This window comes from Rhodococcus wratislaviensis (assembly GCF_900455735.1).
In the GTDB taxonomy this organism is placed as follows: domain Bacteria; phylum Actinomycetota; class Actinomycetes; order Mycobacteriales; family Mycobacteriaceae; genus Rhodococcus_F; species Rhodococcus_F wratislaviensis.
In genome coordinates, this window is record NZ_UAUI01000007.1 from 113,699 (window position 1) to 169,055 (window position 55,357).

Consider the following 55,357-nt stretch of genomic DNA (forward strand, 5'->3'; position numbering starts at 1 on the left):
GGTGGCATTCCCGCCACCGCCACCGCCACCGCTTCCGGGCCCGGGGCGCTGGCGGGACTCCCAGCGGCTCACGTCGTTCTGCGCCAGGCGCAGTGCGTCGGCTGCCAGCCCGGCCGCGGCCTGAGCGTGCTGCAGCGCGCGCGAGGGGTCGGTGGGGCGCAGTTGCTGTGCGCCCGCCAGGTGCCGCTGCGCCTCGGTGAGGCGGGTCCGGGCGTCCGCTCCCACCGCGCCGCGCCGGGTGCCGATGAAGTCCGACGCCGCCGTGACCTGCGACTGGGCGGCTGTGAGGTCCTGCGCGAGACGCTGCTGTGCACGCTCGGCCTGCTGCCGGGATTCCTGCGCCTCGGCGAGGACGGCGTCGAGTTCCGCGTCTGCCTTGACGATCTGGGTGAAGCTGCCGAGCGGGTCGGTGTCCGCGGCGGTCCGGGCCGCCGCCAGCGCTGTCTCGGCCGCGGCGCGGGCCGACGCGAGCCGGTCCCCGCCCTGCTCGGTGAACTGGGCCGCGGCCGCGATCCCGGCCTCCACGTCGGTGATCGCGGCCGGCAGCGTGGCGATGGCGTGCCGGATGTCCTCCGCGGCGTGGTCGACGGCGTCGAGCAGCGTCCGGGCCTGTTCGAGGGCGCCCTCGGCTCCGCGGATCGCCGACACCGCCGGCCCCTGCTTTCCGGGCGGCAGCGTGATCGCGTCCCGGCCGTCGGCCACGGCCCGTTCCGCGAACGCGAGCCGCTCCTCCGCCATCGTCACGTTGTGGGCGACGGAAGCGAGTGCGGCGGCGGGAAATTCGGTCTGCAGGGTGGCGAGAGTCTGCGTGGAATCGGGGATGCGTACGGTCAGCGCGACCATGTCCCGGGTGAGCGCGTCGAGTCGGTCGGGGGCGTTGATCAGCAGGTCCCGGAGCCCGTCGAACTCCTGCACCCTCTCGTTGAGTTCGCGGTCGGCGCGCCCGCACGAGGTGATGACGTCGATGAGCATCTCCCGCTGCTGTTGCGGGGTCTCGGGAATCGCGTCGTCGAGTCGCTGACGGACGGTGAACGCGGCCGCGAGTGTCGACTTCGCCTTGTCGAACGCCGCCGTGAACGACGCCGTGGCCTGCTCGCCGAATTCGCCGCGGGCCAGTTCGAGTTCCTCCTGGCTCGTGCGCAGCGCGTCGTCGGTCTCGACGAGCACCTCCTTGGCGCGCTCGTCCAGGGTCGGCAGCGGGAGTGCCGTCAGCGCGGCCGTGTCCTCGGGGCTGATGCTGCGCGCCGCCTCGACCCCGGCCCGGGTGCGGTCGTGCTTCTTCTTCCGCGAATACAGCACGACCCCGCCCGCACCCACGACGACCACACCGCCGCCGATCAGCAGAGTGCGCACCGACATTCCCTCGCCCGGAGTCATCGCGTCGCCCAGCCCGCCCGCCGCGGCGATCGCGCCCCCGGCCCAGTCCTCCTCGCGCAGAGCGGGTTCCACCGCATCCACCCGGATCGACTCGGCCTCGTCGCTGGTGATCTCCGACAGCCCGTCCGGCGCGATGAGGGCGTACTCGCGGTCGACCGTCGCGACCGCGAGCAGGGCGTCGCGGTCGCCGAGCGAGGAGGCCTGCGCCGTCTGATCCGCCCACGGACCGGCGCCGAGCCCGTTGAAGTCGGGCACGTACACCACCCACAACCGCACCTTGTGCTCGTCGTACAGCTGGTCGATCGCGGCCTGGACGTCGCTCTGCTGGTCGGCGTCGAGCACGCCGACGGTGTCCGTGATCTGACCGGGAAGACGGAACGGTGCGTCCGCCGAGGCGATCGCAGGAGAGAACAGGATCGCCACGAGAGTCAGGAGTGCGGAGACGGCGCCGAGGGCGGCGAACCGCCGAGCGCGGGGAAGTCGGGGGCGGGACGACGGCGTCTGCTCGAGGCGCGGTGCGAGTGGCATGGCAGCAAATCTATCGGGTGTGGCGAGTCGTCATCGGGACAGTTCGGCGACAGCTGGCAGAATCAGGGAGTGAATTCTGCACCGAGCCGTGAACGCCACGACCTCCCGCGCCGTCCCGCGCACCTGGGGTTCGCCGGCACGCTGGCCCGGTGGACCCGCCGGATCATCGCCGGCGTGGTCCTCCTCGCCGCCGCGCTGGTGCTCGGCACCGCGGTCCGGGTGTGGCAGGTCGCGCGGATCGACGACACGTCCGCCGCCGACGCGATCGTCGTGCTCGGCGCCGCCCAGTACTCGGGAACCCCGTCGTCGGTGTTCGAGGCCCGGCTCGAGCAGGCGTACAAGCTGTACGAGCGTGGGGTGGCCCCCGAGGTCATCACGGTCGGCGGCAAGCAGGAGGGCGACGAGTACACCGAGGCCGCGTCCGGCAAGAACTACCTGATCTCGCGGGGCGTCCCCGCCGACAGCATCACCGCGGTCGAGGAGGGCTCCGACACCCTGCTCAGCATCGAGGCGGTGAGTGAGGCGATGGGGGAGCAGGGCATCGATTCGGCGGTTCTCGTCAGCGACCCCTGGCATTCGCTGCGGACCCGGACGATGGCACGCGACGCCGGACTCGACGCCTGGACGGCGCCCACCCGGCAGGGGCCCGCCGTGTTCACCCGCGAATCCCAGTTGCACGGAATCGCCCGGGAGACAGGGGCGTTGATCTGGTACCAGCTCACCCACTTCTCGGCCGACTTCCCCTACACGGCGGGACAGTAGACATTCGATGACAGCACACACGACACCACTCGGCGACGTGTACTCCGCGCACGACGTCGCCCGCCGGGTCCGCGAGGCACCGAAACGGGCGGGGATCCCGGGCAGTCAGATCGCCGCCGCGCAACACCGCTCCGTCTTCTCCCGCGACCGCGCCCGCGTCCAGCACTCGGCCGCCCTCCGCAGACTCGCGGACAAGACGCAGGTGGTGGGCCCCCGGGACGGTGACACTCCGCGGACGCGGTTGACGCACTCGATCGAGGTGGCGCAGATCGGCCGCGGGATCGCCGACGGTCTCGGCTGCGATCCCGATCTGGTCGACCTCGCCGGCCTCGCGCACGACATCGGTCACCCGCCGTACGGCCACAACGGGGAGAAGGCCCTCGACGAGGTCGCGGAAAGCTGCGGCGGGTTCGAGGGCAACGCCCAGAATCTGCGCATCCTCACGAGCCTCGAACCGAAGGTGCTCTACCCCGACGGAAGCAGTGCCGGGCTCAACCTGACCCGCGCGTCGCTGGACGCGGCGATCAAATACCCGTGGACCCGGCCCCGCCCCGGCGCGAAGTTCGGGGCCTACGACGACGACGCCGACGTGCTCGCGTGGATCCGGGAGGGCGCCCCCGACGGCCACCAGTGCCTCGAGGCGCAGGTCATGGATTGGGCCGACGACGTCGCCTACTCCGTGCACGACGTCGAGGACGGCGTGATCGACGGACGCATCGATCTGCGTTCGCTGGCCGACCCGGTGGATCAGCGGGCACTCGCCGAGTTCGGTGCGTCGGAGTTCCCGGGACTCGACGTCGAGGAACTCGTCGAGGCCGCGACGCGGTTGAGTCTTCTGCCCGTCGTCGTCGAGGTGGGCAGCTACGACGGCACGCTCACCAGTTCGGTCGCCCTGAAGAACCTCACCAGCGAACTCGTCGGCCGGTTCGCGACCGCCGCGATCATCGGGACCCGCGACGTCCACGGCGACAAGCCGGTCGCCCGGTACGACGCCGACCTGGTGGTCCCGCCGGTGGTCGCGGCGGAGGTGGCACTGCTCAAGACGTTCGCCCTGAACTACGTGATGTCGGATGCCGGCCACCGGGCGCGGCAGGCACGCCAGCGTGACCGCGTCCACCGCGTCGCCGAATGGCTGCTCGCGACCGCACCCGCCGGTCTCGACCCCATCCTGGTTCCCGCCTGGAACGCCGCGGCCGACGACCCCGCACGGGTCCGGGTCGTCGTCGACCAGATTGCCTCCTACACCGAGAGCAGGCTCGAACGCGTCGACAAGTCCAGTCTGGGAGCCCAGGCGAGCTGGGGCTGACAAAGTCGGAAGTCGGACCCGTCCGCCCGGCGCGGTGCTACGAATAGGTCTACAGACAGCTCGCCCCCCAATGGTCAGGGAGACCGGATGAAGTCTGCAGTGCGCAAGATCATCGGTTCGACGTCCGCAGCGCTGGCGGTGGCGGTCGGTGCCGCCCTGCTTGCCCCACCCGCGGCGCAGGCCGCGCCCGCGTACCCGTTCGCGGACCCCGACCCGTTCTACGGTGCGCCCGCCGACGTCGGGGCACGCGCCGACGGCGACGTGCTGGCGAGCCGACCGGTCGCCGCCACGGGTTTCCCCACCGCCGACGCCTGGCAGGTGAAGTACAAGTCGACCAACTCCGCCGGAGCGCCCATCGCCGCGGTCACCACGGTGCTGGTACCCCGCGGCGCTCCCGCGAACCGGCCGCTCGTGTCCTATCAGCCGTTCGTCAACGCGCTCGGGCTGGAGTGCGCGCCGTCGCATCAGCTGTTCAACGGCGGAATCCAAGAGGGGCCCGCCCTCAACGCCCTGCTCGCGCGGGGCTGGGCCGTCGCCGTGCCCGACCACCTCGGACCGACCAGCGCGTACGGGGCCGCGAAACTCGGCGGCAGGCTCGTCCTCGACGGCATCCGCGCCGCGCAGCGGCTCCCGGAGGCCGGTCTCGGGGGCAGTCCGATCGGGCTGGCGGGCTACTCGGGTGGCGCCATGGCGACCAACTGGGCTGCGGCACTCGCACCCACCTACGCCCCGGAACTGAACATCGTGGGCGCCGCCCAGGGCGGCACCCCGGTCAACATCGGTGAACTGGCCGACCGTCTGGGCGGCACCCGCTCGCAGGCGTTCGGGCTGGGGTTCGCGGCCGCCATCGGGCTCGAGCGTGAATACCCGACGCGTTCACCGCTCGGGGACGGCCTCAACGGCGACGGACTCGCCCTGCGGGCGCAGATGAGCAACATGTGCACCGATTCGATCCTCGGTGCCGGTGCGGGGAAGTCGCTGCCCGACCTGACCAACGGTCCCGGTATTCTCGCCGACCCGTCCGGCCGCGCGGTGATGGACGAGAACAGCGTCGAACTGTATCCGGGAGTCCCGAGGACGCCGATGTTCGTCTGGCACGGCAGCGCGGACCCCCTCGTCGCGATCGGGCCGGTGCAGAACACCGTCGCCCGGTACTGCTCACAGGGTGCGCGAGTGCAGTTCGACGTGATCCCGGGCGCCGACCACGGTACCGCCACCATGCTCGGTGCCGGCCCTGCATTCGGCTATCTCGGCGACCGATTCGCCGGGATTCCCGCCCCGTCGAACTGCTGACCTGGAGGGGGGAGTTCGGGCTCCGGCGGAGCGCCTAGACTGTCGTTCGTGGCTGGCAGAATCCCTGATCGTGACGTTGCGGCCATTCGCGAGCGCACACGGATCGAGGACATCGTGGGGGAGTACGTCTCCCTCAAGCGTGCGGGCGGCGACTCCATGAAGGGGCTGTGCCCGTTCCACGACGAGAAGTCGCCGTCGTTCCACGTCCGCCCCAACCACGGGCACTACCACTGCTTCGGGTGCGGTGAGGGCGGCGACGTCTACTCCTTCCTCCAGAAGATCGACCACATCAGTTTCGTCGAGGCCGTCGAGCAGCTCGCCGACCGGTTGAACTACACCATCTCGTACGAGGGCGGCGGCACCTCGGTGCAACGCGACCGCGGCACCCGCTCGAGGCTGGTCGCGGCGAACGCGGCCGCGCAGGAGTTCTACTCGGCGCGCCTGCAGGAACCCGACGCGCAGGCCGCCCGCGACTACCTGACGGAACGGAACTTCGACGCGCAGGCCGCGCAGCAGTTCGGGTGCGGGTATGCACCCGATGGCTGGGACATCCTCACGAAGCACCTGCTGGGCAAGGGTTTCGACGTCAAGGAACTCGAGGCCGCGGGCCTGTCGAAAGCCGGGCGGCGCGGTCACATCGACCGCTTCCACCGGCGCCTGCTCTGGCCCATCCGGAACCTGTCCGGCGATGTAATCGGGTTCGGTGCCCGCAAGTTGTTCGACGACGACACCATGCCCGGCAAGTACGTCAACACGCCGGAAACCATGCTGTACAAGAAGTCTCAGGTGCTGTTCGGGCTCGACCTCGCCAAGCGCGACATCGCCAAGGGGCATCAGGCCGTGGTGGTCGAGGGATACACCGACGTCATGGCGATGCACCTGGCCGGGGTCAAGACCGCCGTCGCCGCCTGCGGCACCGCCTTCGGTGAGGACCACCTCGCGATGCTGCGGCGACTGCTGATGGACGACAGCTACTTTCGCGGCGAGATCATCTACACGTTCGACGGGGACGCCGCAGGCCAGGCCGCCGCGATGAAGGCGTTCGAGGGTGACCAGAAGATGGCCGGGCAGACCTTCGTCGCCGTGGCACCCGAGGGCATGGACCCGTGCGAGTTGCGGCAGAAGTCCGGTGACGCCGCCGTCCGCGACCTGGTGGCGCGTCGCACACCGATGTTCGAGTTCGTGGTCAAGTCGATTCTCACCGAGCACGACCTCGAGACCGCCGAGGGCCGGGTCGAGGCGCTCCGGCGCACCGTGCCGGTGGTCGCCCAGATCAAGGAAGCGACGTTGCGTGACAGCTACGCCGTCCAATTGTCCGGCTGGGTGGGCTGGGACGACATCGCCGCGGTCCGGCAACGGGTGCGGGACGAGGCGCGCAAGCGGGCGTCCACCCGCGGGTCGCTGCCCGCGCCGCTGAAGAAGAAGGCGGCCCGGGACGCGGACCAGGACACACCGCAGTTGCCGGTCGGGCTCACCCGGCCGCGGCCGAACGATCCGACGTTGTGGGCACAGCGCGAGGCACTGAAGGGTGCATTGCAGTACCCGTCGATCGCGGGCACCGTGTTCGACTCGCTGCCGGTGGAGACGTTCACGCATCCCACCTATGTCGTGATCCGTGAGTCGATGATCGCGTCCGGCGGCACCAGCGCAGGACTCGGCGGCGGCGAGTGGGTCGACGCGGTCAGCCGCGGTGTCGACGACGTCACCGCGGCGTCGCTCGTGTCGGAACTCGCCGTCGAGCCGTTGCCCGCCGAAGAGGACACCGTGCCGCGATACATTTCCGGCGTGATCGCACGCTTGCAGGAGGTGTGGGTGGGGGAGCAGGTGGCGGAACTGAAGTCCAAGCTGCAGCGCATCTCACCGGCGACGGCGTCGGACGAGTTCCATTCACTGCTCGGCGACCTCGTCGCCCTGGAGCAGTACCGCCGCAGCCTGCTCGATCAGGCGATCGGCGATACCAACCGGGACGGGATGGCCGGCTGAACCGGCTACTGCCTGCTACTTCTTCTTGAGCTGATCCTGGGGAACCAGGATGGTCGTGTCCTCGTCGAGCGGCTTCATGGGTTCGAGCTTCGGCTGAGTGTTCAGGGAGTCGGACAGCTTCTGACGCGACATCTGCAGCACCTTCTTCGTGGCCGGGCTGGTGGCCACGGCCTTGGTGGCCCGGCTGATCTGTTCGTAACGCGCACGTCCTGCTCGCGTACCCAGCACGTACCCCGCAGCGATACCGATCAACAACCGCATCATTCCCGCTTCCTCCCGACGCACAACGACCTGCACCCATCCTGCCTGATGCGTCGACAGGCAGGCGATTTGGTACTGGGGTGGGGCTATGCGCTACAGTTTCTCTCGCATCGCCGGGAACGGCGAAGCACAGCAGAATAATCCCCTGTAGCTCAATTGGCAGAGCTTCCGACTGTTAATCGGACGGTTGCTGGTTCGAGTCCAGCCGGGGGAGCATCGAAACCCCGTCCGGTTCGTCCGGGCGGGGTTTTCTGCTGCGCCCGGCCAATTCGGATCGGTGCGTCTCCCGGGCGAGTACATTCCCGCTGTATCGGCAGCAATCGACCGCGGGGTGTGCGATGAGCGAGGACGGCGGCGAAACCGAGCGGACAGGGTCGATCGGGCGCTTCGGCACGAGCGACGCCCCGCGGTGGCTGCTGCCCTCGATCCTCTACGTTCTGCTGGCCGTCGCCGCCTACCAGCTGTCGGGTTGGCTGTTCGTCAACCTGCGGAGCTTTCTGGGGTTGCTGTTCCTCGCGTGGTTGTTCAGTATCACCATCGAACCGGTCGTCGACTGGCTCGAGCGCCGGGGTTTGCGGCGCGGCGCCGCCACCGGACTGGTGCTGTTCGCACTGTTCGTCTTCGCCATCGGATTCCTGGCGCTGTTCGGGACACTGCTCGCCCAGCAACTCGCTCAGCTCCTCAAGGCCCTGCCGGGTGCGTTGTCCTCGGTCACCGACTGGTCCAATCGTGTGTTCGACACCGACTTCGCGACCGGTGAGGATCTGATCCACCTCACGCCCGAAACCATCCGGGACCTCGCCGAGCGATTCACGCCGGGAGTTCTGGGTGTGTTGTCCTCGCTGCTCGGCGTCGTGTTCCAGATGCTGACGCTGCTGCTGTTCGTGTTCTACATGTCCGCGCAGGGGCCGGCCCTTCGCCGCACGATCTCGAGCTGGTTTCCGGCGCGGCAGCAGCGGGTCTTCTCGGTGGTCTGGGAGATCTCGGTCGAGAAGGCCGGCGGATACGTGGTGTCGCGGCTGATCCTCGCTGCGGTGAGTTCGGTCGCCACCGGCATCTTCCTCGTGGCGATCGGCGTGCCCTACTGGCTTCCGCTGGCACTGTGGACCGGCGTCGTCTCCCAGTTCGTCCCCACCCTGGGCACCTACCTCGCGATCGCTCTCCCCGCGATCATCGCGGCCGCGTCCCAGCCGATGGACGGTGTGTGGGTGATCGTGTTCGGAACCGTCTACCAGCAGATCGAGAACTACGTGCTGCACCCGCGCATCACGTCGGCGACGGTCTCGATCCACCCCGCGGTCGCGTTCGGATCGGTGATCGTGGGCGCCTCGCTGTTCGGCCCGGTCGGCGCCCTGGTGTCGGTGCCGGTGGTCGCCGCGATCGAGGCCCTCGTCGAAACGTACGGGCGACGGTACGAACTCGTCGCCGACGCGCCGGCGCCGGTCGCGCCAGTCGAACCGCGCACACACGCGAGCGACGGCAAACGCCGCGACGGCGAGGACGAGTAGACCGGCCACGTTGAACGCGAGGATCGGCACCGTCCGTCCCGGCATCGGCTGCGGATGCGACAACCCCGGTCCGCCGACCCCGAAAAGTCCTGTCAGGGCGGGCTTCGTCCCGGCTACGCGCCCACGGCGGGCGCACGGTAACATCGGCACGCCGCGATCGCGAGTAGTGCGGCGATGGGGCGGTAGCTCAGTCGGTTAGAGCCGTGGACTCATAATCCATTGGTCGCGGGTTCGAGCCCCGCCCGCCCCACCGATATCGGCTGCCGGTGCCGACGCCGCCGAGTCGGTGTCTGCCACTGCTCGTCGACAGTTCGCGAGACCCGTCAGAGAATCGGGCGGATCAACTCCGGATCCCTTTCGCCAACGGTGGTGTACGGATCCATACGTCCACGTGACGCGCTCCGGTTGCGGTGAGTCCGGGTAGCGCGGCGGCCTCGGCGGCGCGGATGGCGTTGACGATGACCAGGACCTCGGCGAATTCGTGGATGAACACCACGGTCGCCAGGCCGAGGACACCGGTCGCGGCCAACGGGACGAGCACACCGATGATGGCCAGCGACAGCCCGATGTTCTGGAGCATGATGCGGCGGGCGCGGCGGGCGTGCGCGAGGACCTGGGGCAAATGGCGCAGGTCCTCTCCCATGAGCGCGACGTCGGCGGTTTCGATGGCGACGTCGGTTCCCATGGCGCCCATCGCGATTCCGATGTCGGCGGTGGCGAGTGCGGGGGCATCGTTGACGCCGTCGCCGACCATGGCGATTCTCCGGCCTCCGGCGAGTGCGGGGAGCAGAGCTGCTTTGTCTTCGGGGAGCAGTTCGGCGTGCACGGTGGAGATTCCGGCCTGGGCGGCGAGTGTCTCGGCGGTGCGGCGGTTGTCGCCGGTCAGCATGGCCACGTCGATGCCCATCCGCCGGAGTCGATGGACGGCCTCGGGTGCCTCGGGGCGCAGTTCGTCGCGGACCGCGATGGCCGCGACGACGGTGGTGTCTCGCTCGACGAGCACCACGGTGGCGCCTTCGCCCTGGAGGTGGGCGACGTCGTCGGCGAGATCACCGGGGTCGATCCATCCGGGTTTGCCGAGCCGAAGCGGGATTCCGTCGACGGTGCCGTGCAGCCCGTGACCGGGCACGGCGGTAACGTCCTCGGCGGCGGTGACGTCACGTGCTGCGGTGAGGACGGCCTGCGCCAGGGGGTGTTCGCTGCGGGCTTCGAGCGCCGCGGCCGCGGTGAGGGCGTCGTGCTCGGATACCCCGTTTCGGGTGATCACCGCGATGACCTGCGGGGTGTTGCGGGTCAGGGTGCCGGTCTTGTCGAGCGCGACGACTCGGATGCGCCCGAGTTCCTCGAGTGCGGCTCCGCCCTTGACGAGGGCGCCGTGTCGGCTGGAGGCGCCGATCGCGGCGACAACGGTCAGCGGTACGGCGATCGCCAGGGCACAGGGGGAGGCGGCGACGAGCACGACCAGGGCCCGCTCGATCCACAGCATCGCATCGCCGAGCAGGGACCCGAGGCCGGCGACCAGAGCGGCGAGGATCATGATCGCCGGGACCAGAGGGCGGGCGACCCGGTCGGCGAGCCGTTGTCCGGCACCCTTGCGTTCCTGGGCCTCTTCGACGATGTGCACGATCCGTGCCAGCGAGCTGTCGGCGGCGAGTGCGGTGACCCGTACCTCGACGGCACCGCCGCCGTTGATCGCCCCGGCATGCACCTCGTCACCGGGGCCGGCCTCGATGGGGACGGATTCGCCGGTGATCGCGGACAGGTCCAGGCTGGTTCGTCCGGACCGGATCACCCCGTCGGTGGCTGCCCGCTCGCCGGGCCGCAGCACCATGATGTCGCCGATGGACAGTTCGTCCGGAGCGAGGATGATCTCGGCGCCCTCGCGCAGGACCGACGCGGTCGGCGGCACGAGGGACAGCAGGGCGCGCAGTCCGCGGCGGGTGCGGGTCACTGCGTAGTGCTCGAGGCCTTCGGCGATGGAGAACAGGACGCCGAGCATCGCGGCTTCGGGGATCTGTCCGAGTGCGATCGCGCCGATGGCGGCGATCGTCATCAGGGTGCCGACCCCGACCCGGCCGTGCCGAAGATTCCGCACCGCCCCGGGAACGAAGGATACCGCGGCGACCACGGCGGCGAGCAGTGCGAGCAGTGTCGCCACACGCTCGGATCCGGCTGTGCCGATGAGCCATCCGGCGCCGAGCAGGACCGCAGCGATGGCCGCGTACTGCAGCTCGCGGACCTGCCGCAGCCGTTCCGGACCGTCATCGGATGTCGTCGCGCCGGCGGAGTTCGGCCTCGCGGGTGCAGGCCCGCAGCATGCGTCAGCCACGGCTGACGTCCGCAATGTCGTTACTGTTCTCGGGTCCGGTGGTCGCCGAAGCGAGTTCGTCGCCGAGTACCGCGCGCACCAAGCCGTGACCGCGGTCGGTCAGCGCGTACATCACCAACCGGCCGTGCCGCCGGGACGAGACGAGGTCGGCGATCTTGAGTTGCCGCAGATGGTGCGAGACCAGGTTCTGCGCCTGCACGACCACCCACGCCATGTCGCAGACGCAGAGTTCACCGCCGGAGTACAGGGCGGTGGCGATCGTCAGCCGGGTGGGATCGCTCAGTGCCCGGGCGGCGGCGGCGGCCGGCTCGACCTGCCGCAGCGGCGGCAACGTGGCACGGATCTGCTCGGCGTGCGGAAGGTCCAGGCACAGCAGGTCGCAGGTATCGACGCGTTCCTGAGTCATATCAATATACTAACGAGCGTTGATATGGGCGGAAACCCTCTCGGGCCGGCGATCTCGGCGATCTCAGCGCTCGTTAGTATGGCGCGCATGTCCGCTTCGCCGCTTTCGTCCGCTTCCGGTCTGTGCCCGGGGTGGAGTGCCCGATGACCCGCAACGTCACGTTCTCACTGGCCCTGATCGTGGTGTTCGTGCTCGGACTTTCGGCGGTGGTGCTGGCCAACCGCTCCGACGCCGACAGTCGGCCGACCGCCGGCGGAGCCGAGGCCGCGGCGGTGGCGGCGCGTCCGGACAGCCGTCGGCTGGCCTCCGCTCCCGATGGCCGGGTGACATTCGTGGAATTCCTCGACTTCGAGTGCGAGGCCTGCCGGGCGGTGTATCCGGCGATCGAGCAGTTGCGCCGCGAGTACGGAGACCGGGTCGGTTTCGTCGTCCGCTACTTCCCGTTGCCCTCCCATTTCAACGCCGAACGGGCCGCGAGGGCGGTCGAGGCCGCGGCGCAACAGGGCAGGTTCGAGCAGATGTATCAGCGGATGTACGAGACCCAGGCGGAGTGGGGTGAGCAGCGCGCCCCGAAGGACGAGGTGTTTCGCGGTTTCGCCGTCGACCTCGGCCTCGACATGGCCGCGTTCGACGCCGCCTACACCGCTCCCGCCACACTCGACCGGATCAACGCCGATGTCGCCGACGGGCACGCGTTGGGTGTGCAGGGCACGCCCACGTTCTTCGTCGACGGCGTTCGGCTCGAGCCGGCCGGCTACCAGGATCTGAAGGATGCCCTCGACGCCGCGCTCGCCTGACGCCGTCGAGACGTCCGGGCCGGCCGCACCCGGCGTCCGCGGTCTCGAGCGGGTGCTGCCGTGGCTGTTGCTGGTCGGCGGCCTGATCGGCCTGTTCGCCTCGTTCGTGCTCACCGTCGAGAAGTTCGCGCTCGCCGCCGATTCCAGCTACGTCCCGACCTGCAGCATCAATCCGGTGCTCAACTGCGGTTCGGTGATGGCCACCGAGCAGGCCGCGGTGTTCGGATTCCCGAACTCGCTGCTCGGCATCGCCGGCTTCGCCGTCGTCGCGGCCGCCGGCGCCGCGCTGCTGGCCGGCGCCCGCGTCGCACGGTGGTTCTGGCTGGTCCTGCAGGCCGGTCTTGCCGCCGCGGTGGTGTTCGTGCACTGGCTCATCGCTCAGAGCCTCTACGTCATCGGCGCCCTGTGCCCGTACTGCATGGTGGTGTGGGCGGTGACGGTGCCGCTCTTCTGGTACGTCACGGTCCGCAACCTTCGCACCGCCCGCCCGACGTCACCGGTGCAGCGGGCCGCCGCCGCGGCGACCGTCGACCACCTGGTGCCCGTCACGGTCTGGGTGCTCGCACTGCTCGGGCTGATCGTCTACCGCTTCTGGCCGTACTGGTCCGGGCTGCTGTGACGTGCGCCGCGTCGGGCGTCTCTCGCGCAGTGGTCCCTTTCACGGCAGGTGTCCCGCTCGGTCTCGGGGAAGTGGGTCGTAGGCCCACGTCGATGAGGTGGTCGAGGGTGCGTGGGGCCGCGTCGTTGTTCTCCGTGCCGGGGCGGGGCAGACTGAAAGGCACCCGAGGAGGCCATCGTGGAGCTGCAGATCGTGGCGATCGACAAGCCCGACGACATGAACGTGATCGTCGGACAGTCCCACTTCATCAAGACCGTCGAGGACGTGCACGAGGCCCTGGTGGGAGTGAGCCCCCACCTCCGGTTCGGTGTCGCGTTCTGCGAAGCGTCGGGGCCTCGCCTCGTGCGCTGTTCCGGAAACGACGACCGTCTCGTCGAGTTGGCCACCCGCAACGCCGTCGCGGTCGGCGCGGGACACTCGTTCTTCGTGTTCGTGGAGGACGGCTACCCGGTGAACGTCCTGAACACGCTGAAGCAGGTGCCGGAGGTGTGCGGCATCTTCTGCGCGACCGCCAACCCTGTCGAGATCATCGTCGCCGAGACGGAACTCGGCCGCGGCATTGCCGGCGTGATCGACGGGCGCTCACCCGCCGGTGTCGAGACCGATGCCGACGTCGACGACCGCAAGGCGTTGCTCCGGACGATCGGCTACAAGCTCTGAGCGAGCGGAGCCCGGACTAGGCCAGCGGATCGACGCGTTCCCAGGCGACGGGGAGTTGCACGTCGACCCCCGCGGCCAGGCCCCTCTCGGTGAGGAACCGCACGGACCGCCGGACGTTGTCGGCGAAGCGGGGAAGCGGCGTCAGCGGCCGGTCCAGGGGCTTCCAGAAATTGTCCCAATGGATCGGGATCACGCGGCGTGCGCCGGTCCGGGTCACGAGTGCGTCCCAGTAGTCGCGGCGGAATCGGTCGGACTGCTTGCCGAGTGTGCCGATGCCGAGATAGACGGTGTCGGCGTCGTATCCGTCGAGTGCGCCGGGCACGAAGTTCGCACTGGCGTGGACGAGGACGCGGCCGTCGGGGTGCGCGAAGTGGAACGAGAAGCAGTCGCCCTGCGCGTATTCGCCGATCGACGCCGGCGGGTGCACCGCGTGGTCGATCGTGCCCGGGAACTTCGCCCGGGGGCTGTGCTCGGCGGGCAGCGCCGTCACCTCGAATGCGCCGTATCTCAGGGGAGTTCGCACCTGGATCGTCCGGAACCGGTCCATCGCGAACCCGTAACCCTCGGCGATGTGACGCGTCGACGGTGAACCGACGAGTTCCGCGCCGGTGCGTTTCGCCACCGTCGGGGAGTCCATCGCGTGGTCGTAGTGCGAGTGCGCGACGAGGACGGCGGCCAGGCGGTCGGTGCGAGTTCGCGTGAGAGCCCGGTCGACGGCGGCACCGTCGGGGCGCAGCGGCCGGAATACCGATCGCAGGAGCGGCGGTCTGGAGAAGAACCCGTCCGTCATCAGCGACGTCTCGCCGTCGGACAACAGGATCGTGGAAACACCGAGGAAGGTGGCGTGCATGCTCGCGACCGTACCGGTGGGCGGCATCCGCACGGCGGGATCTGTGCCGTTCTACGATGACCGCCATGGCGATCACTCCCGACACGAAGAACTGGACCTGGGTCCTGGACCGGGCATGCCCCGACTGCGGGTTCGACTCGGCGGCAACCCGGTACGAGGACATCCCGGGTCTGGTCCGGGAGAACGTGGAGGCATGGTCGCCGGTCCTCACCCGCCCCGACGTGACGGTCCGGCCGGACGAGCAGACGTGGTCGGCGCTCGAGTACGCCGCACACGTTCGCGACGTGTTCCGGATCTTCGACGTCCGGCTCCGGCTCATCCTCGACGAGACGGATCCACTGTTCCCGAACTGGGATCAGGACGAGACCGCGGTCGCCGAGCGCTACAACGAGCAGGATCCGGCCGTCGTGGACGCCGAACTGCGTGCGGCGGGCGCGTCGGTGGCGGACGACTTCGAGGCCGTCGCGCCGGAACTGCGGGTGCGGACCGGGCGGCGGAGCGACGGCGCATCGTTCACGGTGGAGTCGCTGGCCAGGTACTTCGTCCACGATCCGATCCACCACCTCCACGACGTGTCGGGGTAACAGTTTCGGATTCCCGGACCCGATTCGGTAGAACGTGTTCCAATTCGGCCCGTTTGTGTCTATCGTCACATCAGCAGATGCGCAGACATGAATGAAGGGTTGGGAGTCACATGAAGACCAAGGGTGCGATCCTGTGGGGCCTGAACGAGCCGTGGTCGGTCGAGGAGATCGAGATCGGCGATCCGGTTGCGGGCGAGGTGCAGATTCGCATGGAAGCCGCCGGAATGTGCCACTCCGACCACCACATCGTCACCGGGTCGATGCCGATGGCGTCCTTCCCGGTGATGGGCGGTCACGAAGGGTCCGGCGTCATCACCAAGCTGGGGCCGGAGGTGAAGGATCTCGAAGTCGGCGACCACGTGGTGCTCTCGTTCGTGCCCGCGTGCGGACGCTGTCCGGCGTGCTCGGCGGGACACCAGAATCTCTGTGACCTCGGAATGGGACTCCTGAGCGGACTGGCGATCAGCGACGGCACCTTCCGTATCCACGCGCGCGGGGAGAACGTCATCCCGATGTGTCTCCTCGGGACGTTCTCGCCCTACATGGTCGTGCACGAGACTTCGGTCGTGAAGATCGACAAGGACATTCCCTTCGACGTCGCCGCCCTCGTCGGCTGCGGCGTACCCACCGGGTGGGGTTCGGCGACGCGGATGGCGGAGGTGAAGCCGGGCGAATCCGTCGTCATCATGGGTGTCGGCGGCGTCGGCATGAGTGCACTGCAGGGTGCGGTGGCGTCCGGAGCGCGTCAGATCTTCGCCATCGACCCGGTGCCGTGGAAGCGGGAACAGGCGCTGAAGTTCGGCGCCACCCACGCGTTCGAGAGTGCCGCGGCCGCAATCGAGCCGATCATCGCGCTCACCAACGGATTGATGGCGCAGAAGACGATCATCACGGTCGGGGAGATGCACGGCGAATACGTCGAGGAAGCCCTGTTGCTCACCAGCAAGTTCGGCACGTGCGTCGTCACGGCCATGGGCGCGATGACCGACATGGACGTCAAGCTGAACCTGTTCCTCTTCTCGATGCTGCAGAAGGACCTGAAGGGCACCATCTTCGGCGGCGGAAACGCCCGGGTCGAGATCCCGAACCTGCTGGCCATGTACAAGTCGGGGCAGCTGAACCTCGACGACATGATCACCCGCACCTACACCCTCGAAGGCGTCAACGACGGGTATCAGGACATGCTCGACGGCAAGAACATTCGCGGCGTCATCCGGTACACCGAAGCCGACTGGTGACGGCTCGCCGCAGCTGACCGCGGGCCGCTCTCGTAGGCTGACCGGGTGCAGAGTCTCGATCAGATTGCCCGATGGCCCGTGGACAACGCTGCGGCGGTGGTCCTGTCGCGCGACGAAGGGGTGATCGGCGAGTACGGCGACCAGCGGCGCGTCTTCCCCCTGGCCTCGGTGACCAAACTGCTCTGCGCGTACGCGGTACTGGTGGCCACCGAGGAGGGGGCCGTCGAACTCGACCAGCCCGCAGGCCCGGAAGGCTCGACCGTGCGTCATCTGCTGGCGCACGCGTCGGGTCTCGCATTCGACGCGAACCGTGTGCAGACGGCACCGGAGCGCAAGCGAATCTACTCCAGCGCCGGCTACGAGGTGCTCGCCGACTTCCTCACCGCCGAGACGTCGATCGACTTCGCCGACTATGTCGCGGAATCCGTCTTCGCTCCACTGTCGATGGGCGCGTCCGCGCTCGTCGGGCCTGCCGGCCACGGAGCGCAGGCGTCGGCCGGTGATCTCGGCCGGTTCGCAGCAGAGCTGTTCCGCCCGGCCCTCATTTCGCCCCAGACGCTCACGGACGCCACGTCCGTGCAGTTTCCCGGGCTGGACGGAATTCTGCCCGGATACGGCTCACAGCGGCCCAACGACTGGGGGCTGGGGTTCGAGATCCGTTCGGGCAAGAGCCCGCACTGGACGGGCACGAGCAACTCGCCGCAGACGTTCGGCCACTTCGGGCAGGCCGGCACCTTCCTGTGGGTCGATCCGGCCGCCGGACTGGCCTGCGTGGCGTTGACGGACCGGGATTTCGGTGACTGGGCCAAGCCCCTGTGGACCGAGCTGAGCGACGGTATCCTCTCGGAACGCAGTAGACGATGACACACCGATTGCTCGAATCACTGGCGCAACACAGGCATCACAAGGCACACTGGTCAACCGAGCGTGCTGCACACACCGACTGAGGCCGTTGGGGAAGACGTCCCTCGTCGAAGCAGGAGGCTCGAGTGCGCGCATTGAATCAGTTCGCGGACGCGACGGCTGGTGTGGTCTACATCCACTCGTCGCCCGCCGCGTTGTGCCCCCATATCGAGTGGGCGTTGACCGCGACCCTCGACTGCCGAGCCAACCTGAAATGGACCTCGCAGCCGGCCTCCAACGGCGTTCTGCGCGCGACCACCAGCTGGGTGGGGCCTGTCGGCACCGCCTCGCGGCTGGTCAACGCGCTTCGCGCCTGGCCGATGCTGCGCTTCGAGGTGACCGAGGACGCCAGTGAGGGCGTGGACGGCGAACGGTACAGCCACGTGCCCGGGATGGGCCTGTGGCACGGGTCCACCAGCGCGAACGGCGATGTCGTCGTCGGGGAGATGCGCCTGCGGGCACTGATGCAAGCGGGGGGCGACATCGCCGCCGAACTGGACTATGCACTCGGAACCGCCTGGGACGAGGCGCTCGAGCCGTTCCGCAGCGGCGGAGAAGGCGCCGAGGTCACCTGGCTGCGCCGGGACGTCGGCTGACACCCGCCTCACGGACGCGAAAAGGCCCCCGCCACAACGGCGGGGGCCTTCTCTCGAACAGAGCTCAGATCACAGCGGGATGTTCTTGTGGTCGCCGCGGGTGGAGGGAGCCGCAGCGAGGGCGGCGGTGATGACGCTGCGCGTCTTGGCCGGGTCGATCTCCTCGTCCACGACACCGATCGCGACAGCACGGTCGACGCCACCGGCGATGCTTTCGTGCTCGACGGCCAGACGCTCGTGCAGGGCCTCACGCTCTTCTTCCGGCGCTGCGGCCAAGGCGCGCTTGTGCAGAATGCCGACGGCGGCCTTGGCGCCCATGACAGCGACCTCCGCATCGGGCCACGCGTAGACGGCGGTGGCGCCGAGCGCGCGGGAGTTCATGGCGATGTACGCCCCGCCGTAGATCTTGCGGGTCACGACCGTCACGCGTGGAACGGTGGCTTCGGCGAACGCGTGGAGCAGCTTGGCGCCGCGGCGCACGACGCCTTCCCATTCCATGCTCACACCGGGGAGGTAGCCGGGAACGTCCACGATCACCACGAGCGGGATGCCGAATGCGTTGCACAGCCGGACGAAACGTGCCGACTTCTCGGCGCTCTCCGAGTTGAGGCAGCCACCCAGGCGGAGCGGGTTGTTGGCGATGACACCGACGGTGCGGCCACCGAGGCGTCCGAGACCGGTGACGATGCTGCGGGCGTAATTGCCCTGCAGTTCCTCGAAACTCGACTCGCCCTCGACGTTGTCGAGAAGTTCGTGAACGATCGGACGGACGTCGTAGGCGCGCTTCGCGGACTCGGGCATGAGGGCGCGGAGATCGGTGTCGCCGTGCGCGGCCGCGGCCTGATCGAAATCGCCCTGCTCACAGAACATCGACACGAGGCGGCGTGCCCGGTGCAGGGCGTCGCCCTCGTCGTGGGCGGCGATGTGCGCGACCCCCGACTTCTTCGTGTGCGTGTCGGGACCGCCGAGTGACACCATGTCGACCTGCTCACCGGTGACACTGCGGACCACGTCCGGGCCGGTGACGAAGACGCGGGCCTCCGGCGCCATGATGACGATGTCGGTCAGCGCGGGACCGTAGGCCGCACCGCCGGCCGCGAAGCCGAGGACGACGGAAATCTGTGGGACGCGGCCGGACGCGCGGACCATGGCCTCGAAGACCAGTCCGACGGCGTGCAGGGCTTCGACGCCCTCGGCGAGACGCGCGCCACCCGAGTGCCAGAGACCCACGATCGGGGCGTCCTCCTCGAGGGCGGTGTCGATCGCCGTCACGATGTGCTTGCAGCCTTCGACACCCATGGCGCCGCCCATGACGGTGGCATCGGAGCAGTAGGCGATGGTGCGGACACCGTCGATGTTGCCGGACGCGGCCAGCACACCGGACTTGTCACGCGGATGCAGAGGGACGACCGTCCCGGCGTCGAACAGCTTCTCCAGGCGCGCAAGGGGATCGCGCGGATCGATCGACGCATCGGACTTAGTCGCGGGTGCCAAGATTGTCATCGCGTCCTCCTTGTGGCGGGCCCGGGTGGGCTGTCGATGGGTGGAGACCCCTTCAGAGAAGGGGTCTCCACCCGCGATCTAGCAGGACCGGCTGTCAGGCCCGGCCGAAGGCGAGCGCGACGTTGTGCCCACCGAAACCAAACGAGTTGTTGATCGCGAAATCGATCTCGCCGTAACGGGCTTCGCCCTTGACGACATCCAGGTCGATCTCTGGATCCTGATTCTCGAGATTCAGCGTGGGCGGAATGACTCCGTCCCGCAGACTCAGGACCGTGAGCACCGCCTCGAGCGCACCGACGGCGCCGATCGAGTGCCCCAACGCGGACTTCGGTGCGTACACCGCGGCATGGTTGCCGACGGCAGCCTTGATGGCGTTCGCCTCCGCCGTGTCACCGATCGGCGTGGCCGTGGCGTGCGCGTTGATGTGCTGGATGTCCGTCTTCGTCAATCCAGCAGTCTCGATCGCCCTCGTCATGGCCCGCGCAGCGCCCGAACCCGAAGGATCGGGAGCGACGATGTGGAACCCGTCGGAGGTGATTCCCGCGCCCAGCAGACGGGCGTGGATGGTGGCACCGCGAGCCTTGGCGTGCTCCTCGGTTTCGAGGACCATCATCGCTCCGGCCTCACCGAACACGAAGCCGTCACGATCCTTGTCGAACGGCCGCGAAGCCGCCTTCGGATCGTCGTTGCGGGTGCTCAGCGCGCGCATCATCGCGAAGCTCGCGATCGGCACGGCGTCGAGGTAACCCTCCACACCACCGGCGACGATGATGTCCGCGTCGCCCATCACCAGCATGCGGTACGCATGGGCGATGGCCTCGGAACCCGAGGAGCAGGCCGACACGGGAGTGATCACTCCGGCGCGGGCCCCGAGCTCGAGTCCGACGGTGGCCGACGGACCGTTGGGCATCACCATCTGGACGGCGAACGGCGACACCTTGCGGTACCCGCCGGCCTTCATCTTCTCGACGGCGTCGATCAGAGCTTCGCCGCCGCCCAGTCCGGTGCCGATCACGACGCCGAGGCGATCCTTGTCGACCTCCGGGCTGCCGGCGTTCTCCCAGACCTGACGGCCGAGGACGAGCGCCAACCGCTCGACGAAGCTCATCCGGCGGATCTCGACCCGGGACAGCGACTCGTCGGGCGACACCTTGAGCTTGCCGCCGATCGTCACCGGAAGGTCGTTCTCCGTGACGAAGGCTTCCCGGATGGTGTCGATGCCGCTCTCGCCGGCCAACAGGCCTTTCCACGTGGCATCCACGTCACCAGCGATCGACGTCGTGGCCGCGAGGCTGGTGACGACGATGTTGGGGAACTGCTTCCCGTTGGTCGAGGCGGAAGTCACGGCTGAGCTCACTCCTCGTCGTTCTTGGCAGCTTCGAGCTTCGCCTTCACGGCCTCCGCGTCGGCGCCACCTTCTGCTTCGAGCTTCTGGATGTAGGACACGGCGTCACCGACGGTGCGCAGTCCGGCGAGATCCTCGTCGGGGATCTTCACGCCGTACTTGTCCTCGGTCTGGACGGCGATCTCAACCATGGAGAGGGAGTCGATGTCGAGGTCGTCGACGAAAGACTTTTCGATGGTCACCTCGGACGGCTCAATACCGGTGACCTCCTCGATGATCTCCGCGAGTCCGGCGATGATGTCTTCCTGGGTGGCGGCCACTGAGTGGCTCCCTTCTGATTCGGTGTAGATGTATCTGGAGTTGTGCAGGCACGTCCCCATCGGCCGCGCCTGCGGGCCCTGCACGCACCGAGGTGCGCGCAGCAAACTAGCCGAGTTCTGTCAGTTCGGCTAGCGCGGAGATATCCCCCGGGGTCTTGAGTGCCAGAGTCGGAGTGCCGCGCATTTCACGCTTGGCGATACCGACGAGGGTTCCGGCTGGTGGAAGTTCCGCGATCGCGGAGACCTGAGCGGTCCGCAGGCTTGCGGTACACAGGTCCCAACGCACAGGTCGGGTTACCTGCGCGGCCAGTTTAGTCAGTGCGTCGGCTCCGGATGCGACCGGTGCACCGTCGGCGTTGGAGAGCAGAGTGCGGGTGGGTTCACCCGGTGTGATCTTGGACGCAGCCTCGGTGACGGCCTCCTGCGCGGGAGCCATGAACCGGGTGTGGAACGCGCCTGCGACGGGAAGAGCGCGAACCCGCGCCTTCTCCGGCGGGTTGGCGGCGAGTTCCTCGAGCGCCGACAGCAGACCTGCAGCGACGATCTGGCCCGCCGCATTGCGGTTGGCCGGTTCGAGGCCCAGTTCGTCGAGGCGGGCGAGCACCTCGGTCTCGTCGCCCCCGAGGACCGCGGACATGCCGGTCGGTTCGAGTGCGCAGGCCTTCGCCATCTCCGCGCCGCGGACGGCGGCGAGTGCGACGGCGTCGTCGGCGGAGAGGACTCCGGCGACCGCGGCTGCGGCGAGTTCACCGACCGAGTGCCCGGCCGCGATGGTGTCTGCGGGAACCAGGCCACGCGCGTCGAGTTCCTCGAAGGCGAGGAGTGCGGCGGCCACGACGAGGGGCTGAGTCACCGACGTGTCGGTGATCTCCTCCGCTGTCGCGGTGGTACCGAGGCGGACGAGGTCGAGGCCGGCAGCCTTCGACCACAGTGCGACACGGTCATGAGAACCCGGCAGCTCCAACCAAGGGATGAGCATGCCGGGAGTCTGAGAGCCCTGACCCGGGGCGAGCAACGAAATCACTCTTCAAGAGAACACCGTCAACGGCGTGCTGCGAGATGTCGTTGCGGATGAACCTTCGTCGGCGGATTTGTTGGGTTCCCACAAAATTGCACGTGGGGTCCTCGCATCGAATCTGGACAGACGTTCGTTACAGCCCTGCTTCTCCGAATGGGAAGGGTGTGACTGGTGTTAAACGTGATATGGGTTCGTTATGGGAATGTGTCAATCGACCCACCGTGGCAGCCACTCTGAGTACATACGCATCCCGCGGATTCGTCGGATCGCGACCGGTGACTTCCGCGATTCTCTTGAGTCGATACCGCACAGTATTTGGATGAACAAACAGCTGCCGGGCACAAGTCTCAACCGCACCTCCACAGTCGAGATATGCGTCCAAAGTGTCGGTGAGAACACCTCCGGCGGCCGCCAGCGGCGCGACCAGATGGTCGTTCAGAGCGGTGACGGCGGCGTTGTCCCCGAGCAGTGCGCGCTCGGGTAGCAACTCGGCGGCGTGGACGGGCCGAGGGGCGCCCCGCCAGCCTGCGACCGCCTGCATCGCGGCGAGCGCCTCGACGGCACTGAAATGAGCCGCGCCCAGCGTCGGCGTGGTCGGCCCGATGATCACCGGCTCGTCCGAGAACTTGCCGAGCAGGTCGGTCATGAAACTCGAGTGCCCCGACCCCTCCTGGAGTTCCCCGCTGACGACCATCACGAGCCGCGAACCCTGCACGACGGCGAGGGCGGCGCGGCCGTGCTTCTGCGCGATGGTGTGCACCGTGCCGACGACGGAGACCCGCTCGTCCTCGGGGGGAGTGCCGACGATGACGGTGGCGGGGGCTGTGGCGTCCCAGTTGAGAGTCGCCGCCCGCGACAACATGTCCGAGCCCGTGTCACCACGGACCACGGCGTCGACGACCAGTGCCTCGAGCCGGGTGTCCCACGCACCGCGGGACTCCGCGGCACTCGCATACACCGAGGCGGCCGCGAAACCCAGTTCGCGACCGTAGCGGAGGACGGCCTCGGTGAGGGCGATCAGCTGCTGGTCGTTGCGGGCGAGCGCCGGGAGCCACTGCTCGAAGAACTCCATCGCCACGCGGACCATGTCCACCGTCTGGCTGAGGGTGAGCCTGCGCGCGAGATCCTGCGGAATCACCTGGAACGCGTCCAGGCTGAACCGGATGTCACTGTCCGGATTCTTGAGCCACTCGAGGAAGTTGACGACCGCCGTCTGAACCAGCAACTGCACGTTGGAGCGTTGAGCGGCGTCGAGGTCGTCGAAGAACGGCAGTTGATCCTGCATCGTCGTGACGGCCTCGGTCGAGAGGCGACCGGAGAACTGTTTGACGCGACGCAACAGTGCGTCGGGCAACGGATCCCGGGTTTGTCGTCTGCGGGAGACCAACGGACTCTGCTCGACCATAGTCAAGAACCTACGCCCACCGCCGCCCGTGTTGTCCGACGGACACACGGGCGGCGGTGGGTGAGGATGTCGGCGTTACGCGCTGCCGGTATCCGTGTAGGAGACGGCCGCGGCGCGGACGTCGTCGATGCGGTACCGGTTGGCGGCTTCGACGGCCTTGGAGCGGTCGAGGGTGCCTTCGCCGGCGAGGGCGGACAGCACGGCGACGACGATGGATTCGGCGTCGACGTTGAAGTACCGGCGGGCGGCGGGGCGGGTGTCGGAGAACCCGAACCCGTCGGTGCCGAGGGTGGTGTACGAGCCGGGGACCCACTGGCGGATCTGGTCGGCGACGGCGCGCATCCAGTCCGAGGCCGCCACGAACGGGCCGGCGGCGTCGGACAGCGCCTGCGTGACGTACGGCAGCGGGGCGTCGGTGCCGGGGTCGCGCAGCGCCTGCTGCTCCCGTTCGATGCCCTCGCGGCGCAGCTCACCCCAGGAGGTGACCGACCACACGTCCGCGGCCACACCCCAGTCGTCGGCCAGCAGCTGCTGGGCGCGCAGGCCCTCGGGCATGGTGACACCGGAGACCAGGATCTGCGCCTTCGGGCCGGATGCCTCGGACTTCTTGAACAGGTACATGCCCTTGAGCAGGCCCTCGACGTTGAGGTCGGCGGGCTCGGCGGGCTGGGTGTAGGGCTCGTTGTAGAGGGTGATGTAGTAGAAGATGTCCTCGCCGCCGAACCCGTCGACCCCCTCGGTGCCGCCGTACATCCGGCGCAGCCCGTCCTTGACGATGTGCGCGATCTCGTAGGAGAACGCCGGGTCGTAGGCGACGGCGGCCGGGTTCGTCGACGCCAGCAGCAGCGAGTGCCCGTCGGCGTGCTGGAGTCCCTCGCCGGTGAGGGTGGTGCGTCCGGCGGTGGCGCCGAGGACGAAGCCGCGGGCCATCTGATCCGCCGCCGCCCACAGGCCGTCGCCGGTGCGTTGGAACCCGAACATCGAGTAGAAGATGTACAGCGGGATCATCGGCTCACCGTGGGTGGCGTAGGAGGTGCCGACCGCGGTGAACGAGGCGGTCGAGCCGGCCTCGTTGATGCCCTCGTGCAGGATCTGCCCGATCTCCGACTCCTTGTAGGCCAGCATCAGATCGGCGTCGACGGCGGTGTACAGCTGCCCGTTGCGGTTGTAGATCTTCAGCGACGGGAACCAGGAGTCCATCCCGAAGGTGCGGGCCTCGTCCGGGATGATCGGCACGATCCGCTTGCCGATCTCCTTGTCCCGCAACAACTCCTTCATGATCCGCACCAACGCCATGGTGGTCGCGACCTGCTGCTTACCGGAGCCCTTGCGGACCACGTCGTAGGTCGAGTCCGCCGGCTGCGGCAACGGCGCCGGGCTGGTGCGGCGCTGCGGCAGGAACCCACCCAACGCCTTCCGCCGGTCGAGCATGTACTGGATTTCCGGGGCGTCCGTGCCGGGGTGGTAGTACGGCGGCATCTTCGGGTCCTTCTCCAACTCTTCGTCGGAGATCGGGATGCGCTGCAGGTCCCGGAAATTCTTCAGATCATCCAGGGTGAGCTTCTTCATCTGGTGGGTGGCGTTGCGGCCCTCGAAGTGCTTGCCCAGGGTGTAGCCCTTGATGGTGTGCGCCAGGATCACCGTCGGCTGCCCCTTGTGCGCCATCGCCGCCGCGTACGCGGCGTAGATCTTGCGGTAGTCGTGGCCGCCGCGCTTGAGGTTCCAGATGTCCTGATCGGACAGGTTCGCGACCAGTTCCTTCGTCCGCGGATCCCTCCCGAAGAAGTGCTCCCGCACGTACCCGCCGTCGTTGGCCTTATAGGTTTGGTAGTCGCCGTCCGGGGTGACGTTCATCAGGTTGACCAGGGCACCGTCCCGGTCCGCGTGCAACAACGCGTCCCACTCGCGGCCCCAGACCACCTTGATCACGTTCCAGCCGGCGCCGCGGAAGAACGACTCCAGCTCCTGGATGATCTTGCCGTTGCCGCGGACCGGGCCGTCGAGGCGTTGCAGGTTGCAGTTCACCACGAACGTCAAATTGTCCAGACCTTCGGTGGCCGCCACATGCGCCAGACCCCGCGATTCGGGTTCGTCCATCTCCCCGTCCCCGAGGAACGCCCACACGTGCTGATCGGCGGTGTCCTTGATGCCGCGGTCGTGCAGGTAGTGGTTGAACCGGGCCTGGTAGATCGCGTTCATCGGGCCCAACCCCATCGACACGGTCGGGAACTCCCAGAAATCCGGCAGCAGCCGGGGGTGCGGGTACGACGGCAACCCGCCGCCCTGATCGGCGTGCGAGTGCTCCTGCCGGAACCCGTCCATCCGCTCCGCCGGGATCCGCCCCTCCAAAAAGGCGCGGGCGTAGATGCCCGGCGAGGCGTGGCCCTGGATGAAGATCTGATCCCCACCCCCGGGATGGTCCTTGCCGCGGAAGAAGTGGTTGAACCCCACCTCGTACAGGGCGGCGGACGAGGCGTAGGTCGAGATGTGGCCGCCGACCCCGACCCCCGGCCGTTGCGCGCGGGTCACCATCACCGCCGCGTTCCACCGGATGAACGCCCGGTACCGGCGCTCGGTCTCCTCGTCGCCGGGGAACCACGGCTCGTTCTCCGTCGGGATGGTGTTCACATAATCGGTCGACGTCAACGCCGGCAGGGCGACGTGCTTCTCCCCGGCCCGCTCGAGCATCCGCAACATCAGATACCGGGCACGGGTCGGTCCGGACCGGTCCAACAGTCCGTCGAACGATTCCAACCACTCCGTGGTCTCGTCCGGGTCGATATCCGGCAGATAAGACGCAACACCCTCACGGATGACGCGAACGCGGCCGTCGGAACCCGGGGTCGCACTGGGGTTGGAAGGTTGGGCCGCTCCGGCGCCGGGTGTGGCGGAATCCGGTTGAGACGCGGGTCCCTGGATCAGGTCTGACAACGTTGCTCCTCATTGTGGTGGGACGCGCGGTGTGGCGTCCTCTCCATGCGATCGCGGCCTTGTTAGGCCCGACCCATCTCCTTTATGAATATGGCGCGACCCTCATCTTTCACCATCGCGGCGCAGTCGGCACACTGTGTTCGGGTTACTCTCCGGTAGCGTTTGCGCAGATCCGGGGCCGAATGTTGAACTTATCGATGTCGTCGAAAACATGGGGGAGACGAATGCGCACGTCGACGCGCCGCTGGGGGCCGGCGAGTGCTGCCGTCGCGGCGATCGTCGGTGTGGCGGTCATCGCCGGATGCGGCGGCGCGATCGAGGGGACCGCGCAGCAGAACGATTCTCAGGCCGCCGAGTACGCCGCGGAGGCGACGTCCTCATCGGTCGCCGCGTCGTCCTCTCAGAAGGCCGCGGCCGAGCGGGACGCGCTCGTGGAGCAGTGCACGATGTTCGTGAACCGTGCCGGCGACACCATCGACACCTACAACGCCTTCATCGACGCCGCCAACGCCGATGCCGCGGATACCGGCGCGAAGGCGAGCGCCGCGGCGGCGGCCCTCCGGGCGGCGGCCGACGGGGCGAATGCCGCCACCCCCACTCTTCCCGCCGAACTGACCGGACTGCTGACCGATTACGCAAACAACTATCGGGAACTCGCGGCCGCCGTCGACGGCGGGCAGCGCGGAGACATTCTGAACACGCTCGCCAGCCGTGGAGACGAGCTCAGCGACTCGATTCGGGCAGCCTGCCCCACATCGTGACTCCCGCACCGTAGGCTCGGTCGATGACCACGCATCACTACTTTCTGAGAAAAATTCGCGCGGTCGGCTTGCGCGAAAGCGTTCGAGCATGTTCGCTTTCACCTAATTGATCTTCATCCGGCAGGTGTTCGGGTATCCGAGCACCGTCAACAAAAGGAGGACCCCACCGTGGTCGCCGCGGCGGACGCCCAAAACTACGCTCAGAAACTCGGGATCACTGCCGACATGGCGGTACAGGAACTGGGCTGGGACGAGGACACCGACGACGACCTGCGTGCCGCGGTCGAGGACACCATCGGTGGAGAACTACTGGACGAGGATTCCGACGAGGTGATCGACGTCGTGCTGCTGTGGTGGCGCGACGAAGACGGAGACCTCGTCGACGCCCTCATGGATGCCATCGGCCCTCTGGCCGACGAGGGATTCGTGTGGGTCCTCACCCCCAAGACCGGTCAGCCCGGTCACGTGGAGCCCAGCGAGATCGCCGAGTCCGCACCTACAGCGGGTCTCACCCAGACGTCGGCGGCAAACCTCGGGGACTGGTCGGGAAGCCGTCTGGTTCAGCCGAAGTCGCGTCCCGCGAACAAGCGCTGAACAGCCTCACCTTTTCGTTCACTCACCGAAGGATCACGTCATGCCGCTCGAGGTGGGCACCACCGCCCCCGATTTCACCCTCAAGGACCAGAACAATCAGGAAGTGACGCTTTCCGATTACCGCGGAAAGAAGAACGTCCTGCTCGTGTTCTACCCCCTCGCGTTCACCGGAACGTGCCAGGGTGAACTCTGCAAGGTTCGCGACGAACTGCCGAAGTTCGAGAACGACGAGACTGCGATTCTCGCGCTCTCCGTCGGTGCGTCGCCGACACACAAGATCTGGTCTGCCGAGCAGGGATACACCTTCCCGCTGCTCGCCGACTTCTGGCCGCACGGTGCGGTCGCGCAGCAATACGGCGTCTTCAACGAGAAGCTGGGCTTCGCGAACCGCGGCACCTTCGTCATCGACAAGGAAGGCGTCATCCGGTTCGCCGAGATGAACGGGCCCGGAGAGGCCCGTGACCAGGGAGCTTGGGAGAAAGCGCTCGCCACGCTAGAGTCCTGATGCGCATCCGGCGAGGTTCTCGCCGGATGTTCGGGCGTGTAGCTCAGTGGTAGAGCTCTGGTTTTACACACCAGCGGTCGGGGGTTCGAAACCCTCCGCGCCCACCGTCAGGCAAAGCCCCGACCCGCGTTTCCGCGCAGGTCGGGGCTTTCTCGATGCCGGTGTTCACCGGCTGCCCGCGTTCGGCCGCCGCGCACCCGCCTCACTCCTCGGTGAGTTCCATGAGCTGCTCGGCGGCGGTGATGTTGCCGTTGTCGGCGAGGCGCCGGAGCTCGTTCATGTCGCCGAGTTCGGTGGCCAGTTCGATGAGCTGGTCGGCCGCGTCGGAGCTGCCGTTGTCGGCGAGGCGCCGGAGTTCGTCCATGTCACCCCGCTCGCCGGCGAGCTCGATGAGAATGTCGAGCGCCGTCGAATCACCGTTGCCGGCACGCTCGCGCAGGGCGGACAGTTCGGATTCAGTCATGATGTACATCCTCTTCTCGATCGAGTTTCCTCGTGTGCCGATCTCGGAGTTCGTCACGATGCGTGTGCCACTCGTCCAGAAGAGCCGGAAGTCGCTCGCTGAGGAAGTCGGCAAGCGCGACCATCTCCTCGAGCGGGGCGCGGCGTTCGGGTGAAGCGTCGGCCAGCAACGCCAGTCCCTCCCGGAACAGCGCCGCATGCTCCCGGTGGAGGGCGGAATCGAAGTTCTGCGGTTGCTGACTGGCCGGGTCCAGGCTCACCCGGTCCACCCGCTCACCGGCGACACGGGTCCGCCGCGCCATCCGATAGCCCTCGAGCAGTTTGACCGCTCCGGTGATGGCGCTCCGGCTCGCCAGCAACGCCTCGCCCAGTTCGTCGATCGTCTGTTGCGGCGGATCGCAGACGAACAGATACCCCAGCAACCGACCCGCCATCGGCGGGAATCCGTACCGGCGTGCGTAGAAGCGGCCGACGTGGTCGGCGAAGATCAGCTGTGTGTCGGACGGCACAACACCGAAGATAGCAGTTCTGACTGAAATGACACAGATGTGTGTCATTTCAGTTCAGCTGCGGTGCGGTGACCGGTTTCGTGGAGTTAACCTGTTCAGCGCCCAGAGCTTCGCCTGCAGTGGCATATTCCTGACATGCCCAGGTACAAGGTGACGCTGCGCAACGGCACGTCGAGCGACAAGACCTTCGAATCAGACTTCCAGGCCGTCAACGAGACGCACCGGCCCACCGAACCCGGGGCGGGCATCGTGAAGATCGACCGCTACGAGGAAGGCGGGGAAGTGAGCGGGCTCTGGTCCGCTCCCGCCACGAGCCGCAGGTCCCGCACGTAGCCCGTCAGGTCGCGTCTCGCGTGGTCGCGGAGCCGCGGCGATCGAGTTCGGCCTCGAATTCTGTGATCCGGCTGGTGACTCCGCGGACCGTTTCGCAGCCGTAGTCGTTCGCGATCGACTCGCCGAGCAGGGCTCGGTGCTCGTCCAGCCGGGCGAGCAGTTCGTCGTCGCCGAGCTTCGTCAGGTCGCTGCACACCTCTCGATCGTCCCAGGCGCAGTCGGCGAAACCAATGCCTCACACGAATTTCCAGCGGACGCGCAGAACCCCGCCGGGCCACGTGGGTGTGTTGAGTCAGCACCGAAGATGTGAGCAGGGCGGGGCCGTGCGCCGCCCCTGAATGGGGGGAACGAGGCGGCATTTACCATGGTAGGCGCAGGAAAGGGCGCTTGGCGAGATACTCAGCAGAGTTTCAGGAATCCGACATTCCGACCGGGACGGGTGCGTCGATCGCAGCTACCGGCGGAGTGGTGAGACGCACCCCGCTCTTGCGCGGGTTTCCGGCGAATCGGTGCGCAATTGCGCCCCCAGCTAGCGTGCGCGAGTGCCCGGACCCACGGTGTCGTAGGCCTCGGCGAGGAGCGCGGCGAGGGTGTCGTCGAGCTGATCGTCGGAGGTGATCGTCAAGCGGTGCGTGATCACCGTCTTCGTGGTGGGAAACGCCTCGCGTAGCTGCGGGTGATGGACGCGCCGGCGCAGGTCGAGGGCGATCTCGAGCCGCGACGAATAGATGAACGCGGCAGCGAAGACGCGGGTACGAGCCCACGCGATCTCGGTCCGGTGGACCCGCTCGTCCACCTCGCCGCACGCGAGGACGAGGTCACGGAACTGCAGTAGGCGCTCGGTGGCGTCCGGGTCCTTGCCTGCCAGGTACTCGTCGATCGCGGCACTCATGGGACGCTCCTTTACATCGCCTGCAACGTTAGTTGATACAAATATCGGCGTGCATCGAACCTCCCGTCCCGCGACAGCGCGTGCTGCCGGCCTGCTGCTCGGCTTCGCCGCCGACCGTGTGTTCGCCGATCCCGTCCGGTGGCATCCCGTGGCCGGATTCGGCCGCACGGCAATGGCATTGGAGAAGGCGACGTACCGCGACTCCCGGTCGGCCGGGATCCTGCACGTGGCCGTCCTCGTCGGCGGAGCGGCAGGGCTGGGGGTCGCCGCGACGCGGGTGGCGCGGCGCGGGGGATGGGCAGGCGAGGCGGCCGGAACGGCCGCCGCGACGTGGGCCGTGCTCGGCGGAACGTCGCTGGGACGGACCGGATCGACCATGGCCGCACACCTGGAGGCGGACGATCTCGCCGCCGCCCGCGCCCTGCTGCCGTCGCTGTGCGGTCGCGACCCCAGCGTGCTCGGCGTCGACGGACTCACCCGGGCGACGCTGGAGTCGGTGGCCGAGAACACGTCCGACTCGGCGGTCGGGGCATTCGTGTGGGGCGCGGTGGCCGGAATCCCCGGACTGTTCGTCTACCGGGCGTCCAACACCCTGGACGCGATGGTCGGCTACCGCTCGCCGAAGTACCGCAACTTCGGCTGGGCAGCGGCGCGGTGGGACGACGTCCTCAACCTGCTGCCCGCCCGCCTGACGGGTGCGCTGTCCGCCGCGGCCGCACCGACGGTGGGTGGGTCGCCGAACGAGGCGTGGGAGGCGTGGCGGCGCGACGCGTCCCAGCACCCCAGCCCCAACGCCGGCGTCGCGGAGGCCAGCGCGGCGGGCGCACTCGGGATCTCGTTGGGCGGGCGCACCGAGTACGCGCACGGCGTCGAGATGCGACCCGTCCTCGGCTCCGGGCCGTCGCCCCGGCCGGTCGACCTCGACCGTGCGGTGCGGCTGTCCGCGGCGGTGCAGGTCGGTGCGGCGCTGGTGTCAGCGGCCCTTGCCGTAGCGGTCGGCCAACTTCGCTTCCGCCGCCGTCCGCGGCGCTGATTCCACCGGCTTGCTTCGGGTGAACGGCTTCTTCCGCGCCACCGGAGCGGAGTCGTCGGAGGTCTTCGCGGACTTCTCCTTGCGGCGTTCCCGCCACTCCGCGCGGATGAAGTAGGCCAGGCCGAGCGGGGCCATGATGCCGAACGCCAGCCACTGCAAGCCGTACGACAGGTACGGGCCCGCGTCGAGTTGGGGGAGCGGGATGGTCCCGAGCCCGCCGGGCTGATCGGGTTCGAGTTGCACGTACGCGTCGACGAGATCGGTGCCGATGAAACCGCCGATCTGACCCGCGTCGATGTAGTACACCTGGCGGAGCCCGTTCTCGTCGATCGGCTCCTTGCCTGCGATGGTGCCCTCGGACTTGCGCACGCGACCGTCGAGCGTCACCTGCCCGGCCGGTGGCGGATCCACCGGCGGCGGCTCGGTTCCCTGGACCGGTCGGACGTAGCCGCGGTTGACCAGAATCGTGCGACCGTCGGCCAGTTGCAGCGGCGTCAGGACCTCGTACGCGGGCTGCGATTCGATGGACCGCAACCGGACCAGCAGATCACTGTTCTGGACGTAGGAGCCCGTCGCGGTGACGCGGCGCCACTCGTCGTCCGGATTCGGCGCCACGCCGGACAGCAGCGTCTCCAGCGGGACGGGATCGGCGTCGACCGAGTCGGCGATCAGCTGGTTCCGGTGCTCCGTCGACGTGTTCTTGCCGAGCTGCCACGGAGCGAGCACGTAGAAACACATGAATGCGAATCCGGCGACCACCAAGGCCAACACCAACCAGCCGGGTCGCAACAGAAATCTCAGCCTTCGCACGCCTCCACGGTAGCCGCTCGCAGGTGGGGACCCTGATCGTGGGTTACCGGCTGCGCACCCAGTCGAGCAGCCCGGGCACCGCGGCCTCGATCTGCAGGCGGACCCGCTCGAAGTCCTCGAGGTCGCCGTAGAAGGGGTCGGGGACGGACGACGTGTCCGCATCCGGGTCGAAGCTGCGCAGCAGCCGTCGGCGTTCGTCGGGCACGCCCATGTGGGCAAGCTCACGGTCGTGGTTGGCCGCGAGAGCGACCACCAGATCGGCGCCGAGATGAAACGGCCCGACCTCCGCTGCCGTGTGGCCCGTCGGGTACCCGTTCAGCTTCAGGGTCTCGTTGGTGCGGATGTCGGCCTCGCGGCCGACGTGCCAGCCGTGGGTCCCGGCGCTGCTCACCATCACCCGGTCGTCGAGGGCTTCCCGGCGGAGGTGTTCGGCGAAGATCTTCTCGGCCATGGGGGAGCGGCAGATGTTGCCGGTGCACACGAACGTCACGTGCAACGGGGTGTCAGGCCGCGTCATCGAGCATCTTCCCGAGGTGGGCGACGGTCTGCGCCGTCGTGTGCGCGCGCTCGGCCTCGGCCGGGAAACCGTAACCCCACTCGACGAACACCGCAGGGATGCCCCAGTGCGCGGCACCGAGGACGTCGTGGTCACGGTCGCCGACCATCAGGACGTCGGGGGTGGCGCCCTCGGTGGCGGTGACTCCCAGGTTCCGGAGGGAGTGGGCGATCACGTCCGACTTGGCGCGGCGACTGCCGTCGTCGCTGGCGCCGCCGATGAACTCGAAGTAGTGGGCCAGTTCGAAGTGCTCGAGGATGCGGATCGCGAACCGTTCGGACTTCGACGTGGCGACGGCGAGCCTCCTGCCGCTGTCGCGGGCGTCGATCAGCACCTTCTCGATGCCGTCGAAGACGGCGTTCTCCGCCCACCCCACGTTGTCGTAGCGCTCGAAGTAGGCGGCGATCGCTCGCTGCACGACGTCTTCGTCCAGCCCCATCGACCGGAACGTGTCGATCATCGGCGGGCCGATGACGGCGTCGATCATCTCGTCGGTCGGTTCCGGCTGACCGATCGTCGCGAGCGCATGACGGAACCCGGCGTGAATGCCGGGCGCGGAGTCGGTGAGGGTGCCGTCGAGATCGAACAGCACGATCGGAGCCGACAGAGCAGAAGGGGCGGAGGACGGGGAGGTGGAGAGAGATGTCACCGGACCATTGTCCCTTAGGCTCGACAGCTGTGGACATTCGTGCCGGTAGCCGGGAGAGCCTGCGTCACCACGGAGACGTGGATGCGGGCCCCGGTCTCCTCGATTTCGCAGTGAACGTGCAGGGCGACGGGCCCCCCGAATGGCTGCGACTGCGGCTTGCGGACGCGTTGCCGCGCCTGGGCTCCTATCCCACCGTCGCTGCCGATCGCGCCGCCCGGAGCGCCGTGGCCTCCCGGCACGGCCGCTCGCCCGACGAGGTGCTGCTGCTCTCGGGTGGGGCCGAGGGCTTCTCCCTGCTCCCGCGGCTCGGGGTCCGGGAGGCGGCGCTGATCCATCCGTCGTTCACGGAACCGGAGTGGGCGCTGCGGGAGGCGAACGTGCCCGTCACGCAGGTGCTGCTCGACGATCCGTACGTTCTGGACGCCGCTGCGGTCCCCGGATCCGCCGACCTGGTGGTGATCGGCAACCCGACCAATCCCACCTCGGTACTGCACTCGGCGGAGGAGATCCTGCGGCTGCGCCGGCCCGGGCGGATCGTCGTGGTCGACGAGGCGTTCGCCGACGCGGTGCCGGGCGAGGCCGAGTCGCTCGCCGGTCGTTCGCTGCCCGACGTGCTGGTGCTGCGCAGCCTCACCAAGACGTGGGCTCTGGCCGGACTGCGCTGCGGGTACGCCCTCGGCTCCCCGGAGGTTCTCGAACGCCTGCAGGTGGGGCGGGCGCACTGGCCACTGGGAAGCCTGCAGGTGGAGGCGATCGCCGCATGCAGCGAACCGGACGCCGTCGCCGCCGCCCGCGAGCACGCCGTCGTGCTGGGCGCGTGGCGGGCCGACATGATCCGGCGGCTGAACGCGATCGGCGTCGCGGTGCACCAGCCCGCCGCCGCACCGTTCCTGCTGCTCCGACTGCCGGACGGCGAACTCGTGCGGAAGCAACTACGCGAGCGCGGCATCGCCGTGCGGCGGTGCGACACGTTCCCCGGACTCGGTCCCGACTTCCTCCGGGTCGCGGTGCGCCCCCGAGAGCAGGCCGACGTCCTGATCGAGACGATGAAGGAGATCCTGTGAACCCGGTGCGTCTCGCCGACGTGATCGCGACCCTGGACGCGGCGTACCCGCCCGCCCTCGCCGAATCGTGGGACTCCGTCGGCCTCGTATGCGGCGACCCCGACGACACGGTGGCGACGGTGACGATCGCGGTCGATCCGACCGCCGCGGTGGTCGACGAGGCGATCGACGCCGGCGCCGACCTTCTGCTCGTCCACCACCCGCTGCTGCTGCGGGGCGTCGACACCGTCGGCGCTCACACACCGAAGGGTGCGCTCGTCCACAAGCTGATCAAGGCCGGATGCGCCCTGTTCACCGCACACACCAACGCCGACTCCGCGGACCCCGGCGTGTCCGACGCCCTGGCAGCGGCGCTCGGACTCACCGTCACCGGGCCGATCGACCCGCAGCCCACCGAGAACCTCGACAAGTGGGTCGTCCTGGTCCCGGCAGGCGACGCAGACGCGGTGCGTCGCGCCCTGTTCGACGCGGGCGCCGGTCACATCGGCAACTACCGCGACTGCAGCTGGTCCGTCACCGGGCAGGGCCAGTTCCTCCCGACCGACGGCGCGAACCCCACCCTCGGTGCGGTCGGTGCGCTCGAACGTGTCGAGGAGAGCCGGGTGGAGGTGATCGCCCCGCGCGGCATCCGGCAGAAGGTGCTCGCCGCGATGCGCGCCGCCCACCCGTACGAGGAGGTCGCGTTCGACGTCTTCGAGATGGCGACGTTCCCCGGACCCCGCGGCCTCGGGCGGGTCGGGGAGCTCTCCGAGCCGCTGTCGCTGCGCGACTTCACCGGCCGGGTGGCGGACGCGCTCCCCGCCACGACGTGGGGCGTGCGCGCGGCGGGCGACCCCGACGCCACGATCCGCACCGTCGCGGTGTGCGGCGGCTCGGGCGACTCCTACCTGGACGCCGTCGCACGGCTCGGCGTGGACGCCTACGTCACCGCCGATCTGCGACACCACCCGGCGGACGAGCACCTGCGCGCCGGAGGCCCGGCCCTCATCGACGTCGCGCACTGGGCGAGCGAGCAGCCGTGGTGTGACCAGGCCAAGGGCGTCCTCGACACCGCTTTCGGCCGGACGCCGGAATGGCAGGTGCGGGTGTCGGCCGTACGGACCGATCCGTGGTCGGTCAGCGCGTCGCCGTCGTAGCGCCGTCCGGCCGAAACCCGTGATCCGCCGGGGTACGGTTGACACCCAGCAATCTGCACACAAGAACCCTTCACAGAAGACAGCAGGAGTTACCACGCGTGAACGTCGAACCACAGGTGCAGTCCAAGCTTCTCGACCTCGCCGGCGTCGATGCGGAGCTGTCGAGGATCGCCCACCGACGCACCGCGCTTCCCGAGCGTCAGGAAGTCGAGCGGCTCGAGGCGGAGCGCGTCACCCGTAAGGACGCGGCCGTGGCCGTCGAAATCGTCCTCGACGATCTCGACCGCGACATCCGCAAGCTCGAAGGTGAGGTCGACGCCGTCCGTCAGCGCGAGGACCGCGACCGCACGCTGCTCCAGAGCGGAACGGTCGGATCGAAGCAGCTCACCGAACTCGAACACGAACTCGGCAGCCTCGTCCGCCGTCAGGGACTGCTCGAGGACGAATTGCTCGAGGTGATGGAACGGCGCGAAGCGTCGCAATCCGACCACGACCACGCCGGCGCGCAGCTGTCGCAGATCGAGGATGACCTCATCGACGCCGCCCGCCGCCGGGACGACGCCGTCGCGGATCTGGACGCCGCCGAGCAGCGCTGCATCCGCGACCGCACGGCGCTGGCCGACCAGTTCCCCGCCGATCTCATCGCCGTCTACGAGAAGCAGCGCAGCCAGAACGGTGTCGGTGCGGCACTGCTGCAGGCGCGGCGCTGCGGAGCGTGCCGCATCGAACTCGACCGCGGCGAGATCGCCCGCATCACCGCGAGCGCACCCGACGTCGTCGCGCGCTGCTCCGAATGCGGCGCGATCCTGGTGCGCACCAAGGAGTCGGGTCTGTGAGTGCCGGTCGGGTCGTCGTCGAGGCCGACGGTGGTTCGCGCGGCAATCCCGGACCCGCCGGCTACGGCGCCGTGGTGTTCGACGCCGACCACGGCACCGTACTCGCGGAGCGTAAGGAGAGCCTCGGGATCGCCACGAACAACGTCGCCGAGTACCGGGGCCTGATCGCCGGTCTCGACGCCGCCGCCGAACTCGGCGCGTCCGAGGTGGAGGTGCGGATGGACTCCAAACTGGTGGTCGAGCAGATGTCCGGGCGCTGGAAGGTGAAGCACCCGGACATGATTCCGCTGCAGCGTCAGGCGTCCACACTGGCCCGGCAGTTCGATCGCGTGTCCTACACGTGGATTCCGCGGGCGGAGAACGCGCACGCCGACCGCCTCGCCAACGAGGCCATGGACGGCGCCGCCGGCATTTCCGACGCCGAACCGGAACCGGCTGCCGTCCAGTCGGAGAAGACCACCCCCGCGGCGCCGGGCTGGATGGACACGACGGGCGCCCCGACCCGGATGCTGCTGCTCCGGCACGGGCAGACCGCGCTGTCCGTCGACCGGCGGTACTCGGGTCGAGGGAATCCCGCCCTCACCGAGATCGGGCAGGCCCAGGCGAACGGCGCGGCCGCCCGCTTCGCGGGCAACAGCGGAATCGCGGCCGTGGTGTCGTCCCCGTTGGGGCGCGCGCAGCAGACCGCGACGGCGGCGGCGAAGGTCCTCGGGCTCCCGGTCACCGTGCACGAGGGCCTCACCGAAACCGACTTCGGCGAGTGGGAGGGCCTCACGTTCCGGGAGGCTGCCGACCGCGACCCCGAACTGCACCGCAAGTGGTTGTCGGATACGTCGGTGTGCCCGCCTGCGGGGGAGAGCTTCGACGAGGTGCGGGAGCGCATCCTGAAGGTCCGCGACGACCTCACCGCTTCCTACGCCGGCTCCACGATCCTGGTGGTCACCCACGTGACCCCCATCAAGACCCTGTTGCAGTTGGCGCTCGACGCGGGACCCTCCCTGCTGTACCGGCTGCATCTGGATCTGGCGTCGCTGAGCATCGCCGAGTTCTATCCCGACGGCGGCTCGTCCGTCCGCCTGGTCAACGACACCTCCCACCTGTGAGTACTTGTTAACCGCGGGCGGTTGACAAGTACTCACAGGCCCAGAGGGCACCGACCGCGGCGAGCAGGGTCAATGGCGTGGTCACCAGCGCGAGAATCGTGAACGTCCGGAGATCTGCGGGAGATCCGGCGCGCGCGGCCACGCGCCGCCACAACATGATCGCCAGCGACCCCACGTACGTGAGGTTGGGGCCGAGGTTCACACCGAGCAGCATCGCCAGCACGAGTCCGGTCGGAGCGTGCGGTCCGAGCGCTGCCAGCAGGAGCAGCGTGGCGGGGAGGTTGTTCACCAGGTTCGCGGCGACCGCGGCGACGACGGCCATCGTGAGCAGTGCCGTGAACGACGTGTCGGTGGGCAGCCGCGTCCCGATCCATTCGCCGATCGGACCGTTCGCGACCCCGGCCACGACGACGCCGAGGATCAGGACGAACCCGCAGAACCACACGTCGATCGAGTACACGATCCGGCCCATGCTGGTCCGGCCGTCGCGCAGGGCGACGACGCCCAGCACGATCGCCCCCGCCGCGGCCACCCACGCCGGGGCGACACCGACGAAGCCGGACACCGCGAACCCCAGGAGTGTGGCCGCGATGATCGACAGTGCGACTACCGGCGCCGGCGGATCGCGCTTCGGCTCCGGCTCGGCTTCGGGCCGGTCGAGGTGACGCCGGAAGAACACGCGGAACAGGACCAGTTCGACGACGACCGCCACTGCCCACGGCAGCGCCATCACGGCGGTGAAATGCAGGAAGGTCAACCCGGTCGCCGAGAACGCGATGAGGTTCGTGAGATTGGAGACGGGCAGCAGGGTCGACGCGGTGTTCGACAGGTGCGCGGTGGCATACGAATGGGGGCGCGGGTCCATCCGCAGCGAGCGGGCCGTGGCGATCACCGCCGGTGTCAGCAGGACCACCGTGGCATCGAGACTCAGCACCGCGGTGGTCAGCGCCGCAGCTCCGAACACGAGAGTCAGCAGCCTCTTCGGATCCCCCCGCGCCCCGCGCCGCAACCGGCCCGCGATCCAGGTGAACACCCCCATGGCGTCCGCGAGGTGCGCAAGGACGAGGATCGCCGCCAGGAACCCGACGGTCGGGGCCATCTCGGACACTTCGTCCCAGGCCGCCGTCGGCGTCACCAGACCGGTGGCCAGGACGACGACGGCGGCCGGTGCGGCCGCGACGATCTCGGGCAGCTTGCGTGGACGCACGACCGCGAAGACGAGGACTCCGGCGACGAGCGCCACCGCCAGAACTGTCACCGAGGGGTCACTTCAGGAGCTTGTGGAGCGTGCGCAGATTCCGGGTCGTGGTGAACGCCTTGAGCTTGGGAGCGCCGGTGCTCTTGCCGAACCTGCTCTTCAGCGTCATGCCCCGTTCGACTTCCCAGTACAGGACGCCGTCGCCGGCCTGTACCCGTTCGACGTCCGGATCCAGCTCGTCCCCGATGCTCAGAAGTGTGTCCAGGACCTCGGGTTCGGGCGTCACCAGCACGTACGGGTGCCAGCCTTCTCGCTCGGGGTCGAACGGGTAGTCGTCGACGATCTTCCGTACCGTGTCGAGGTCGAGGACGAAAACCCAGGCTTCGTAGTGGAATTCGGCACGCAGCCCGGCTTCGATCTCACTCTTCAGTGCGGGGACGTCGTCGCGGTCGGAATCGAAGAGCACGTTGCCCGACGCGAGAACGGTCTTCACGTTCTCGAATCCCAGGTCGACGAAGGTGTTGCGGAGGTCGGCCATCTTGATGTTGATGCCGCCCACATTGATACCGCGCAGGAGGGCGGCGTATCGGGTCATGATCAGACCATAGTGCGGCGGCATGACACGTTCGCGCGAACTGTAGGCTGATCGGGCGGACGAGTTGGCCGGGCGACCGCGGCACAGGGAACCAGCACATCAGTGCACAGGCCCCGAGTCGAGGAAAGTCCGGACTCCACAGAGCAGGGCGGTTGTTAACGGCAACCCGAGGTGACTCGCGGGACAGTGCCACAGAAAACAGACCGCCGGCGCCACATCCTCCGGGGTGAGGCGTCGGTCAGGGTGAAACGGTGCGGTAAGAGCGCACCAGCACCCCGGGTGACCGGGGTGGCTAGGTAAACCCCGCCCGGAGCAAGGTTGAAGGCCGCACCGGATCCTTCGGGATTCCGGTGCGGCTGCGCAGGTGTTCGAGGGCTGCTCGCCCGAGCCTGCGGGTGAACCGCTCGAGGTACCCGGCGACGGTGTGCCCAGATGGATGGTCGCCACCCGGCGCTTCGGCGCTCGGGGACAGGATCCGGCTTACACGCCAACTCGTCCGCCTCACCTGCGCGCCGGTCGGCGAGGTCGCGACCCTGACTGGCGAGTAACAAACAGACCGGTTAGCATCTTTCCCGCAACGGCCCGACTGACCCGAATCGGGGTCGATGCCGGGGCCCGTCGCCCACGTCCGTGGGCGACGGGGCCCCTCTATCGGCAGCAGTAAATGTAACTCGTGATAGCGGTAACATCTGTCCATGGACTTGCCCCACGACATCGCCGGATCCGGCCCCACTCTGATACTCGTGCACGGGGTGGTGCATCGCCGGCAGGCCTGGAACGCCCTGCTGGACCAGTTGACGCCCTATCGCCGGGTGGTCACCGTCGACCTTCCGGGACACGGAGAATCGGCGGCACTCGAAGACGGCCCGGACATGATGGATCAACTCCTCGAGGAACTGAGCGGGTTCGTCCGCTCGGTGACGCCGCCCGGCGAACGGCCGCACGTCGCCGGTAACTCGCTCGGAGGCTGGCTGTCCCTCGCTCTCGCGGCGCGGGGCGAGGTCGCCTCGGCCACGGCGCTGTCGCCCGCCGGCTTCTTCGTCAACCACGCCGATCAGGCCCGCACCATCTACACGTTCCGGGTCCTGCGCGGAATCGCCCGGGCGCTGGGGCCGAACGCTCCGAAGGCGCTGCGATACAAGGCCGTCCGCTATCCCTCGCTTGCCGCCTTCTTTGCGCGGCCCAGCCGGGTGCCGTACGAGGACGCCGTGATCGACGCGCACTCGCTCACCACGAATGCCCTGGTCGACAAGGGGATGACGGCCTCGTTCGACCTCCCGCCGGTCGTCGACGCGACGGTTCCGGTCACGGTGGCGTGGGGGCGGCGGGACCTGATTCTGCCGGTGTATCAGGCGCGACGGGTGCGCCGATTCTTCCCGCAGGCGCGGATACTGGTCCTGCCCGGCATCGGGCACGTCCCGATGACCGACGACCCGAATCTGATCAGCACGATTCTGCTCGGCGGCAGCTCGGCAGGTTCCCGCGACTCCCCGGACTGACCTCCGCCCTACCGCGCCTCGGCGACGACGACGGCGCCGAAACCGAAGAGGACCGTTCCGGTGATCCGATCCAGGACCCGTCGCACCGACGGTTTCTCCAGCGTGGTGCGCGCCCGGGTCAGCAGGAGGCTGTACGCGCCGAGCCAGACGATCCCGAGAAACCCGTGGACGAGCACGAGCAACGCCAGGGTCGGGGCGGTCGGCCACCCGGGCGGAACGAGCTGGGGGAGCAGGCCGGTGTAGAACACCGCGATCTTCGGGTTCAGGAGATTCGTCAGGAACCCGGCCCGCCAACTCGATCCCGGCGACGGAACGGGCGCAGGTGCGGCCGCGGCGGCGCGTTTCCGCGACCGGCTGCGCCACAGGGTGGAGAGCCCCAGATACACCAGGTACAGCCCGCCGACGACCTTCACGACGGTGTACGCCTCCGCCGAGGCGGCGAGCACCGCACCGAGCCCGACGACGGTCAGCGCGCCCCACACCATCAACCCGGCGACCACACCGAACGTCGCCCGCAGCGCGGCGCCGCGTCCACCGCACAGGCCGGCGCGGGTCACCACAGCCATGTCCGGGCCGGGAATGACGGTCAGGAGCCCGAGCACCGCGAACGCGGTCACCACGACACCGATCATCGGCCCAGTATGTCGGGTGCGCTCAGCGCAGTGAAATCCAGACCTGGGACTTGCCGAGCACCGTGTGCCCGTCGAACGTCACCGTCAGGTCGATCCTCGCGGTGCCCTCGGCCTCGTCGACGTGCGCGGCTTTCGCGACGACCTCGACGACCGCGCCCTCGTCCGGGGCGACGATCACCGGCTTGGTGAAGCGGGCACGGTATCCGGTGACCCGTGCCGGGTCGCCGAGCCAGTCGACGACGCACTGTGTCGCCAGTCCCAGCGTCAGCATGCCGTGCGCGAGCACGCCGGGCAGGCCCACGGCATCCGCGACGTCGTCCCGGTAGTGGATGGAGTTGAAGTCACCGGACGCCCCGGCATAGCGGACCAGGGATTCGCGGGTCACGTGGTATCGAGCCTTTGCGACGGTGTCGCCGAGCAGGATTCGTTGCGGGGCGGTCATTCCTCGTCCCCCCTGACGAACAGTGTCGACGTCATCGTGCTCACGTGATCGCCTGTGGCGTCGAGGATCTCGATGTCGGCGACGAGCAGCGTGTGCGGACCGCGTGGCATCACGTTCGTGACGGTGAGCACGGCGGAGAGTTCGTCGCCCGCGACGACCGGGCGGACGGACGTGGCGTGTTCGGTGCTGTGCACGAGGTTGACGGGCTCGATTCCCGACGTCGGATCCGCGACGAGCTGCGCCAGTGCACGTTCCTGCACGATGACGGGAAACGTGGGCGGGGCAACGAGATCGGCGTGACCGGCCGCGCGGGCGCTGTCGACGTCGAACGACGTCGGGTTGGTGGCGAAGACGGCACGGGCGAATTCCCTGATCTTCTCGCGGCCGACGAGGTAGGGCTCGGTCGGTGGGTAGACACGACCCTCGATCGCTGGATTCACTGCCATCAGGTCAGCCTAGAGACGTCCAGTCCCGGGGGCAGGGCGAAGCGTTCGGACAAACGTCACGAATGTGTCGCGGGCGTGCCTGCCCCTGCACAGCGAAGCCCCCGCCGGACACGTCCGGCGGGGGCTTCGAGGTATCGACTGATCGATAGCCGTCAGACGGGATCGACCATCAGCAGTTGGGCCCAGTAGGTGGCGCCTTCGGCACCGAGGTAGGGAAGTAGCTGATCAAAAATGATCGTTGACATGCTCGCTCCATTCTCTGTTCGGGCACTGCGCCGGGAAGGCGAGCCATCGGCACCGCACTGACCGGCGCCGGGGACCGTATCACCGGACAGGACTCCGAGGGTAACAGTCTGAGCGTGATCCACAACCCCACACGTCCCACCGGTGCCACACTGAGGGAATGACTGACGAAGATCATCTCTGGTACTACAACGTCGATGACGGCACGGTCACGCAGGGGAAGGCGGCATCGTCGATGTCCCGGATGGGGCCGTACCCCGACCGCGCGTCCGCCGAGAAGGCGCTGCAGATCGCCGCGGAGCGGAACAAGGCGGCGGACCGGGCAGACGAGGAGTGGAACAACTAGCGTTGCGGAGAGGGTGTGCGTGAGGTGCCGATGAGTCGTTTCGTTGCGCGCGGAATCGATTTCGGCACCGTGCGCACCGAATTCCACCTGCCGGAGGGGTATCCGCCCGCGGCGGTCGCGCAGGCGCGGGCGGCATCCGACCGGTACGCGTCCGAGCGGGAGAACCGCACCGATCTGGCGTTCGTCACCATCGACCCGCCCGATTCCCTGGATCTCGATCAGGCGCTGCACCTCGAGCGGACACACGACGGATTCGTCCTGCACTACGCGATCGCGGACGTCGGCGCCGTCGTGGAGCCCGGTGGAGTGCTCGACGTGGAAACCCGCAAACGCGGGCAGACGTTCTACCTCCCCGACGGCAAGGTGCCGCTGCACCCGAAAGAGCTTTCGGAGGGATCCGCGAGTCTCCTCCCCGACGAGGACCGTCCGGCGGTGGTGTGGCGGATCGAACTCGACGAGTCGGCCACACCCATGTCCTGCACGGTGTCCCGTGCGACGGTGCGTTCCGTGGCACGGCTGGACTACGCCGGTGTGCAAGCCGATTCGGAGGTGGGACGACTGCATCCGTCCATCGCGTCGCTGCCGGAGTTCGGCCGGCTCCGCACGGCGGCGGCGGTGGCGCGCGGAGCGATCGAACTCCGGCTCCCCGAGCAGGAAGTGGTGCCGGACGGCGACGGCTGGCGCGTCGACCTCGCGCCCCGCACCGAGGCCGACGACTGGAACGCCGAGGTTTCGCTCCTCACCGGAATGTGCGCTGCGGCCATGATGCTCGACGCGAAGGTCGGGCTGCTCCGCACCTTGCCGCCCGCCGGACCGGACGCGGTCGAGGCGCTGCGACGCACGGCGTCGGCGTTGGGGATCGACTGGCCGGAGAACGTCGGGGTCGGTGAACTCCTGGCGCGGCTCGACCCGAACTCGGCGTCGACGCTGGTGCTGATGACCGAGGCGCCGTCGCTGCTGCGGGGAGCCGACTACGCGGCGTTCGACGGCGCCCTGCCCGAACTGACCGCGCATGCCGCCATCGGCGCCCCGTACGCCCACGTGACCGCGCCGCTGCGCCGGCTCTCGGACCGGTACTCCACGGAGGTGTGCCTCGCCGTCACCGCCGGAACGCCGGTGCCGTCCTGGGTGCGGGACGCCCTGGGCTCGATGCCCGAGATCATGGTCGGCTCCGATTCCCTCGCGAGCAAGATCGACCGTGCCTGCATCGACCTCACCGAAGCAACCGTCCTCGCCGACCGGGTGGGGGAGACGTTCGACGCGACCGTGCTGCGGTCACGAAACGGCAAGCGCACCGCGGACGTGTTCGTCCCGTCGGTGTCCGTGATGGCGAAATGCGTGGGCGACCCCGCCGAGGGCGAACAGGTGAAGGTCAGGCTCGTCTCCGCCGACGTCTCGAAGCGGACCGTCGAGTTCGGTTACCCCGCATAGCGCGTCAGTCGCGGAACCGGTCCGTTGCCTCGACGAGGTGATGGACGATGCCCGGCTCCATCGCGGAGTGTCCCGCGTCGTCGACGATCTCGAGCCGGGAACCCGGCCAGGCCCGGTGGAGCGCCCACGCGCTGGTCGCCGGGCACACCACGTCGTAGCGACCCTGCACGATCACGCCCGGAATGCCGTCCAGCGCGGCGGCGTCGCGGAGAAGCCGGCCCTCGTCCAGGAACCCGCGGTTGTGGAAGTAATGGTTCTCTATCCGCGCGAAGGCCAGCGCGAATCTCGGCTGGGACGTCTCCACCACCCGTTCCGGTTTGGGGAGCAGCGAACTCGTCGCGCCCTCCCACGTGGACCACGCGACCGCGGCCCGCGTCGCGACGTCGGGATCGTCGGACTGCAGGAGCCGGTGGTAGGCCTCGACGAGGTCACCACCGCGCTCCGGCTCCGGCACCGGAGCCAGGAACTCCTCCCACAGCTCGGGGAACAGGTGTCCGGCACCGCCGTTGTAGTACCAGTCGATCTCGCTGCGGCGCAGTAGGAAGATGCCGCGCAGCACCAGCTCGGTGACCCGGCCGGGATGCTTCTGGGCGTACGCGAGTGCCAGTGTGGAGCCCCACGACCCGCCGAAGACCTGCCACCGGTCGATGCCGAGGTGGGTGCGCAGCAACTCCACGTCGTCGAGGAGACGGTCGGTGGTGTTGACCGACAGATCGGCCCCGTCGGCGACGTGGGGTGTGGAACGTCCGCATCCGCGCTGGTCGAGCAGCACGATCCGGTACACCTGTGGGTCGAAGAACTGTCGTTGCGCGGGATCGGTGCCGCCCCCGGGGCCGCCGTGGAGGAACACGACCGGCTTCCCGTCGGGGTTACCGCTCTGCTCCCAGTACATCTGCTGTCCGTCGCCGACGTCGAGATGCCCGAACTGGTACGGCTCGAGCGTCGGGTACAGGGTGCGCAGCTGGGTCACGTCGGCCTCAGAACCCGATCAGGCCGGACGCCAGATCGGGGATCACCAGCGCGGTCACCGCTTCCTGCCGGATGCCGGGGCAGGCCGCCGTCGTGATGACGTCGATCCGGCCCCGGTCCTGCAGGAAGTCGAGCGCGTTGAGGTTGTTCTTCGCGATCCACGTGCCGACCAGGCCGTTCAACCCGGTCTTGCCGATGGTCGGGGTGTAGGTGCGCCAACTCTGCAACTGACCTTCGAGGTCGGTGCACAGCTGGGCGGCCTGCGCCTCGGTGACGCCACCCGGCACCAGGGCGGTGCCGGGAACCGCGGTGGTCGCCGGTGCCGGCGGCGCGGTGGTGCCGGGCGCGGGGGCGGGGCCCGGTCCGGCACATCCCGTGACGACCGCCGCGGCGGCCACCGTCCCGGCCGCCATCGCGGCCAGGCGGCGACGCCCGGTGCCCCGCACGTGTCGCTGTCCCATGAACATCCCCTCGAATGTGTGCCGGCCCGGTGAGTCGAGGACGACCTAGAAGCTGTGCTCTTCCGCCGGGAACGTTCCGGCGCGTACCTCGGTCGCGTATGCGGCGGCCGCGTGACGCAACTCGTCACCGACGTTACCGAAGCGCTTGACGAACTTCGCCGTCTTGCCGCTGGTGTAGCCGGCCATGTCCTGCCACACGAGGACCTGGGCATCGCATTCGACGCCCGCCCCGATGCCCACGGTGGGGATGGTGAGCTTGCGGGTGACCTGGCCTGCGATCTCGGCGGGCACCATCTCCATGACGACGGAGAACGCGCCTGCCTCCTGCACGGCGATCGCGTCGGCGACCAACTGCTCGGCGGCGTCGCCGCGGCCCTGCACGCGGAAACCGCCGAGCGAGTTCACGCTCTGCGGGGTGAACCCGACGTGCGCCATCACGGGGATGCCTGCCGCGGTGATCGCCGCGATCTGCGGTGCGACGCGCTCGCCGCCTTCGAGCTTGACCGCGTGCGCCAGCCCCTCCTTCATGAACCGGGTCGCGGACGCGAGGGCCTGCTCCGGGGAGCTTTCGTAGCTGCCGAACGGGAGATCCGCCACCACGAGAGCGTGCGGCGCACCGCGGACGACGCCGCGAACGAGGGGGAGGAGTTCGTCGATCGTGACCGGGACGGTGGTCTCGTATCCGTAGACGACGTTGGCGGCCGAGTCGCCGACGAGGAGAACGGGAATCCCGGCTTCCTCGAAGATGCGGGCGCTGGAGTAGTCGTAGGCGGTGAGCATCGCCCAGCGTTCACCCTCGGCCTTCATGGCCTGGAGGTGGTGGGTTCGGGTCTTGCGCTTGGGAACGTCGTGCGATGGTGCTGATCCGTAGAGCCGATCTTCTGACGTGCTCGCGGACGACTTGCTATCGGACATCGTTGTCCCTTTCTGGCCTCGAGGCCCTTGACGGGTCCCCGGGTGCGGGTGATGACGCCTACAGTGTGCCACCGGCCCGCGGGGGAGCGAAGGGCTCGCGCGGGTGCAATAGGTCACACCGGCCGCCTGTCCTCTGACCTGCGGGAAGGCCTGCCGGAGCGGAACCCCTGGCACGATCGTCCTATGTCGAAGAGTGCTCGGGTACCTGCCGCGTTCGCGGGGTGCATCGCCGTCGTCCTTGTCGTCGCAGGCTGTGCGGGAGGCGGACGGGACGCCGGTGAGGCCGTCGCCGAACCGTCGGCGGCCGAGGCGGCTCCGGCCGGACCGATCCCCGCAGGGCTCGAGGAGTTCTACACGCAGCAGGTGCAGTGGGGTTCGTGCGAGGGGTACAGCACGGACGGGTCTCCGCTCGGCGACACTCTCGAGTGCGCGAAGGTGACCGTGCCGAACGACTACGCGAACCCCGGGGGCGCCACCGCACAGATCGCCGTCTCACGGTCGAAGGCGACCGGCGACAAGGTCGGATCGCTGCTCGTGAACCCCGGTGGGCCGGGGGCGTCGGGTATCGGGCTGGCGTCCGTCGCCGACGGCACCGAGATCGCGGAGCGGTTCGACGTCATCGGTTTCGATCCGCGCGGCGTCGGCGCGTCCACGCCGCAGGTGACCTGTCTGACCCCGCCGGAGGTGGACTCCCGGCGCAAGGACGACGACGTCGACATGAGTCCCGCCGGCATCGCGCAGACGGAGGCCGAGAACCGCGAGTACGCGGACAAGTGCGCGGAGCGGACCGGTTCCGACGTCCTCGCGCACGTCGGAACGTACGACGTGGTGCGCGACATGGACGTCATCCGGGCGGTGCTCGGTGACGAGAAGCTCAACTACCTCGGCTACTCGTACGGCACCAGGCTCGGCTCGACGTACGCGGAGACGTTCCCGGGCAACGTGCGCGCGATGGTCCTCGACGGTGCCCTCGACCCCGAGCAGGACCCGACGGAGGAAGTGATCCTGCAGGCGGCCGGATTCCAGTCGGCGTTCGATGCGTTCGCCGCGGAATGCATGCAGCAGCCGGACTGCCCGCTCGGCACCGACCCGGCGCAGGCGAACGCGAGGTTCCGGGCGCTCGTCGACCCGCTGATCGACAAGCCTGCCGCGACCACCGACCCGCGCGGGCTCAGCTACACCGATGCGATCACCGGTGTCCAGCAGGCCCTGTACTCGCCGAATCTGTGGGGTCCGCTCCGCGGGGGCCTGGAGAGCCTGCAGACGGGGACGGGCGATTCGCTGCTGATGCTGGCCGATCTGTACGAGGGGCGCGCCGACGACGGCACGTACTCCAATCTCAACGACGCCTTCAATTCCATCCGCTGCATGGACGACCCGCCCGTCACCGACCGCGCGGTCGTCGGGGAGGCGGACGTGCGGTACCGCCAGGCGGCGCCGTTCCTCGACGACGGACGCGGCACCGGCAGTGCGCCGCTGGACGTCTGCGCGTTCTGGCCCGCGCCGAACACGGGCTCGCCGCACACGGTGTCGGCGCCCGGGATCCCGCCGGTCGTCGTCGTGTCGACGACCGAGGACCCGGCGACGCCGTACCAGGCGGGTGTGGATCTGGCGAAGCAGATGAACGGTTCGCTCGTCACGTACCGGGGCACTCAGCACACCGTCGTTCTCGACGGCGAGGCGTGCGTCGACGACGCCGTCACGGACTATCTGGTCGACCTCGCCGCGCCGCCCGCGGACCTGACGTGCTGACGCACGCCTGTGACGGGATCGGCCGAGGTGCCCGCACGCTGGCACGATGCGGAATCCGGCAGGGTCGAATCAACGAAGTAACACAGATTTAACGAACTTTGCTTACTCTCGCGGACATGGATCGCCAAAAGGAATTCGTGCTTCGCACCCTCGAAGAGCGCGACATTCGGTTCGTCCGATTGTGGTTCACGGACGTTCTCGGATACCTGAAATCGGTGGCGATCGCCCCCGCGGAACTGGAAGGTGCCTTCGAGGAGGGCATCGGCTTCGACGGATCCGCGATCGAGGGCTTCTCCCGGGTGTCCGAGGCGGACACGGTCGCGAAGCCGGACGCCTCCACGTTCCAGGTGCTGCCGTGGAGTTCGAGCAAGGGGCATCAGCACTCCGCCCGCATGTTCTGCGACATCGCCATGCCCGACGGTTCCCCCTCCTGGGCGGATTCGCGGCACGTGCTGCGTCGTCAGCTGAACAAGGCGAGCGATCTGGGCTTCAGCTGCTACGTGCACCCCGAGATCGAGTTCTTCCTCCTGGAGAACGGGCCGATCGACGGCACGCCGCCGAAGCCCGCCGACTCCGGCGGCTACTTCGACCAGGCCGTCCATGATTCCGCGCCCAACTTCCGCAGGCACGCCATCGACGCACTCGAGTCGATGGGCATCTCCGTCGAGTTCAGCCACCACGAGGCGGCTCCCGGCCAGCAGGAGATCGATCTGCGGTACGCCGACGCCCTCTCGATGGCCGACAACGTGATGACGTTCCGCTACGTCGTCAAGGAGGTCGCGATCGCCGAGGGTGTGCGCGCCACGTTCATGCCGAAGCCGTTCAGCGATCAGGCGGGCTCGGCGATGCACACCCACATGAGCCTGTTCGAGGGCGACACCAACGCCTTCCACAACCCGGACGATCCGATGCAGCTGTCGGAGACCGGTAAGGCGTTCATCGCCGGCATCCTCGAGCACGCCAACGAGATCAGCGCCGTCACCAACCAGTGGGTGAACTCCTACAAGCGGCTGATCCACGGTGGCGAGGCCCCGACCGCCGCGTCCTGGGGTCCGTCCAACCGGTCGGCGCTGGTCCGCGTTCCGATGTACACGCCGAACAAGGCGTCGTCGCGTCGCGTCGAGATCCGCAGCCCCGATTCGGCCTGCAACCCGTACCTGACGTTCGCGGTGCTCCTCGCCGCGGGTCTGCGCGGAATCGAGAAGGGCTACGAACTTCCGCCGGAGGCGGAGGACGACGTGTGGGCGTTGACGTCGGCCGAGCGCCGCGCCATGGGCTACCGGGAACTGCCCGGCAACCTCGACGGTGCGCTGCGCGAGATGGAGAAGTCGGAGTTGGTGGCCGAAGCCCTCGGCGAGCACGTGTTCGACTTCTTCCTGCGCAACAAGCGTCGCGAGTGGGAGGAGTACCGGAGCCACGTGACGCCGTTCGAACTCAAGACGTATCTGGGGTTGTGAGCAAGAGCATGGTGAAGCCTCCGGCAGCGCGTTCTGCCGTTCCCGGTCCGGGTCGTCTGGGTCTCGTCGAGCCGACCGCTCCGTCCGAACTCCGCGATCTGGGCTGGGTCGGTGAAGACAGCATCGAACTGCTCTGGTCGTTGTCGCGGGCCGCGAACGCCGACCTCGCCCTCCGCACCCTGGTGCGCCTGAAGGAAGGTCTCGGCGAGGGCTGGGCCGAACTCGATGCGGCGCTCCGCACCGACAAGGGTCTGCGCGGCCGGCTGTTCGGTCTGTTCGGCGCGTCCAGCGCGTTCGGCGACCACCTGGTCGCGGATCCCTCGTCGTGGAAGATCCTCGCCGGCGACGTCCGCCTCCCGTCGAAGGACGAGGCGACCGCCACGATGATGGCAGCGGTCGGCGCCGAACCCGAGGAGGGCGCCCACCCGGACGCCAACCTCTACCGGGCGAAGGTCACCGGACCCGATGCCATCGCGGCGCTGCGCAAGGCGTACCGCGACGAGCTGATGCTGCTCGCCGCCGTCGACCTCGCGGCGACTGTCGAGAACGAACCGGTCCTTCCGTACCAGACGGTCGGGCATCAGCTGTCCGACCTGGCGGACGCCGCGCTCAACGCCGCCCTCGCGGTGGCCGTCGCAGCCGTGTGCCCGGACGCGCCGTGCCCCGTGCGCCTGGCCGTCATCGCCATGGGCAAGTGCGGTGCCCGCGAACTCAATTACGTCAGCGACGTGGACGTGGTCTTCGTCGCCGAACCCGCCGACGCGATCGCCAGCCGGATCGCAGGCGAGATGATGCGCATCGGGTCCTCGGCCTTCTTCGACGTGGACGCCGCGCTGCGGCCGGAGGGTAAGCGCGGGGAACTCGTCCGCACCCTCGAGTCCCACGTCGCGTACTACAAGCGCTGGGCCAAGACCTGGGAGTTCCAGGCGCTGCTCAAAGCCCGCCCGATGATCGGCGACGCCGCGCTCGGACAGCAATACGTCGACGCCCTCAGCCCGATGGTGTGGACCGCGTCGGAGCGCGAGGACTTCGTTCCCGAGGTGCAGGCGATGCGCCGCCGGGTGGAGGAGATGGTTCCGCCGGAACTCCGCGAACGTGAACTGAAACTGGGCCGCGGCAGTCTGCGCGACGTCGAGTTCGCCGTCCAGCTCCTGCAGCTCGTGCACGGGCGTGCGGACGAGGCGCTGCACGTCCAGAGCACCATCGACGCGCTGACCGCTCTCGCCGCCCGCGGCTACGTGGGCCGCGACGACGCCGCGAATCTCGCTGCGTCCTACGAGTTCCTGCGGTTGCTCGAGCACCGGCTGCAGTTGCAGAAACTGCGGCGCACGCACACCCTCCCGCCCGCCGACGACGAGGAAGCGCTGCGCTGGCTGGCTCGCGCGGCGCACATGCGGCCCGACGGCAGCAAGGACGCACTCGGCGTTCTCAACGCGGAGATCAAGCGCAACTCGCACCGCGTGCGGCGCCTCCACGCCAAGCTGTTCTACCGGCCGCTGCTCGAATCGGTGGCGCGCATCGACAAGGAGGCGCTGCGGCTGAGCCCGGACGCGGCCATCCGCCAGTTGGCGGCGCTGGGCTACACCGCCCCGGAGAATGCGCTCGGGCACCTCACCGCACTCACCAGCGGCGCGTCCCGCAAGGGCCGCATTCAGGCGCTGCTGCTGCCGACACTCCTCGAATCGCTCGCCGACACACCGGATCCCGATGCGGGCCTGCTCGCGTACCGGCGGCTGTCGGACGCGATGACCGATCAGACCTGGTTCCTCCGGCTGCTGCGTGACGAGGCGTCGGTCGCCGAGCGGCTGATGACGGTCCTGGGATCCTCGGCCTACGTCCCCGACCTGCTGATCAAGGCGCCCGACGTGGTGCGCCTGTTCGCGGATTCGCCTGCCGGGCCGCGACTGCTGGAGTCGAAGCCGGAGGACGTCGCCCGCGGCATCCTGACGGCCTCGGCACGCCACGACGACCCGGCCCGCGCGATCGCGGCGGCGCGCTCTCTGCGCCGGTACGAGCTGGCCCGTATCGCCTCCGCGGACATCCTCGGCATGCTCGATGTGCCGGGCGTGTGCAAGGCGCTGTCGTCCGTATGGGCGGCCGTGCTCAATGCCGCCCTGGCGGCCGTGACCAAGGCGAGCGAGAAGGAACTCGGCACACCCGCCCCCGCGACCTTCACGGTGATCGGCATGGGCCGCCTCGGCGGCGGTGAGCTCGGCTACGGCTCCGACGCGGACGTGCTCTTCGTGTGCGAGCCGCGCGAGGGGATCGACGAGACGGTCGCCGTCAAGTGGGCCAACAGCATCGGCGACAAGGTGCGGGCCCTGCTCGGCGCGCCCAGCACCGATCCGCCGCTCGAGGTCGACACGGGCCTGCGGCCGGAGGGTCGCAGCGGCCCGATGGTGCGCACACTGGCGTCCTACGAGGCGTACTACGCGCAGTGGGCGCAGGCGTGGGAGATCCAGGCACTGCTGCGCGCGCATCACGTCGCGGGCGACGCCGATCTGGGCCTGCGCTTCCTGCACATGATCGACAAGACCCGCTATCCGGAGGGCGGGGTGTCGGAGCAGGCGGTCCGCGAGATCCGGCGCATCAAGGCGCGCGTCGACTCGGAGCGGCTGCCGCGCGGCGCCGACCCGGCGACGCACACCAAGCTCGGGCGCGGCGGCCTCGCCGACATCGAATGGACCGTGCAGCTGATCCAGCTCCGGCACGCCCACGAGATCGAGTCGCTGCACAACACGTCGACTCTCGAGACACTCGACGCGATCGGCGCGGCCGAGTTGCTCAGCGAGTCCGACGTCGAACTGCTGCGTGACGCGTGGATCACGGCGACGAAGGCACGCAACTGCCTCGTGCTCGTCCGCGGCAAGGCCACCGATCAGCTGCCCGGTTCGGGCCGGGTGCTGTCCGCGGTCGCGCAGATCGCCGGCTGGGGTGGCGGCGATGCCGGCGAGTTCCTCGACAACTACCTGCGGGTGACCCGGCGGGCCAAGGCTGTGGTGGAGAGAGTCTTCGGGGAGTGATCGCCGCCTGGGGGGTGCGGGCACTGACGGCCCTCGGGTGGCTCGCGGTGCTCGTCGGTGTCTTCGGCGTCGTGCTGAGGTTCCTCGACGTCCAGAACCAGCGCCTGCTCGTGCTGGCGTCCGCGGCGCCGTACCTGATGGCGGCCGCCGCGGTCGGGGTGCTGTTGCTGGGAATCACCCGGCACTGGATCGGTTTCGGGGTCGCGCTGGCCGTGGCCGCGGTGGCCACCCTGTCGCAGGGCCCGCTGTACGTGGCGAACAGTTCGGTGACGGCGTCCGGGCCGGAACTGACGGTGATGCAGGCCAACATCTGGCTGGGGAACGCGGACGCGGACTCCCTCGTCCGGCAGATCCGGGACAACGATGTGGACGTGCTCACCACCAACGAACTGACACCGGAGGCCGTCGACCGGTTGGTGGCCGCGGGAATCGAATCGACGCTGCCGTTCTCGTTCCTCATGCCCGGCAGTGGCGGCGAGGGAACCGGGATCTGGAGCCGGTACCCGCTGACCGACAAGGTCCACCACTCGGAATTCGTCCTGTCCGCGCTGTCGGCCCGGGTGGAACTCCCGGACGGTGCGAGCACGGCTCTGTACGCGTTCCATCCGGTTCCGCCGTGGCCGTCGGATCCGTCGCTGTGGTCGCGCGAGATGGACCGCATCAAAGTCATTCTCGACGCCGTCCCCGACGATTCGGGACCCGTGATCGTCAGCGGCGACTTCAACTCCACCCGTGACCACGTGAAGTACCGCAACCTCGTGACCGGACGCTACCGCGATGCCGCCGACCAGGTGGGTGCCGGAATCCAGAACACGTATCCCGCCGACCGGCAGCCGTTCCCGCCGATGATCGCGATCGATCACATCGTCACGAGCAGAGCTCAGGCGGAGTCCGTGGAATCGGTGGTCCTGACGGGTTCGGATCATCGAGGCCTGATCGCGAAGATCGCCCTCGGCAGCTGACCGTCACGGCAGCGTGACGAAGCCCTTCTCCACCAGCCAGTCCCGGGCCACGTCCGCCGGTTCCTCGCCCTCGACGTCGACCCGCCGGTTCAGTTCGGTGATCTCCTCGTTGGTCAGCGCCGCGGAGATCGGGGCCATCACCTCCGCCACCTGCGGGTGCGCCTCGGCGAAGTCCTTGCGCATCGTGATCGCCGGGTTGTACTTCGGGAAGAACTGGCGATCGTCGTCCAGCAGAACCAGATCGAGGGCGATGATGCGGCCGTCCGTCGTGAACACCTCGCCGAACTTGCATTGCGTGCCGTCCGCGGTGGCCTGATAGATGATGCCGGTCTGCAGGATCTGGCGGTTCGCGCGGGCGGGGTCGAAGCCGTATTTGGCGGCCATACCCGGGAACCCGTCCTGCCGGACGTTGAATTCGGTTTCGACACAGGTCGTGGCGGCGGCGGGGTCGCGGTTGACCAGGTCCGCATACTCCGACAGGGTGGTGATCCCGGTTTCCTCGGCGGTCTGCCTGCTCATCGCGAGTGCATACGTGTTGTTCATCGGGGCAGGATCGACCCACACCATCCCGTTGCTGTCGAGGTCTTCGTCGCGGACCGCCTCGAACTGCGCGGTCGGGTCGGGGATCGGGATCTCGTTGCCGAGGTAGTTGATCCACCCGGTCCCGGTGTACTCGTAGGTGACGTCGATCTGCCCGTCCAGCTGGGCGTCCCGCGTGCTGTTGGACCCCTGGATGTTGGTGAGGTCACGCACGTCGGCGCCGGCAGCGCTGAGCGCGAACTCGATGATGTACCCGAGGGTGACCTGCTCGGTGAAATCCTTGGAACCGACGGTGATCTTGACGTCCTCGAGTTCGGGTACCGGCTGGATGCTGCCCGGTTCCACCGACAGCGGCAGGGCGCCACCGGATTCGAGGCCGCAGGACGCTGCGAGGATCCCGCACAGTGTCACGGCCGTCGCGGCGATCGCCTTCCGGAGGTGGTTCATCAGCGCAGCCCCTTCGGACCGAGGAACTCCTCGGCCAGGGCGCCGCACCAGTCGACGAGCAGCGCCAGCGCGACCGCGAGCACGGCCCCCACCACCAGGGTCACGTTGTCGCGCAACTTGTATCCGGTGTCGATGAGGATCCCCAGACCGCCGGCGCTGACGAGGAAACTGAGTGTCGCGGTGCCCACGGCGAGCACGAGCGACGTGCGCAGTCCCGCGAGGATGTACGGGACG

At 68.7% G+C, this 55,357-nt stretch carries 56 protein-coding genes, 3 tRNA genes and 1 other RNA gene (2 of these 60 cut by a window edge); 32 read left to right on the top strand and 28 right to left on the bottom strand.

Translation table 11 applies throughout. The features are described from left to right. On the bottom strand, positions 1 to 1,905 hold the 5' portion of the coding sequence (locus DTA22_RS37025) for a TPM domain-containing protein (RefSeq protein ID WP_112299489.1). Its footprint begins 165 nt before the window's first position; the window shows 1,905 of its 2,070 coding nt (coding positions 1–1,905); its start codon is at positions 1,903 to 1,905; the stop codon falls past the left edge of the window. 69 nt (positions 1,906 to 1,974) lie between these two features. Here DTA22_RS37025 and DTA22_RS11460 point away from each other — a divergent pair, with 69 nt between their 5' ends. From DTA22_RS11460 to dnaG, 4 genes are all read left to right on the top strand, one after another. Then, positions 1,975 to 2,667, top strand: coding sequence for a YdcF family protein (locus DTA22_RS11460; RefSeq protein WP_112299490.1), 693 nt, complete (start codon positions 1,975 to 1,977; stop codon positions 2,665 to 2,667). A 7-nt stretch (positions 2,668 to 2,674) separates the two neighbouring features. Then, on the top strand, positions 2,675 to 3,973 hold the full coding sequence (locus DTA22_RS11465) for a deoxyguanosinetriphosphate triphosphohydrolase (RefSeq protein ID WP_005261214.1): 1,299 nt from the start codon (positions 2,675 to 2,677) through the stop codon (positions 3,971 to 3,973). 87 nt (positions 3,974 to 4,060) lie between these two features. Next, entirely contained in the window at positions 4,061 to 5,266 is a 1,206-nt protein-coding gene (locus DTA22_RS11470; RefSeq protein ID WP_174233789.1) for a lipase family protein, read from the top strand. Between the two features lie 48 nt (positions 5,267 to 5,314). After that, the gene (gene dnaG / locus DTA22_RS11475; RefSeq protein ID WP_112299492.1) at positions 5,315 to 7,249 is read left to right on the top strand and encodes a DNA primase; all 1,935 of its coding nucleotides are present in this window, start codon (positions 5,315 to 5,317) and stop codon (positions 7,247 to 7,249) included. Between the two features lie 15 nt (positions 7,250 to 7,264). On the opposite strand, the gene DTA22_RS11480 is transcribed toward dnaG, so the two are convergent. Then, positions 7,265 to 7,513, bottom strand: a complete 249-nt coding sequence (locus tag DTA22_RS11480; protein WP_037226505.1) for a hypothetical protein — start codon at positions 7,511 to 7,513, stop codon at positions 7,265 to 7,267. Positions 7,514 to 7,651: 138 nt separating this feature from the next. On the opposite strand from DTA22_RS11480, the gene DTA22_RS11485 reads away from it, so the two are divergent. The 3 genes from DTA22_RS11485 (at position 7,652) to DTA22_RS11495 (ending at position 9,268) form a co-directional block, all read left to right on the top strand. Next, positions 7,652 to 7,724: transfer RNA gene (locus DTA22_RS11485), tRNA-Asn, on the top strand. A gap of 124 nt (positions 7,725 to 7,848) precedes the next feature. Next, entirely contained in the window at positions 7,849 to 9,018 is a 1,170-nt protein-coding gene (locus DTA22_RS11490; RefSeq protein WP_112299493.1) for an AI-2E family transporter, read from the top strand. Between the two features lie 176 nt (positions 9,019 to 9,194). Further along, a tRNA-Ile gene (locus DTA22_RS11495) sits at positions 9,195 to 9,268 on the top strand. 90 nt (positions 9,269 to 9,358) lie between these two features. On the opposite strand, the gene DTA22_RS11500 is transcribed toward DTA22_RS11495, so the two are convergent. Continuing rightward, positions 9,359 to 11,347, bottom strand: a complete 1,989-nt coding sequence (locus DTA22_RS11500) for a heavy metal translocating P-type ATPase (RefSeq protein WP_112299494.1) — start codon at positions 11,345 to 11,347, stop codon at positions 9,359 to 9,361. Continuing rightward, the gene (locus tag DTA22_RS11505) at positions 11,340 to 11,753 is read right to left on the bottom strand and encodes an ArsR/SmtB family transcription factor (RefSeq protein WP_112299495.1); all 414 of its coding nucleotides are present in this window, start codon (positions 11,751 to 11,753) and stop codon (positions 11,340 to 11,342) included. Before DTA22_RS11505 ends, DTA22_RS11500 begins: the two co-directional genes overlap by 8 nt. A gap of 143 nt (positions 11,754 to 11,896) precedes the next feature. Here DTA22_RS11505 and DTA22_RS11510 point away from each other — a divergent pair, with 143 nt between their 5' ends. The 3 genes from DTA22_RS11510 to DTA22_RS11520 all read left to right on the top strand — a co-directional run bounded on the left by DTA22_RS11510 (position 11,897) and on the right by DTA22_RS11520 (position 13,829). Then, positions 11,897 to 12,550 carry a DsbA family protein gene (locus DTA22_RS11510; RefSeq protein ID WP_112299496.1) on the top strand — a complete coding sequence of 218 codons (654 nt, stop codon included), beginning with the start codon at positions 11,897 to 11,899 and terminating at the stop codon, positions 12,548 to 12,550. After that, complete coding sequence (locus tag DTA22_RS11515; protein WP_112299497.1) at positions 12,525 to 13,169, top strand: vitamin K epoxide reductase family protein; 645 nt, start codon at positions 12,525 to 12,527, stop codon at positions 13,167 to 13,169. The genes DTA22_RS11510 and DTA22_RS11515 overlap by 26 nt, the downstream gene beginning before the upstream one ends. 177 nt (positions 13,170 to 13,346) lie before the next feature. Then, complete coding sequence (locus DTA22_RS11520) at positions 13,347 to 13,829, top strand: adenosine-specific kinase (protein WP_112299498.1); 483 nt, start codon at positions 13,347 to 13,349, stop codon at positions 13,827 to 13,829. Positions 13,830 to 13,845: 16 nt separating this feature from the next. On the opposite strand, the gene DTA22_RS11525 is transcribed toward DTA22_RS11520, so the two are convergent. After that, positions 13,846 to 14,679, bottom strand: coding sequence for an MBL fold metallo-hydrolase (locus tag DTA22_RS11525; RefSeq protein WP_245973468.1), 834 nt, complete (start codon positions 14,677 to 14,679; stop codon positions 13,846 to 13,848). 65 nt (positions 14,680 to 14,744) lie between these two features. On the opposite strand from DTA22_RS11525, the gene DTA22_RS11530 reads away from it, so the two are divergent. The 4 genes from DTA22_RS11530 (at position 14,745) to DTA22_RS11545 (ending at position 18,000) form a co-directional block, all read left to right on the top strand. After that, a complete protein-coding gene (locus tag DTA22_RS11530) occupies positions 14,745 to 15,263 on the top strand; it encodes a DinB family protein (RefSeq protein WP_037226516.1) in 519 nt (172 codons plus the stop codon). A gap of 110 nt (positions 15,264 to 15,373) precedes the next feature. Next, positions 15,374 to 16,501: an NDMA-dependent alcohol dehydrogenase gene (locus tag DTA22_RS11535; protein WP_005247847.1), complete on the top strand. Its 1,128-nt coding sequence runs from the start codon at positions 15,374 to 15,376 to the stop codon at positions 16,499 to 16,501. A gap of 45 nt (positions 16,502 to 16,546) precedes the next feature. Then, positions 16,547 to 17,365, top strand: a complete 819-nt coding sequence (locus tag DTA22_RS11540; protein ID WP_112299500.1) for a serine hydrolase domain-containing protein — start codon at positions 16,547 to 16,549, stop codon at positions 17,363 to 17,365. Between the two features lie 125 nt (positions 17,366 to 17,490). Then, positions 17,491 to 18,000: a DUF3145 domain-containing protein gene (locus DTA22_RS11545; RefSeq protein ID WP_005247843.1), complete on the top strand. Its 510-nt coding sequence runs from the start codon at positions 17,491 to 17,493 to the stop codon at positions 17,998 to 18,000. A gap of 69 nt (positions 18,001 to 18,069) precedes the next feature. Here the strand turns inward: DTA22_RS11545 and DTA22_RS11550 are convergent, their stop codons facing one another. From DTA22_RS11550 to aceE, 6 genes are all read right to left on the bottom strand, one after another. Beyond that, on the bottom strand, positions 18,070 to 19,503 hold the full coding sequence (locus DTA22_RS11550; protein WP_112299501.1) for an acyl-CoA carboxylase subunit beta: 1,434 nt from the start codon (positions 19,501 to 19,503) through the stop codon (positions 18,070 to 18,072). A gap of 94 nt (positions 19,504 to 19,597) precedes the next feature. Next, complete coding sequence (locus DTA22_RS11555) at positions 19,598 to 20,848, bottom strand: KasA/KasB family beta-ketoacyl-ACP synthase (protein ID WP_005247840.1); 1,251 nt, start codon at positions 20,846 to 20,848, stop codon at positions 19,598 to 19,600. Between the two features lie 8 nt (positions 20,849 to 20,856). Further along, entirely contained in the window at positions 20,857 to 21,168 is a 312-nt protein-coding gene (gene acpM, locus DTA22_RS11560) for a meromycolate extension acyl carrier protein AcpM (protein ID WP_005247839.1), read from the bottom strand. A 106-nt stretch (positions 21,169 to 21,274) separates the two neighbouring features. Further along, the gene (locus DTA22_RS11565) at positions 21,275 to 22,192 is read right to left on the bottom strand and encodes an ACP S-malonyltransferase (protein ID WP_037226523.1); all 918 of its coding nucleotides are present in this window, start codon (positions 22,190 to 22,192) and stop codon (positions 21,275 to 21,277) included. 127 nt (positions 22,193 to 22,319) lie between these two features. After that, positions 22,320 to 23,591, bottom strand: coding sequence for a PucR family transcriptional regulator (locus tag DTA22_RS11570; protein WP_005261202.1), 1,272 nt, complete (start codon positions 23,589 to 23,591; stop codon positions 22,320 to 22,322). A gap of 75 nt (positions 23,592 to 23,666) precedes the next feature. Then, complete coding sequence (gene aceE, locus DTA22_RS11575) at positions 23,667 to 26,522, bottom strand: pyruvate dehydrogenase (acetyl-transferring), homodimeric type (protein ID WP_112299502.1); 2,856 nt, start codon at positions 26,520 to 26,522, stop codon at positions 23,667 to 23,669. A 224-nt stretch (positions 26,523 to 26,746) separates the two neighbouring features. Between aceE and DTA22_RS11580 the strand changes: the two genes are divergently transcribed. The 4 genes from DTA22_RS11580 (at position 26,747) to DTA22_RS11595 (ending at position 28,486) form a co-directional block, all read left to right on the top strand. Then, positions 26,747 to 27,283, top strand: coding sequence for a hypothetical protein (locus DTA22_RS11580; protein ID WP_037226527.1), 537 nt, complete (start codon positions 26,747 to 26,749; stop codon positions 27,281 to 27,283). 168 nt (positions 27,284 to 27,451) lie between these two features. Next, a complete protein-coding gene (locus tag DTA22_RS11585; protein ID WP_005247829.1) occupies positions 27,452 to 27,877 on the top strand; it encodes a DUF3052 domain-containing protein in 426 nt (141 codons plus the stop codon). A 40-nt stretch (positions 27,878 to 27,917) separates the two neighbouring features. Next, the gene (locus DTA22_RS11590; RefSeq protein WP_005247827.1) at positions 27,918 to 28,382 is read left to right on the top strand and encodes a peroxiredoxin; all 465 of its coding nucleotides are present in this window, start codon (positions 27,918 to 27,920) and stop codon (positions 28,380 to 28,382) included. 32 nt (positions 28,383 to 28,414) lie between these two features. Further along, positions 28,415 to 28,486 (top strand) — tRNA-Val (locus DTA22_RS11595). Positions 28,487 to 28,584: 98 nt separating this feature from the next. On the opposite strand, the gene DTA22_RS11600 is transcribed toward DTA22_RS11595, so the two are convergent. Both DTA22_RS11600 and DTA22_RS11605 read right to left on the bottom strand, forming a co-directional pair. Continuing rightward, complete coding sequence (locus DTA22_RS11600; protein WP_037226679.1) at positions 28,585 to 28,845, bottom strand: hypothetical protein; 261 nt, start codon at positions 28,843 to 28,845, stop codon at positions 28,585 to 28,587. Further along, on the bottom strand, positions 28,838 to 29,353 hold the full coding sequence (locus tag DTA22_RS11605; RefSeq protein ID WP_112299503.1) for a GbsR/MarR family transcriptional regulator: 516 nt from the start codon (positions 29,351 to 29,353) through the stop codon (positions 28,838 to 28,840). The genes DTA22_RS11600 and DTA22_RS11605 overlap by 8 nt, the downstream gene beginning before the upstream one ends. A 135-nt stretch (positions 29,354 to 29,488) precedes the next feature. Between DTA22_RS11605 and DTA22_RS11610 the strand changes: the two genes are divergently transcribed. Further along, complete coding sequence (locus tag DTA22_RS11610; RefSeq protein ID WP_037226529.1) at positions 29,489 to 29,686, top strand: hypothetical protein; 198 nt, start codon at positions 29,489 to 29,491, stop codon at positions 29,684 to 29,686. 4 nt (positions 29,687 to 29,690) lie between these two features. On the opposite strand, the gene DTA22_RS11615 is transcribed toward DTA22_RS11610, so the two are convergent. Continuing rightward, positions 29,691 to 29,882, bottom strand: coding sequence for a hypothetical protein (locus tag DTA22_RS11615; protein WP_112299504.1), 192 nt, complete (start codon positions 29,880 to 29,882; stop codon positions 29,691 to 29,693). A gap of 333 nt (positions 29,883 to 30,215) precedes the next feature. Further along, complete coding sequence (locus tag DTA22_RS11620) at positions 30,216 to 30,578, bottom strand: DUF5655 domain-containing protein (RefSeq protein ID WP_112299505.1); 363 nt, start codon at positions 30,576 to 30,578, stop codon at positions 30,216 to 30,218. Positions 30,579 to 30,627: 49 nt separating this feature from the next. Here DTA22_RS11620 and DTA22_RS11625 point away from each other — a divergent pair, with 49 nt between their 5' ends. Continuing rightward, positions 30,628 to 31,611, top strand: coding sequence for a cobalamin biosynthesis protein (locus DTA22_RS11625; RefSeq protein WP_112299506.1), 984 nt, complete (start codon positions 30,628 to 30,630; stop codon positions 31,609 to 31,611). On the opposite strand, the gene DTA22_RS11630 is transcribed toward DTA22_RS11625, so the two are convergent. Genes DTA22_RS11630 through DTA22_RS11640 form a run of 3 tightly spaced genes read right to left on the bottom strand, consistent with a single transcriptional unit; the run spans position 31,552 to position 33,626 of the window. Beyond that, a complete protein-coding gene (locus DTA22_RS11630) occupies positions 31,552 to 32,421 on the bottom strand; it encodes an SURF1 family cytochrome oxidase biogenesis protein (protein WP_174233790.1) in 870 nt (289 codons plus the stop codon). The genes DTA22_RS11625 and DTA22_RS11630 overlap by 60 nt on opposite strands. A gap of 43 nt (positions 32,422 to 32,464) precedes the next feature. Further along, positions 32,465 to 32,938, bottom strand: coding sequence for a low molecular weight protein-tyrosine-phosphatase (locus DTA22_RS11635; RefSeq protein ID WP_112299508.1), 474 nt, complete (start codon positions 32,936 to 32,938; stop codon positions 32,465 to 32,467). Beyond that, positions 32,925 to 33,626 carry an HAD-IA family hydrolase gene (locus tag DTA22_RS11640; RefSeq protein ID WP_037226543.1) on the bottom strand — a complete coding sequence of 234 codons (702 nt, stop codon included), beginning with the start codon at positions 33,624 to 33,626 and terminating at the stop codon, positions 32,925 to 32,927. The genes DTA22_RS11635 and DTA22_RS11640 overlap by 14 nt, the downstream gene beginning before the upstream one ends. Before the next feature lie 29 nt (positions 33,627 to 33,655). Between DTA22_RS11640 and cobC the strand changes: the two genes are divergently transcribed. From cobC to DTA22_RS11660, 4 genes are all read left to right on the top strand, one after another. Continuing rightward, complete coding sequence (gene cobC, locus DTA22_RS11645; protein WP_112299509.1) at positions 33,656 to 34,690, top strand: Rv2231c family pyridoxal phosphate-dependent protein CobC; 1,035 nt, start codon at positions 33,656 to 33,658, stop codon at positions 34,688 to 34,690. After that, entirely contained in the window at positions 34,687 to 35,826 is a 1,140-nt protein-coding gene (locus DTA22_RS11650; RefSeq protein ID WP_112299510.1) for a Nif3-like dinuclear metal center hexameric protein, read from the top strand. The genes cobC and DTA22_RS11650 overlap by 4 nt, the downstream gene beginning before the upstream one ends. Before the next feature lie 98 nt (positions 35,827 to 35,924). After that, positions 35,925 to 36,662, top strand: a complete 738-nt coding sequence (locus tag DTA22_RS11655) for a zinc ribbon domain-containing protein (RefSeq protein ID WP_037226550.1) — start codon at positions 35,925 to 35,927, stop codon at positions 36,660 to 36,662. Further along, the gene (locus DTA22_RS11660) at positions 36,659 to 37,765 is read left to right on the top strand and encodes a bifunctional RNase H/acid phosphatase (protein WP_112299511.1); all 1,107 of its coding nucleotides are present in this window, start codon (positions 36,659 to 36,661) and stop codon (positions 37,763 to 37,765) included. The genes DTA22_RS11655 and DTA22_RS11660 overlap by 4 nt, the downstream gene beginning before the upstream one ends. 7 nt (positions 37,766 to 37,772) lie before the next feature. On the opposite strand, the gene DTA22_RS11665 is transcribed toward DTA22_RS11660, so the two are convergent. After that, positions 37,773 to 39,023: an SLC13 family permease gene (locus tag DTA22_RS11665; RefSeq protein ID WP_112299512.1), complete on the bottom strand. Its 1,251-nt coding sequence runs from the start codon at positions 39,021 to 39,023 to the stop codon at positions 37,773 to 37,775. A 7-nt stretch (positions 39,024 to 39,030) separates the two neighbouring features. Next, positions 39,031 to 39,558: a DUF1697 domain-containing protein gene (locus DTA22_RS11670; protein ID WP_037226681.1), complete on the bottom strand. Its 528-nt coding sequence runs from the start codon at positions 39,556 to 39,558 to the stop codon at positions 39,031 to 39,033. 60 nt (positions 39,559 to 39,618) lie between these two features. On the opposite strand from DTA22_RS11670, the gene rnpB reads away from it, so the two are divergent. Both rnpB and DTA22_RS11680 read left to right on the top strand, forming a co-directional pair. Further along, an RNA gene (gene rnpB, locus DTA22_RS11675) (RNase P RNA component class A) lies at positions 39,619 to 40,057 on the top strand. A 196-nt stretch (positions 40,058 to 40,253) separates the two neighbouring features. Continuing rightward, entirely contained in the window at positions 40,254 to 41,057 is an 804-nt protein-coding gene (locus tag DTA22_RS11680) for an alpha/beta fold hydrolase (protein ID WP_037226556.1), read from the top strand. 8 nt (positions 41,058 to 41,065) lie between these two features. Here the strand turns inward: DTA22_RS11680 and DTA22_RS11685 are convergent, their stop codons facing one another. Genes DTA22_RS11685 through DTA22_RS11695 form a run of 3 tightly spaced genes read right to left on the bottom strand, consistent with a single transcriptional unit; the run spans position 41,066 to position 42,577 of the window. Beyond that, complete coding sequence (locus DTA22_RS11685; RefSeq protein ID WP_112299513.1) at positions 41,066 to 41,689, bottom strand: LysE family translocator; 624 nt, start codon at positions 41,687 to 41,689, stop codon at positions 41,066 to 41,068. Between the two features lie 22 nt (positions 41,690 to 41,711). Continuing rightward, a complete protein-coding gene (locus DTA22_RS11690; protein ID WP_037226558.1) occupies positions 41,712 to 42,131 on the bottom strand; it encodes a MaoC/PaaZ C-terminal domain-containing protein in 420 nt (139 codons plus the stop codon). After that, entirely contained in the window at positions 42,128 to 42,577 is a 450-nt protein-coding gene (locus DTA22_RS11695; protein ID WP_112299514.1) for an FAS1-like dehydratase domain-containing protein, read from the bottom strand. The genes DTA22_RS11690 and DTA22_RS11695 overlap by 4 nt, the downstream gene beginning before the upstream one ends. A 403-nt stretch (positions 42,578 to 42,980) precedes the next feature. Here DTA22_RS11695 and DTA22_RS11705 point away from each other — a divergent pair, with 403 nt between their 5' ends. Together DTA22_RS11705 and DTA22_RS11710 are read left to right on the top strand one after the other, a co-directional pair. After that, a complete protein-coding gene (locus DTA22_RS11705) occupies positions 42,981 to 43,166 on the top strand; it encodes a hypothetical protein (protein WP_009473817.1) in 186 nt (61 codons plus the stop codon). Between the two features lie 30 nt (positions 43,167 to 43,196). Next, positions 43,197 to 44,597 carry an RNB domain-containing ribonuclease gene (locus tag DTA22_RS11710; RefSeq protein WP_112299530.1) on the top strand — a complete coding sequence of 467 codons (1,401 nt, stop codon included), beginning with the start codon at positions 43,197 to 43,199 and terminating at the stop codon, positions 44,595 to 44,597. Positions 44,598 to 44,601: 4 nt separating this feature from the next. On the opposite strand, the gene pip is transcribed toward DTA22_RS11710, so the two are convergent. From pip to panB, 3 genes are read right to left on the bottom strand one after another with little or no spacing between them, the layout of a single operon-like run. Beyond that, positions 44,602 to 45,567: a prolyl aminopeptidase gene (gene pip / locus DTA22_RS11715; protein WP_112299515.1), complete on the bottom strand. Its 966-nt coding sequence runs from the start codon at positions 45,565 to 45,567 to the stop codon at positions 44,602 to 44,604. A gap of 7 nt (positions 45,568 to 45,574) precedes the next feature. After that, positions 45,575 to 46,033, bottom strand: a complete 459-nt coding sequence (locus tag DTA22_RS11720; RefSeq protein ID WP_112299516.1) for a hypothetical protein — start codon at positions 46,031 to 46,033, stop codon at positions 45,575 to 45,577. Between the two features lie 39 nt (positions 46,034 to 46,072). Continuing rightward, the gene (gene panB / locus DTA22_RS11725) at positions 46,073 to 46,942 is read right to left on the bottom strand and encodes a 3-methyl-2-oxobutanoate hydroxymethyltransferase (protein ID WP_037226563.1); all 870 of its coding nucleotides are present in this window, start codon (positions 46,940 to 46,942) and stop codon (positions 46,073 to 46,075) included. Between the two features lie 183 nt (positions 46,943 to 47,125). On the opposite strand from panB, the gene DTA22_RS11730 reads away from it, so the two are divergent. From DTA22_RS11730 to DTA22_RS11745, 4 genes are all read left to right on the top strand, one after another. Further along, entirely contained in the window at positions 47,126 to 48,694 is a 1,569-nt protein-coding gene (locus DTA22_RS11730; RefSeq protein WP_112299517.1) for an alpha/beta hydrolase, read from the top strand. Between the two features lie 116 nt (positions 48,695 to 48,810). Next, on the top strand, positions 48,811 to 50,151 hold the full coding sequence (gene glnA, locus DTA22_RS11735; protein WP_005247775.1) for a type I glutamate--ammonia ligase: 1,341 nt from the start codon (positions 48,811 to 48,813) through the stop codon (positions 50,149 to 50,151). Positions 50,152 to 50,159: 8 nt separating this feature from the next. Continuing rightward, positions 50,160 to 53,174 (top strand): bifunctional [glutamine synthetase] adenylyltransferase/[glutamine synthetase]-adenylyl-L-tyrosine phosphorylase, encoded by a 3,015-nt coding sequence (locus DTA22_RS11740; protein ID WP_112299531.1) that lies wholly within the window; start codon positions 50,160 to 50,162, stop codon positions 53,172 to 53,174. Beyond that, entirely contained in the window at positions 53,171 to 54,136 is a 966-nt protein-coding gene (locus DTA22_RS11745) for an endonuclease/exonuclease/phosphatase family protein (RefSeq protein WP_112299518.1), read from the top strand. The genes DTA22_RS11740 and DTA22_RS11745 overlap by 4 nt, the downstream gene beginning before the upstream one ends. Before the next feature lie 3 nt (positions 54,137 to 54,139). On the opposite strand, the gene DTA22_RS11750 is transcribed toward DTA22_RS11745, so the two are convergent. Both DTA22_RS11750 and DTA22_RS11755 read right to left on the bottom strand, forming a co-directional pair. After that, positions 54,140 to 55,123 carry a glycine betaine ABC transporter substrate-binding protein gene (locus DTA22_RS11750; protein ID WP_037226567.1) on the bottom strand — a complete coding sequence of 328 codons (984 nt, stop codon included), beginning with the start codon at positions 55,121 to 55,123 and terminating at the stop codon, positions 54,140 to 54,142. Further along, on the bottom strand, positions 55,123 to 55,357 hold the 3' end of the coding sequence (locus DTA22_RS11755; RefSeq protein WP_037226569.1) for an ABC transporter permease. It continues 539 nt past the right edge of the window; only the last 235 of its 774 coding nucleotides appear in the window; its start codon lies off the right edge, out of view — the gene reads right to left on this strand; its stop codon occupies positions 55,123 to 55,125. The genes DTA22_RS11750 and DTA22_RS11755 overlap by 1 nt, the downstream gene beginning before the upstream one ends.

What these genes read in the sequence shown, in the direction of transcription:
- DTA22_RS11465 (WP_005261214.1), top strand. Translation starts at nt 2,675, where the DNA reads ATGACAGCACACACGACACCACTCGGCGACGTGTACTCCGCGCACGAC.
- DTA22_RS11470 (WP_174233789.1), top strand. Translation starts at nt 4,061, where the DNA reads ATGAAGTCTGCAGTGCGCAAGATCATCGGTTCGACGTCCGCAGCGCTG.
- DTA22_RS11480 (WP_037226505.1), bottom strand. Translation starts at nt 7,513, where the DNA reads ATGATGCGGTTGTTGATCGGTATCGCTGCGGGGTACGTGCTGGGTACG.
- DTA22_RS11490 (WP_112299493.1), top strand. Translation starts at nt 7,849, where the DNA reads ATGAGCGAGGACGGCGGCGAAACCGAGCGGACAGGGTCGATCGGGCGC.
- DTA22_RS11505 (WP_112299495.1), bottom strand. Translation starts at nt 11,753, where the DNA reads ATGACTCAGGAACGCGTCGATACCTGCGACCTGCTGTGCCTGGACCTT.
- DTA22_RS11510 (WP_112299496.1), top strand. Translation starts at nt 11,897, where the DNA reads ATGACCCGCAACGTCACGTTCTCACTGGCCCTGATCGTGGTGTTCGTG.
- DTA22_RS11515 (WP_112299497.1), top strand. Translation starts at nt 12,525, where the DNA reads ATGCCCTCGACGCCGCGCTCGCCTGACGCCGTCGAGACGTCCGGGCCG.
- DTA22_RS11525 (WP_245973468.1), bottom strand. Translation starts at nt 14,679, where the DNA reads ATGCACGCCACCTTCCTCGGTGTTTCCACGATCCTGTTGTCCGACGGC.
- DTA22_RS11530 (WP_037226516.1), top strand. Translation starts at nt 14,745, where the DNA reads ATGGCGATCACTCCCGACACGAAGAACTGGACCTGGGTCCTGGACCGG.
- DTA22_RS11535 (WP_005247847.1), top strand. Translation starts at nt 15,374, where the DNA reads ATGAAGACCAAGGGTGCGATCCTGTGGGGCCTGAACGAGCCGTGGTCG.
- DTA22_RS11550 (WP_112299501.1), bottom strand. Translation starts at nt 19,503, where the DNA reads ATGACAATCTTGGCACCCGCGACTAAGTCCGATGCGTCGATCGATCCG.
- DTA22_RS11570 (WP_005261202.1), bottom strand. Translation starts at nt 23,591, where the DNA reads ATGGTCGAGCAGAGTCCGTTGGTCTCCCGCAGACGACAAACCCGGGAT.
- DTA22_RS11580 (WP_037226527.1), top strand. Translation starts at nt 26,747, where the DNA reads ATGCGCACGTCGACGCGCCGCTGGGGGCCGGCGAGTGCTGCCGTCGCG.
- DTA22_RS11590 (WP_005247827.1), top strand. Translation starts at nt 27,918, where the DNA reads ATGCCGCTCGAGGTGGGCACCACCGCCCCCGATTTCACCCTCAAGGAC.
- DTA22_RS11600 (WP_037226679.1), bottom strand. Translation starts at nt 28,845, where the DNA reads ATGACTGAATCCGAACTGTCCGCCCTGCGCGAGCGTGCCGGCAACGGT.
- DTA22_RS11610 (WP_037226529.1), top strand. Translation starts at nt 29,489, where the DNA reads ATGCCCAGGTACAAGGTGACGCTGCGCAACGGCACGTCGAGCGACAAG.
- DTA22_RS11620 (WP_112299505.1), bottom strand. Translation starts at nt 30,578, where the DNA reads ATGAGTGCCGCGATCGACGAGTACCTGGCAGGCAAGGACCCGGACGCC.
- DTA22_RS11635 (WP_112299508.1), bottom strand. Translation starts at nt 32,938, where the DNA reads ATGACGCGGCCTGACACCCCGTTGCACGTGACGTTCGTGTGCACCGGC.
- DTA22_RS11670 (WP_037226681.1), bottom strand. Translation starts at nt 39,558, where the DNA reads ATGACCCGATACGCCGCCCTCCTGCGCGGTATCAATGTGGGCGGCATC.
- DTA22_RS11680 (WP_037226556.1), top strand. Translation starts at nt 40,254, where the DNA reads ATGGACTTGCCCCACGACATCGCCGGATCCGGCCCCACTCTGATACTC.
- DTA22_RS11685 (WP_112299513.1), bottom strand. Translation starts at nt 41,689, where the DNA reads ATGATCGGTGTCGTGGTGACCGCGTTCGCGGTGCTCGGGCTCCTGACC.
- DTA22_RS11690 (WP_037226558.1), bottom strand. Translation starts at nt 42,131, where the DNA reads ATGACCGCCCCGCAACGAATCCTGCTCGGCGACACCGTCGCAAAGGCT.
- DTA22_RS11695 (WP_112299514.1), bottom strand. Translation starts at nt 42,577, where the DNA reads ATGGCAGTGAATCCAGCGATCGAGGGTCGTGTCTACCCACCGACCGAG.
- DTA22_RS11705 (WP_009473817.1), top strand. Translation starts at nt 42,981, where the DNA reads ATGACTGACGAAGATCATCTCTGGTACTACAACGTCGATGACGGCACG.
- DTA22_RS11710 (WP_112299530.1), top strand. Translation starts at nt 43,197, where the DNA reads ATGAGTCGTTTCGTTGCGCGCGGAATCGATTTCGGCACCGTGCGCACC.
- DTA22_RS11720 (WP_112299516.1), bottom strand. Translation starts at nt 46,033, where the DNA reads ATGTTCATGGGACAGCGACACGTGCGGGGCACCGGGCGTCGCCGCCTG.
- panB (WP_037226563.1), bottom strand. Translation starts at nt 46,942, where the DNA reads ATGTCCGATAGCAAGTCGTCCGCGAGCACGTCAGAAGATCGGCTCTAC.
- DTA22_RS11730 (WP_112299517.1), top strand. Translation starts at nt 47,126, where the DNA reads ATGTCGAAGAGTGCTCGGGTACCTGCCGCGTTCGCGGGGTGCATCGCC.
- glnA (WP_005247775.1), top strand. Translation starts at nt 48,811, where the DNA reads ATGGATCGCCAAAAGGAATTCGTGCTTCGCACCCTCGAAGAGCGCGAC.
- DTA22_RS11740 (WP_112299531.1), top strand. Translation starts at nt 50,160, where the DNA reads ATGGTGAAGCCTCCGGCAGCGCGTTCTGCCGTTCCCGGTCCGGGTCGT.
- DTA22_RS11750 (WP_037226567.1), bottom strand. Translation starts at nt 55,123, where the DNA reads ATGAACCACCTCCGGAAGGCGATCGCCGCGACGGCCGTGACACTGTGC.